49 protein-coding genes and 1 tRNA gene (2 of these 50 cut by a window edge) are annotated in these 57671 nt (G+C 58.4%); 34 read left to right on the top strand and 16 right to left on the bottom strand.

Annotation, left to right across the window (positions count from 1 at the left end):
• Positions 1-976: the 3' portion of an ABC-F family ATP-binding cassette domain-containing protein gene (locus HMPREF3042_RS00660; protein WP_070601446.1), read on the top strand. It extends 656 nt beyond the left edge of the window; only the last 976 of its 1632 coding nucleotides appear in the window; its start codon lies beyond the left edge, outside the window; its stop codon occupies positions 974-976.
• Here the strand turns inward: HMPREF3042_RS00660 and HMPREF3042_RS00655 are convergent.
• From HMPREF3042_RS00655 to acnA, 6 genes are all read right to left on the bottom strand, one after another.
• Positions 973-1731 carry a response regulator transcription factor gene (locus tag HMPREF3042_RS00655; protein WP_224786551.1) on the bottom strand — a complete coding sequence of 253 codons (759 nt, stop codon included), beginning with the start codon at positions 1729-1731 and terminating at the stop codon, positions 973-975. The two genes, HMPREF3042_RS00660 and HMPREF3042_RS00655, sit on opposite strands and share 4 nt — an antisense overlap.
• Complete coding sequence (locus HMPREF3042_RS00650; protein ID WP_070601445.1) at positions 1724-4000, bottom strand: sensor histidine kinase; 2277 nt, start codon at positions 3998-4000, stop codon at positions 1724-1726. Before HMPREF3042_RS00650 ends, HMPREF3042_RS00655 begins: the two co-directional genes overlap by 8 nt.
• A 45-nt stretch (positions 4001-4045) precedes the next feature.
• Positions 4046-4792, bottom strand: a complete 747-nt coding sequence (locus HMPREF3042_RS00645; RefSeq protein ID WP_083308236.1) for a glutamine amidotransferase — start codon at positions 4790-4792, stop codon at positions 4046-4048.
• A 48-nt stretch (positions 4793-4840) separates the two neighbouring features.
• Positions 4841-5590 (bottom strand): glutamine amidotransferase-related protein, encoded by a 750-nt coding sequence (locus HMPREF3042_RS00640; RefSeq protein WP_038625403.1) that lies wholly within the window; start codon positions 5588-5590, stop codon positions 4841-4843.
• 142 nt (positions 5591-5732) lie between these two features.
• A complete protein-coding gene (locus HMPREF3042_RS00635; RefSeq protein ID WP_038625405.1) occupies positions 5733-6299 on the bottom strand; it encodes a TetR/AcrR family transcriptional regulator in 567 nt (188 codons plus the stop codon).
• Between the two features lie 223 nt (positions 6300-6522).
• The gene (acnA, locus tag HMPREF3042_RS00630; protein WP_083327373.1) at positions 6523-9309 is read right to left on the bottom strand and encodes an aconitate hydratase AcnA; all 2787 of its coding nucleotides are present in this window, start codon (positions 9307-9309) and stop codon (positions 6523-6525) included.
• Between the two features lie 367 nt (positions 9310-9676).
• Here acnA and HMPREF3042_RS00625 point away from each other — a divergent pair, with 367 nt between their 5' ends.
• The 6 genes from HMPREF3042_RS00625 to HMPREF3042_RS00600 all read left to right on the top strand — a co-directional run bounded on the left by HMPREF3042_RS00625 (position 9677) and on the right by HMPREF3042_RS00600 (position 16541).
• Complete coding sequence (locus HMPREF3042_RS00625) at positions 9677-10186, top strand: Rv1476 family membrane protein (protein ID WP_070855787.1); 510 nt, start codon at positions 9677-9679, stop codon at positions 10184-10186.
• Between the two features lie 629 nt (positions 10187-10815).
• On the top strand, positions 10816-12354 hold the full coding sequence (locus HMPREF3042_RS00620) for a DIP1281 family NlpC/P60 protein (RefSeq protein ID WP_070855786.1): 1539 nt from the start codon (positions 10816-10818) through the stop codon (positions 12352-12354).
• A gap of 54 nt (positions 12355-12408) precedes the next feature.
• Positions 12409-13413: an AAA family ATPase gene (locus HMPREF3042_RS00615; protein ID WP_049181028.1), complete on the top strand. Its 1005-nt coding sequence runs from the start codon at positions 12409-12411 to the stop codon at positions 13411-13413.
• Positions 13413-14261, top strand: a complete 849-nt coding sequence (locus tag HMPREF3042_RS00610; RefSeq protein WP_070855785.1) for a DUF58 domain-containing protein — start codon at positions 13413-13415, stop codon at positions 14259-14261. The genes HMPREF3042_RS00615 and HMPREF3042_RS00610 overlap by 1 nt, the downstream gene beginning before the upstream one ends.
• A gap of 112 nt (positions 14262-14373) precedes the next feature.
• Positions 14374-15366, top strand: coding sequence for a VWA domain-containing protein (locus tag HMPREF3042_RS00605; RefSeq protein WP_070549513.1), 993 nt, complete (start codon positions 14374-14376; stop codon positions 15364-15366).
• Positions 15367-15482: 116 nt separating this feature from the next.
• A complete protein-coding gene (locus HMPREF3042_RS00600) occupies positions 15483-16541 on the top strand; it encodes a ferrochelatase (protein ID WP_070855784.1) in 1059 nt (352 codons plus the stop codon).
• 40 nt (positions 16542-16581) lie between these two features.
• Here the strand turns inward: HMPREF3042_RS00600 and HMPREF3042_RS00595 are convergent, their stop codons facing one another.
• Complete coding sequence (locus tag HMPREF3042_RS00595) at positions 16582-17439, bottom strand: hypothetical protein (RefSeq protein WP_070855783.1); 858 nt, start codon at positions 17437-17439, stop codon at positions 16582-16584.
• A 65-nt stretch (positions 17440-17504) separates the two neighbouring features.
• On the opposite strand from HMPREF3042_RS00595, the gene HMPREF3042_RS00590 reads away from it, so the two are divergent.
• The 3 genes from HMPREF3042_RS00590 to HMPREF3042_RS00580 all read left to right on the top strand — a co-directional run bounded on the left by HMPREF3042_RS00590 (position 17505) and on the right by HMPREF3042_RS00580 (position 20331).
• Positions 17505-18359, top strand: a complete 855-nt coding sequence (locus HMPREF3042_RS00590) for a DUF3097 domain-containing protein (RefSeq protein ID WP_048734135.1) — start codon at positions 17505-17507, stop codon at positions 18357-18359.
• 60 nt (positions 18360-18419) lie between these two features.
• Complete coding sequence (locus tag HMPREF3042_RS00585) at positions 18420-18857, top strand: NfeD family protein (RefSeq protein WP_070855782.1); 438 nt, start codon at positions 18420-18422, stop codon at positions 18855-18857.
• A gap of 91 nt (positions 18858-18948) precedes the next feature.
• Entirely contained in the window at positions 18949-20331 is a 1383-nt protein-coding gene (locus HMPREF3042_RS00580; protein ID WP_070855781.1) for an SPFH domain-containing protein, read from the top strand.
• Between the two features lie 4 nt (positions 20332-20335).
• Here HMPREF3042_RS00580 and HMPREF3042_RS00575 read toward each other — a convergent pair whose 3' ends face one another.
• On the bottom strand, positions 20336-20908 hold the full coding sequence (locus HMPREF3042_RS00575; protein ID WP_070855780.1) for a DNA-binding protein: 573 nt from the start codon (positions 20906-20908) through the stop codon (positions 20336-20338).
• Positions 20909-21036: 128 nt separating this feature from the next.
• Positions 21037-21708 carry a TVP38/TMEM64 family protein gene (locus HMPREF3042_RS00570; protein WP_070855795.1) on the bottom strand — a complete coding sequence of 224 codons (672 nt, stop codon included), beginning with the start codon at positions 21706-21708 and terminating at the stop codon, positions 21037-21039.
• A gap of 386 nt (positions 21709-22094) precedes the next feature.
• Here HMPREF3042_RS00570 and HMPREF3042_RS00565 point away from each other — a divergent pair, with 386 nt between their 5' ends.
• The 3 genes from HMPREF3042_RS00565 to meaB all read left to right on the top strand — a co-directional run bounded on the left by HMPREF3042_RS00565 (position 22095) and on the right by meaB (position 27394).
• Positions 22095-23987, top strand: a complete 1893-nt coding sequence (locus HMPREF3042_RS00565; protein ID WP_070855779.1) for a methylmalonyl-CoA mutase family protein — start codon at positions 22095-22097, stop codon at positions 23985-23987.
• An 8-nt stretch (positions 23988-23995) separates the two neighbouring features.
• Entirely contained in the window at positions 23996-26215 is a 2220-nt protein-coding gene (gene scpA / locus HMPREF3042_RS00560) for a methylmalonyl-CoA mutase (protein WP_038625437.1), read from the top strand.
• Positions 26216-26281: 66 nt separating this feature from the next.
• Positions 26282-27394, top strand: a complete 1113-nt coding sequence (gene meaB, locus HMPREF3042_RS00555; protein WP_070560293.1) for a methylmalonyl Co-A mutase-associated GTPase MeaB — start codon at positions 26282-26284, stop codon at positions 27392-27394.
• 157 nt (positions 27395-27551) lie between these two features.
• Here meaB and HMPREF3042_RS00550 read toward each other — a convergent pair whose 3' ends face one another.
• The gene (locus tag HMPREF3042_RS00550) at positions 27552-27884 is read right to left on the bottom strand and encodes an ArsR/SmtB family transcription factor (protein ID WP_070628557.1); all 333 of its coding nucleotides are present in this window, start codon (positions 27882-27884) and stop codon (positions 27552-27554) included.
• A 188-nt stretch (positions 27885-28072) separates the two neighbouring features.
• Here HMPREF3042_RS00550 and cls point away from each other — a divergent pair, with 188 nt between their 5' ends.
• Positions 28073-29566 (top strand): cardiolipin synthase, encoded by a 1494-nt coding sequence (cls, locus tag HMPREF3042_RS00545; RefSeq protein ID WP_083279163.1) that lies wholly within the window; start codon positions 28073-28075, stop codon positions 29564-29566.
• 80 nt (positions 29567-29646) lie between these two features.
• Here the strand turns inward: cls and HMPREF3042_RS00540 are convergent.
• A tRNA-Leu gene (locus HMPREF3042_RS00540) sits at positions 29647-29732 on the bottom strand.
• Positions 29733-29958: 226 nt separating this feature from the next.
• Between HMPREF3042_RS00540 and HMPREF3042_RS00535 the strand changes: the two genes are divergently transcribed.
• A complete protein-coding gene (locus HMPREF3042_RS00535) occupies positions 29959-30543 on the top strand; it encodes a YbhB/YbcL family Raf kinase inhibitor-like protein (RefSeq protein WP_070432139.1) in 585 nt (194 codons plus the stop codon).
• Positions 30544-30682: 139 nt separating this feature from the next.
• Here HMPREF3042_RS00535 and HMPREF3042_RS00530 read toward each other — a convergent pair whose 3' ends face one another.
• The 3 genes from HMPREF3042_RS00530 to HMPREF3042_RS00520 all read right to left on the bottom strand — a co-directional run bounded on the left by HMPREF3042_RS00530 (position 30683) and on the right by HMPREF3042_RS00520 (position 33991).
• Positions 30683-31783, bottom strand: a complete 1101-nt coding sequence (locus HMPREF3042_RS00530; protein ID WP_070601439.1) for a quinone-dependent dihydroorotate dehydrogenase — start codon at positions 31781-31783, stop codon at positions 30683-30685.
• On the bottom strand, positions 31784-32947 hold the full coding sequence (locus HMPREF3042_RS00525; RefSeq protein WP_187402663.1) for a hypothetical protein: 1164 nt from the start codon (positions 32945-32947) through the stop codon (positions 31784-31786).
• A 108-nt stretch (positions 32948-33055) separates the two neighbouring features.
• Positions 33056-33991 (bottom strand): aldo/keto reductase, encoded by a 936-nt coding sequence (locus HMPREF3042_RS00520; protein ID WP_070855778.1) that lies wholly within the window; start codon positions 33989-33991, stop codon positions 33056-33058.
• Between the two features lie 132 nt (positions 33992-34123).
• On the opposite strand from HMPREF3042_RS00520, the gene HMPREF3042_RS00515 reads away from it, so the two are divergent.
• From HMPREF3042_RS00515 to metH, 4 genes are read left to right on the top strand one after another with little or no spacing between them, the layout of a single operon-like run.
• On the top strand, positions 34124-35005 hold the full coding sequence (locus HMPREF3042_RS00515) for an undecaprenyl-diphosphate phosphatase (protein WP_040361409.1): 882 nt from the start codon (positions 34124-34126) through the stop codon (positions 35003-35005).
• A gap of 18 nt (positions 35006-35023) precedes the next feature.
• Positions 35024-36406 (top strand): cysteine--1-D-myo-inosityl 2-amino-2-deoxy-alpha-D-glucopyranoside ligase, encoded by a 1383-nt coding sequence (gene mshC, locus HMPREF3042_RS00510; RefSeq protein WP_070601436.1) that lies wholly within the window; start codon positions 35024-35026, stop codon positions 36404-36406.
• Positions 36407-36408: 2 nt separating this feature from the next.
• On the top strand, positions 36409-36816 hold the full coding sequence (locus HMPREF3042_RS00505) for a hypothetical protein (protein ID WP_070601435.1): 408 nt from the start codon (positions 36409-36411) through the stop codon (positions 36814-36816).
• 49 nt (positions 36817-36865) lie between these two features.
• Positions 36866-40525: a methionine synthase gene (gene metH / locus HMPREF3042_RS00500; RefSeq protein WP_070601434.1), complete on the top strand. Its 3660-nt coding sequence runs from the start codon at positions 36866-36868 to the stop codon at positions 40523-40525.
• Between the two features lie 7 nt (positions 40526-40532).
• Here metH and HMPREF3042_RS00495 read toward each other — a convergent pair whose 3' ends face one another.
• Positions 40533-41438 carry a thioesterase family protein gene (locus tag HMPREF3042_RS00495; RefSeq protein ID WP_070601433.1) on the bottom strand — a complete coding sequence of 302 codons (906 nt, stop codon included), beginning with the start codon at positions 41436-41438 and terminating at the stop codon, positions 40533-40535.
• A 156-nt stretch (positions 41439-41594) separates the two neighbouring features.
• Here HMPREF3042_RS00495 and HMPREF3042_RS00490 point away from each other — a divergent pair, with 156 nt between their 5' ends.
• The 5 genes from HMPREF3042_RS00490 to HMPREF3042_RS00470 all read left to right on the top strand — a co-directional run bounded on the left by HMPREF3042_RS00490 (position 41595) and on the right by HMPREF3042_RS00470 (position 46548).
• Positions 41595-42278 carry an HAD family hydrolase gene (locus HMPREF3042_RS00490; RefSeq protein ID WP_083308235.1) on the top strand — a complete coding sequence of 228 codons (684 nt, stop codon included), beginning with the start codon at positions 41595-41597 and terminating at the stop codon, positions 42276-42278.
• A gap of 22 nt (positions 42279-42300) precedes the next feature.
• Positions 42301-42564, top strand: a complete 264-nt coding sequence (locus tag HMPREF3042_RS00485; protein WP_005510825.1) for a phosphoribosyl-ATP diphosphatase — start codon at positions 42301-42303, stop codon at positions 42562-42564.
• Between the two features lie 14 nt (positions 42565-42578).
• Entirely contained in the window at positions 42579-43424 is an 846-nt protein-coding gene (gene hisG, locus HMPREF3042_RS00480) for an ATP phosphoribosyltransferase (protein WP_070601431.1), read from the top strand.
• Between the two features lie 322 nt (positions 43425-43746).
• A complete protein-coding gene (gene aspA, locus HMPREF3042_RS00475) occupies positions 43747-45195 on the top strand; it encodes an aspartate ammonia-lyase (protein WP_049181037.1) in 1449 nt (482 codons plus the stop codon).
• 39 nt (positions 45196-45234) lie between these two features.
• Complete coding sequence (locus HMPREF3042_RS00470) at positions 45235-46548, top strand: anaerobic C4-dicarboxylate transporter (RefSeq protein ID WP_070601430.1); 1314 nt, start codon at positions 45235-45237, stop codon at positions 46546-46548.
• Between the two features lie 193 nt (positions 46549-46741).
• On the opposite strand, the gene HMPREF3042_RS00465 is transcribed toward HMPREF3042_RS00470, so the two are convergent.
• A complete protein-coding gene (locus HMPREF3042_RS00465) occupies positions 46742-47629 on the bottom strand; it encodes a RecB family exonuclease (protein WP_070601429.1) in 888 nt (295 codons plus the stop codon).
• A 106-nt stretch (positions 47630-47735) separates the two neighbouring features.
• Here HMPREF3042_RS00465 and HMPREF3042_RS00460 point away from each other — a divergent pair, with 106 nt between their 5' ends.
• The 10 genes from HMPREF3042_RS00460 to HMPREF3042_RS00415 all read left to right on the top strand — a co-directional run.
• On the top strand, positions 47736-48578 hold the full coding sequence (locus HMPREF3042_RS00460) for a tRNA (adenine-N1)-methyltransferase (protein WP_070855777.1): 843 nt from the start codon (positions 47736-47738) through the stop codon (positions 48576-48578).
• A gap of 109 nt (positions 48579-48687) precedes the next feature.
• Entirely contained in the window at positions 48688-50265 is a 1578-nt protein-coding gene (gene arc / locus HMPREF3042_RS00455; RefSeq protein WP_224786552.1) for a proteasome ATPase, read from the top strand.
• The gene (gene dop, locus HMPREF3042_RS00450; RefSeq protein ID WP_187402662.1) at positions 50258-51859 is read left to right on the top strand and encodes a depupylase/deamidase Dop; all 1602 of its coding nucleotides are present in this window, start codon (positions 50258-50260) and stop codon (positions 51857-51859) included. Before arc ends, dop begins: the two co-directional genes overlap by 8 nt.
• A gap of 59 nt (positions 51860-51918) precedes the next feature.
• Complete coding sequence (locus tag HMPREF3042_RS00445) at positions 51919-52113, top strand: ubiquitin-like protein Pup (protein WP_005510795.1); 195 nt, start codon at positions 51919-51921, stop codon at positions 52111-52113.
• Between the two features lie 3 nt (positions 52114-52116).
• Positions 52117-53607, top strand: a complete 1491-nt coding sequence (pafA, locus tag HMPREF3042_RS00440) for a Pup--protein ligase (protein ID WP_070767494.1) — start codon at positions 52117-52119, stop codon at positions 53605-53607.
• 42 nt (positions 53608-53649) lie between these two features.
• Complete coding sequence (locus tag HMPREF3042_RS00435; protein WP_070855776.1) at positions 53650-54678, top strand: helix-turn-helix transcriptional regulator; 1029 nt, start codon at positions 53650-53652, stop codon at positions 54676-54678.
• Entirely contained in the window at positions 54678-55709 is a 1032-nt protein-coding gene (locus HMPREF3042_RS00430; RefSeq protein WP_070601425.1) for a helix-turn-helix transcriptional regulator, read from the top strand. The genes HMPREF3042_RS00435 and HMPREF3042_RS00430 overlap by 1 nt, the downstream gene beginning before the upstream one ends.
• A 74-nt stretch (positions 55710-55783) precedes the next feature.
• Positions 55784-56095, top strand: a complete 312-nt coding sequence (gene tatA, locus HMPREF3042_RS00425; protein WP_070855775.1) for a Sec-independent protein translocase subunit TatA — start codon at positions 55784-55786, stop codon at positions 56093-56095.
• A gap of 18 nt (positions 56096-56113) precedes the next feature.
• Positions 56114-57340, top strand: coding sequence for a twin-arginine translocase subunit TatC (gene tatC, locus HMPREF3042_RS00420; protein WP_070855774.1), 1227 nt, complete (start codon positions 56114-56116; stop codon positions 57338-57340).
• Between the two features lie 24 nt (positions 57341-57364).
• On the top strand, positions 57365-57671 hold the 5' end (the start) of the coding sequence (locus HMPREF3042_RS00415) for a DEAD/DEAH box helicase (RefSeq protein WP_070855773.1). 2480 nt of this gene lie beyond the right edge of the window; 307 of the gene's 2787 nt are visible here — the first part of the coding sequence; the start codon lies at positions 57365-57367; its stop codon lies beyond the right edge, outside the window.

Raw genomic sequence — 57671 nt, 5'->3', positions numbered from 1 at the left:
TATGATCTCGCACGATGTCGAGCTGCTCGAGGCCGTGTGTAACAAAGTCTGGTTCCTCGACGCGGTGCGCGCCGAAGCTGATGTGTACAACATGGGCTGGAAGAACTATTTGTCGGCACGCGCGACCGATGAGGCTCGACGTCGCCGCGAGTTCGCTAACGCGGAGAAGAAGGCCAGCGCACTGCGCAAGCAGGCCGAGAAGCTAGGTGCGAAGGCGACGAAAGCCCGTGCGGCCAAGCAGATGGTGGCTCGTGCTGAGCGTATGATGGATAGTCTCGACGAGGTCCGCGTCGAGGACAAGGTCGCCCACATTTCCTTCCCAGAGCCGGCGCCCTGTGGCAAGACTCCACTCAACGCCACGGGACTGACCAAGATGTATGGCTCGTTGGAAGTCTTCGCCGGTGTGGATCTTGCGATTGACAAGGGTTCCCGCGTGGTTGTCCTCGGTTTCAACGGTGCTGGTAAGACGACGCTACTGAAGCTACTCGCCGGTGTGGAGCGCACCGATGGCGAAGGCGGCATCGTCTCCGGCCACGGCCTGCGCATCGGCTACTTCGCCCAGGAACATGACACGATTGACCCGGACAAGACTGTCTGGGAAAACACCGTCTACGCCTGCCCTGACGTCAACGAGCCGGAACTGCGGAGCCTACTCGGTGCCTTTATGTTCTCCGGCGATAAGCTGCAGCAGCCAGCGGGTACCCTCTCCGGTGGTGAGAAGACACGTCTAGCGCTGGCGACGCTGGTTAGCTCCCGCGCAAACGTCCTGCTTCTCGACGAGCCCACTAACAACCTCGACCCTCAGTCCCGCGAACAGGTGCTCGACGCACTGCGTACATACACCGGGGCCGTCGTACTGGTTACCCACGATCCAGGTGCGGTCAAGGCGTTAGAGCCCGAGCGCGTCATCGTGCTTCCCGACGGCACGGAAGACCTCTGGAGTGACGACTACATGGAAATCGTCGAGCTGGCTTAAGACGGATCCATTGGCCCAGGCAGGTAACCGTCCTGCTGGGCGAGCCTATACATCTCCGACTTGTTAAGGCTGTTCTCGGCCCGGCCAGCTGCCGCATACTTGGCTCGAATGCGGCCCAAGTAGTCCAACACGGTATTCGGTGTCAGCCCTGTCATCGACGCGACTCGCTTCGTCGACTCACCGGAGGCGTAGAGCTCCAGTACCTCACGCTGGCGTTCTGACAAATCGACAGAATCGAGCAGGGGATCAGAGTCCACTACCGATGCCCATTCCGTAGTCAGCGCGCCCTTGCCAAGCGCCGCCAGCCGTACTGCAGACACGACTGTTTCCGGGGTTTCCGATTTCTGAACAACCCCCATCACTCCGGTACGCACTGCCTTTCGGACAAGGTATGGGCTTTCAGCTGACGAGAGAATGAGCACGTGGTCGGTGACCAATTCCAGCGAGAGCACGTTCTGCGCTGGATCTGAATTATCCGCCAGCCGCAGATCCAGCACGACCACATCCAGGCGATCATCAGTGCCCACATCAGCCAGTAGTGCCGGCACGGTTTGATAACAGCCGACGAGCTCAAAGTCTGGCTCTGCAGACAGCAGGGTTTCGAGCCCCTGCAGCGTCAAGGCATGATCATCAATCGCAGCAACGCGAAGCAAACGATCCGACTGCACGCTGTAATCTCCGATGTTGTCGGAGTCAATTGCAGCCGAGACGTCGATGGAAGCATTGCTCATTCCCGCAATGTTCTCCCTAGTCACGTGACATCACTATCCTCTCACCGGCTTCATCAAACCTTTGCACTCCATTGTCATCAGAAATGGATGCAAATGCACGTCTGCCCGGGGGCAATAGACGAATTGTTACCGATCCTTCTTCGGCGTTATCGATCGCTTCGAGGAAGCTCGGCATCAACTTAGCCACCGCGGAATCATCGTCGACAAGCGGAATACGGCGCACATCGGTGCTACCGGAAACGGCCTGCGTGTGATTGCGGTCATCGAGGAGCCGGACATGAACGCCTCTGGCCCGCGCGTCCCACACAGCTTGGTGAAGTGACCCGACATTTAGATGCGGCGAACGTAGAACGTCTCGGAGGAGCTGCTCTGTGAGACGCGCACGCAACTGCAATCGCGGGGTCGGTTTATCCAAAACTGCAGCGGCGCTAAATATGGGACCGACCCGACGCTGCAGCCATTCGTAGTTGCTCTGGCTGCTGATTTCGTACTCTTTGGCAGCACCGGCAGCGTACAGCGCACGATTATAATCCTGAATAGACTGCGGAACGGTACGCATAAAAAAGCGGACCATGATGGACGTCAAAATTCCAGCGACCAGCATCACGGAGCGAACTAGCAGGTCGACTCCAGAGATACTGATGTGGGTGGAATCCGAGGGGGAAAAGGGGAAGAACTTGAGTATCTCCACCAGGATTGCGCCACCGAGCACTGAATTCAGTGCAACCCAGGGTCGGCCGCGGATGGCGAGCAATGCAGACGCAAAAGAAATTAAGCTAAAGTGCCAGAAATACGACCATTCCAAATTATTTGGAATGGGCTGGTAAAGCCCAACCCCAGCTAATACAACAATTGCGACACCAATTACAAATGCGCGATTCAACGGCAATTGCGAATGGCGACCATACATAATTAGCCCGAGAAGACCGATCGCTAACGCCAGGCTGATTTGTCCTGCCGTCGTAAATAATTGCCCATTACTGACTAGGACCATGAACAACACGCCGACGATCGCGCCGTAGAACTGCCAGGAAAAAACAATCGACATTCCCATGAGGTCATACAGCGATGTCGTATGAGCCGAGGAATCGACTACATCTTCCTCTTCCACAGGAGAGGTATTACCGTGCCATTTGAGAATAACCTGAGTACCTTTCCCAGGTTTTGATTTAACGTCGGCATCTCCGCCACGAAGGGCCTCCATTCGACCTTTAACACTTAATCGAATACCTGCACGATGCGGGTCAATTCCTTCGGGGTCGAACCCGCTGCCATCGTCACGAAAATCAATGGAGACCTCGCCAGAGGCAACACGAATGTGGCACTTCTTTTCCGCCGTGGTACCTGCATGACGCTTGGCATTATTTGCCACCTCAGTTGCAGCTAATAGGAACGTGTTAGCAACTTCTCCTGGGAGACGAACTGGACCGCCTTCTTCGCTGGTATCTAGCGTTACCGAAATGTCAGAGCTCACCGACAGCAATTGCGCCCGTACAGCCTCCGCAAAAGTTCGACCGCTTACTGTTTGCCGAGGCGAGAAAAACAGCCCAGTCTGCTCGTCTAGCGAGAAGTCAATCTTAGAGCCCTTACCAATTGCAGACAGTGCGGCTAATACATAGTCATGAACATAGGCGTTGAAGCTACTCATTGCCTCTCCGCGGACACGCATACGCTCCGCTCTCTCATTGACCTTCCGAGAATTCTCGTAGGTGTAGTCAATAAGCCTTGCGACGGGTTGTGCAGAGCCCGCGATAATCACAAATGGAAAAGTGTTGATGAGATTGAATCCGACATCCGACAACATGTCGAGCCAAAAAGTGTGCCCCAGCAACCATGAATTAATGACGGCAATCAGTCCGGGAACAAATACCATCACGGACAAACTGATGTGGAGTGGCACCGTCAGCGCAAATGCAGCGAGGGCCAAACCTGAAAATGGGCTATACCAGAGTGCATTTCCAATGGAGTTATGAGGCAGATCCCAATAGGTTGAAACCAACATCAGGAAAACCAACATGATGTACATCGGTACACGCAGTGCGGCAATAAGGCCTCGCCGCGTATTGTTGATCACTGCCCAAATCAGCAACATATCGCTGAGAATGAATATGAGTAGTGATGCAAAAGGGAACCAGTGGCTCAGAAAGTTTTCTAAGGGGACAGAACGAATAGCCGATTCAATCTGCCACAAAAATCCGGTGACGGCAATAATAATCGCACCGGATCGCAGCACAGACATTTCAATTGATGGTGACTGTCCGGCAAGTGCCGAATCGGGATTCCACCTCTCCATGCGACAATCACATTCCTTTTGCTTATTGCCACTAGATAAAACTAATCAGCCTCTACAAGCGGTATGAAGCCGGACGAAATTCTGAAGAATTCGTCCACTTCGTGCAACATCCAACTGCCGCGCGGCCGATACCGCTTCAAGATCTGTTCCTGGTAAATAGTATCCCTGATTGGCGTAAATCAGGAGACGCTGGGCAAACGTGTTGGCATCTAATTCCGGGTGGAACTGCGTCGCATATGCATTGTGGCCCAACCGGAGCATCTGCACTGGACAGTCCTTTCCAGTTGCCAGTAATGTAGCGTCGCCTGGAAGCTCTTCGATGGCCTCCTTGTGGCCTACGATGGCGTGAAAACGGGCCGGCAAACCTTCAAGAATTGGGTCTGCTTCTCCATCCGGCGTTGCAGCTACTTCGATTACAGCTGCCTGCTCCCCGTGCTTGCGGGAGACCCGGCCATGACCAGCAGTACCGAGCAGGCCGACACCATAACAAGCTCCGAAGAAGGGGAAATCTCGCTCGAGCACTTCTGCCAGCAAATCCTCAAACCAGGTCTCGACCTCCTTTTGTAGATAGCTCTTATCGTCGTCGGAGGCGTTAAAGGGACCTCCGCCAACGATTACTCCTGAGTAGTTATCAAGATTTAGATTGGCCGGACGCGATTGTTCCAGGCGAATTTGATGCAACTTCGCCGGCGCCAACCCACATCTCCTGGCAAATGAGAGATGTTCTGCGTGAGCTGCGGCATCTTCGCCACGTGTGGAAAGCAAGAGGAAGGGCTTGGCGGAGGTAGACATATGTGGGAAAAGAATTTCGTAAAAAAGGGGAGCTGGAAGGGACAGAGATTACTGCACCATTAGCATGCTCGGATTGGCAGCATGCGTACATACGTGCATAAATCGGGGGATGATTGACGCAACGGCCTGGAGGTTTACATCAGATACCTTTAGTCGAATCGCGTCGACTTCCTTCGGGTCAAAGTAACCGACGTCGGTGTAGAAAGACATTCTGCGGAGCAGTCCGTTAGCATTCATCTCCGGATGAAATTGGGTAACCCAGTTATTCGACCCGATCGAGTACATCTGCACCGGACAGGTTGGGCCTGTGGCAAGCAAAGTTGCATGATTGGGAAGCTCCGCAACGGATTCCTTGTGGCCAGTCAACGCATAAAAAGCCGGAGGTAACACCGAAGCTATTGGATCCTGGGTAGCAGCTTCGGTGAGCTCTACCCGGGTAGAACCCGCTACTTCGCCGTGACGCAGGTTAACCAAACCACCCGAAGTAAAGGCCGTGTAGCTAGCGCCGTAGCAGATAAGCAGTGCGGGGACAGGACTCCTAAGTACGTCGTAAAGCACATCGTGCGAATACTTCTGCAGACCCGAATGCTCTAGGTCGGTGACGTTAAATGGGCTGCCACCGACGAATACTCCGTCATAGGAGGTCAGGTCGGGTAACTTAGCGCCGACAGCGTCGATGGTAAACAGATCCAACTGGCTGGGCTCAAGCCCGGTGGAATCCAGAAAGTCCTGGTACTCGGCTTGCCCAGCACCATCTGCGGGGCGGAGCGCCACCAACAAAAACTTACCCACACTCATAAATAGACAGCTTAGTCCATATTGAGTGAAATCTATGCATCTTCACCGGTCAAACGGGATAAATCCACGATAGAAAGCCGAAACCCGCTCCCGTTTTAGGGAAGCGGGTGGTACGGAACGCTTTCAGGCCTAGCCTGAGTGGCTAGTCCTTGCGCCGTAAGCTGTCTTCAACTAAATCAAGCACGGAATCCAATTCGTCGACAGTGCGACCAGATGCCAGACGAACGATGATGCCATCGAGCATCAGCTCGAGAAAAAGCTGCATCGTGCGAACCGAATAATCCGACCGTAGAGAGCCGGATGAAGATGTCTGGGTCAAGCGGTGGGCAACAGCGTCATCCAATTGATCCTGATGGCCCAACCATTGGCCCTTAAACTCCGGGTCGCTGCGAAGGCGACGGGCAATCTCAAGGCGAGTTCCCAGCCAGCCATGCTTGTCTGGGTTCGCCACGATATCACGCATTACTTCCACTAATCCGGAAGACTCCGCGACTTCCGCCATATTTGCGGCATCTTCTTCGGCCAATGCTAAGAACAGACCTTCTTTGGATCCGAAGTGATGGAAAATAGCACCGCGAGACTTACCAGTAGTGGCCTCCAAACGAGAAACCGTTGCGCCGTCGTAGCCGAATTCTGCAAAGCACTGCCGCGCGCCGTCGAGAATTTCGTGCCGCCGTTGAGCTAAATCCTGGTTACTCACTTTTGGCATAAGGAAACTCTTTTCTTGCCGGCGACGCCCAGGGGGCATATTTCACTGCATGACGTGGCAACGCCATTCCTATACGTCCCAAGCCTCATTTTGGTTGGGGTAGAGCAACCCGAGGCCGGCAGGGCGCTAGTCCGTGGGGTATGAATCCGCGGGCTAGCGCTACCTACCGGCCTCTAGAAGCGCTGCTTACAACAAGCCCTAGCGCGCACGAGTCAAAGGGAAACTAGTTGCCCTTGATCATGTTGCGCAGGACGTACTGCAGAATACCGCCGTGGCGGTAGTACTCAGCCTCACCAGGGGTATCGATGCGGACCACAGCGTCGAAGTCGAAGGACTCGCCGTTTTCCTTGGTAACCGTGACCTTGACGGTCTTCGGAGTGGAACCGTTGTTCAGCTCCTCCAGACCAGCGATGTCGAAGGTCTCAGTGCCATCGATGCCCAGGGACTTCCAGGACTCACCCTCAGGGAACTGCAGCGGCACAACGCCCATGCCGATGAGATTCGAGCGGTGAATACGCTCGAAGGACTCAGCGATGACAGCCTTGACGCCGAGCAGGAGGGTTCCCTTAGCTGCCCAGTCACGGGAGGAACCGGTGCCGTATTCCTTACCACCAACAACGACCAGCGGAGTGCCAGCCTCCTTGTAGTTCATGGCAGCGTCGTAGATGAATGCCTGCGGGCCACCCTCCTGGGTGAAGTCGCGAGTGTAACCACCGGTGACGCCGTCAAGCAGCTGGTTCTGCAGACGGATGTTAGCGAAGGTACCGCGAACCATGACCTCGTGGTTACCACGACGAGAACCCAGGGAGTTGTAGTCCTTGCGCTCAACGCCCATGGAGTCGAGGTACTGAGCAGCCGGGGTTCCCGGCTTAATGGAGGATGCCGGGGAAATGTGGTCGGTGGTCACCGAGTCACCCAGAGCTGCGAGGACGCGAGCACCCTTGATGTCGGAAACCGGTGCCGGCTCCATTTCCATCTCGTCAAAGTACGGTGCCTTGCGGATGTAGGAAGACTTGTCGTCCCAAGCGAAGGTCTTACCCTCCGGGGTCGGCAGGTTCTGCCAGCGCTCGTCACCAGCAAAGACGTCCTTGTAGTCCTCGTCGTAGAGCTCGGAGGAGATGGAAGCCTCGATGGTGGCCTCAATCTCTTCAGTGGACGGCCAAATATCACGCAGGAAGATGTCGTTGCCCTCTGCGTCCTGCCCCAGAGCGTCGGTCTCGAAGTCGAAGTCCATGGTACCGGCAATAGCGTACGCGATAACCAGGATCGGGGAGGCCAGGTAGTTCATCTTCACGTCAGGGGAGATGCGGCCTTCGAAGTTACGGTTACCGGACAGAACTGCGGTAGCAGCCAGGTCGGCCTCGTTGATGGCGGAGGAAATCTCAGCCGGCAGCGGACCGGAGTTACCGATACAGGTTGCACAACCGAAGCCGGACAGGTAGAAGCCCAGAGCCTCGAGGTCCTTCCACAGGTCAGCGCGCTTGAAGTAGCCGTTGACAACCTGGGAACCCGGAGCACAAATGGTCTTGACCCACGGCTTTGCATGCAGGCCCTTCTCGACAGCCTTACGTGCCAACAGACCAGCGCCAACCATGACCGACGGGTTGGAGGTGTTGGTACAAGAAGTGATGGAAGCGATGGCGACCATACCGTGGTCGAGCGTGTACTCGCCGCCCTTCGGGGAAGTGACGGTAATTGGGGAGCTCGGGCGACCTTCAGCGCTGTCAGCAGCGGACTCGCCGTGACCCTCGCGGGACTCGTTGTAGTCTGCAGCCAGCTCGGAAGTCGGTGCGGAAGCCTTGACAGCGCCCTTGATCTCGCCGTCGGAGTAGTTGTGCAGGTCCTTACGGAACTGTTCCTTGGCGGAAGCCAGCTCGATGCGGTCCTGCGGACGCTTTGGACCAGCGATGGACGGAACGACGGTGGACAGGTCCAGCTCGAGGTACTCGGAGTACTCAGCCTCCGGAGTGTTCTCGTCCAACCACATACCCTGAGCCTTGGCGTAAGCCTCGACGCGCTCCAGGGTCTCCTTGTCGCGGCCGGTCAGGGCCAGGTACTTGACGGTCTCATCGTCGATCGGGAAGATTGCGGCGGTGGAACCGAACTCCGGCGACATGTTACCGATGGTCGCACGGTTGGCCAGCGGCAGCTTGGAGACGCCAGCGCCGTAGAACTCTACGAACTTGCCGACGACGCCGTGCTGGCGCAGCATGTCGGTGACGGTGAGCACAACGTCGGTTGCGGTAACGCCCGGCTGAATGTCGCCAGTCAGCTTAAAGCCAACGACGCGCGGAATGAGCATGGAAATCGGCTGGCCGAGCATTGCAGCCTCAGCCTCAATACCACCAACACCCCAGCCCAGGATGCCCAGGCCGTTCTGCATGGTCGTGTGGGAGTCAGTACCAACACAGGTGTCCGGGTATGCCAGGCCGTTGTTCTCGAAGACAACGCGAGCCAGGTACTCGATGTTGACCTGGTGGACAATACCGGTTCCCGGAGGAACAACGCGGAAGTTGGAGAATGCACCAGTACCCCAGCGGAGGAACTTGTAGCGCTCATCATTGCGCTGGTACTCAATCTCGACGTTCTTAGCCAGAGCGTCTTCGCTACCGAAGGCCTCGATGATGACCGAGTGGTCGATGACCATCTCGGCCGGGTTCAGCGGGTTAACCTGATCCGGGTCGCCGCCGAGAGTCTTAACAGCCTCACGCATGGTAGCCAGGTCAACAACACAGGCGACGCCAGTGAAGTCCTGCATAATAACGCGAGCAGGGGTGAACTGAATCTCGATCGACGGATCAGCGGAAGGAACCCAGTTGGCGACAGCCTTGATGTGCTCCTCAGTGATGTTGGCGCCATCTTCGTTGCGCAGCAGGTTCTCACCGAGAACCTTCAACGAGTAAGGCAGCTTCTCCATACCCGGCACAGCATCAAGAGCGAAGTAGTCATAAGACTTGTCTCCGACCTCAAGCTTGCGCAGGGCGTTGAAAGAGTTCTTGCTTTCAGCCACAGTCAGCTCCATTTCTATTCGGGTGAATTGTCGCCTTAGCTGAAGAGACCGGCACTCGAATTTCGGCCCTCCACAAGGCATAGGTGCGATCACGCCGCCCCTTATCAACCAATTAAAGCAATAATCACGACGCGGGGCACACGAGCCCACGCACACGTTTTTAAGGAAGCGTTACCGTCCTTGCATCAACAATAACAGTACGAACGTTCTGTATGTAGATTACCCGCGGCGCGCCGAGTCAAGCTACCCCCGTTCACATCCAAGACAGGCCATTATAGAGGGGACAAACGAAGCAGCATCTCCGCCAAATTGGGGCGCGTGGAAACCATTCTCACGCAAAACAGGAGCACGATACGGAAGGCAGTTAATGCATACGCCAGCAGATTCACAGGCAGCGAAAGAAACCATCGAAAAGGCGGTCGCTCAGCTACGCACCGACAACATCGTGACAAATAACCCACAGCTCCGAGAAGCGGTCCAGCCAATTGTCGACGATGCCGCAAATCGGGGGGTTCCCAATTTCAATATCATCTACCTGGATAGCGAGAAGATTTACCCCGTTTCCGAACAAAAGAATACGGACATCTTTTCCTTTGCCCGCCAAGTGGCAGACCAAGTCGGCGGAACCACTGTTGTGCGCACGCCAGGCAATGTGGCCACTGCATCTGCCGATTTTCCCCGCGCAGCTATTGAACGCGCCGACCACGCAATGATGGAGACCCCGCGAGACTATCCGGCGGGCCTAGATGCCTACTTGCACGAACTTACTAACTACGTCGTTCCATGGACTCTTTACAGCCTGATCGCAGGCGTAGTTATCGTCGCACTCTTCGTTGGACTGACGTTCTACTGGCTACGTACACGCCCAACCACCTAAGGGGTCGCTTTACGACGGGCACTGAAGCTTATCAGCCCCACCGAGTAGATTCACCGCCCCGGTTTTCCATCCCCAGGCAAGAGATAGGGTAAGTGCCCCACAAACTGGTAGCAGCGAGGAAACCAGGCTCCACCTAAATTGGATAACACTGTTGCAGTCATCGTAATGATGTCAACGACTTTACATAGGTCAAGCATCAACGCTTGACCTTTTTTCATGCGCGTTACCCCGAATAACTACCTGCAATGCTTCGGCACGCCGACAGGCCATCGAATAGTGACCTAATTCACACACAAAACTAGGGTTCGACATAACCGCAGGCCACGACGTATAACGAAACGGTTACGAAGCAGGGGACGGTTGGTAATTTTGTTACTTATGTTTTTTTAGAGCTTTTTGACCCGTAAAGTGCTCGGTGATGCCAATAGTGGACTCAAGGGTCCAGTATTGACCAAAGAAAACTCGCGGGAGCGCTGGTGTTGCTTTTGGTCGTTGTTTCGGTTCGGCGTTTCGTGCAGTTCCGCTCAAGACCAGAAGACAACAACAGGAAGATATCCAACGATGGGGAAGTCGCTGGTGTCGGACCTGAGGCGTGAACGCACCCATAGGAGAAATGTAGGAGTAACGCGGTGCCGAGTAATCGCAAAGTCCGTGCATCATATTGGACTCGTCCAATTGCCGGTATTATCACGGCGGGTCTTTTGGCGACGAACACCCAGGTTGCAGTTGCACAGCCACTAAATCCGAGTGACGCCCAGATTCGCCAAGCGCGAGAGGCGGCCTCTAACGCCGAGTCGTACTTGCAGTCCCTGGTCGCCGAGGTGACTTCTAGCGAGCGTCGAGTATCTGACCTCGAGCTACGCATGGGCACTCTCCGCGAGGACGTCAACAAGGCCATGGTGGACCTTGAAAACGCCCGGGATGCCGCTAACCGTGCACGCGACGCGGTCAACGAGGCTCGCGCTCAGCTCGATCGTTCTCGCACTGAGCTCGCTAGTGCACAAAAGCAGTTCGACGAACTGGCACGGACAATCATGCGCCAGGGACGTTCCAGCGGCTCGATTCTTGAGGGCGCGCGAGACGCATCCGACGCTATTAATCGCCTGTCCGCCTTGCGTCGCGAAGCCGACCGTCAAGAGCAGACCGTTGACTCTCTGGATAAGAATCGAACTGAGGCTGCCAACCAGGAGTCGGCACTTCGCAAGAAGAGTGACGAGGCTCAGCAGGCAGAGGCGACTGCAAACCAGCGAAACACCGATGCTCAGAACGCGTACTCCGAGGCAAACCAGGAGCTTCAAAAGGAGCAAGCAGATTACCAGCAGGCTCAAGTTGACCGCGATGCCGCAAAAGCGTCTTTGGACGCAGCCCGTAATGCGGTCAACGAGCTGAACTCCCAGCGCCAGAATTATGAGAACGAGCAGGCCCGCAAGGAAGCGGAAGACGCCGCTGCCAAGAAGGCCGCCGAGGAAGCTGCAGCTAAGACTCGTGCCGAGGCCCAGGCGAACCAGACCGAAGAGGATTCCTCGTCTGAGTCCACAGATGAAAGCAATAGCTCCACTGGTTCTAACAGCTCCACTGGCTCGACTGGCTCCACCAGTTCCTCTGAGACGACCGAATCTACCGACTCCTCTGAGTCCACCGAGACTTCGGAATCGTCTAGCACCGGCAGCTCGTCGTCAAGCGGCACCCCAGCACAGACTGTGGCGCCGACGAATCCGGAAACCGGTCAGAGCACCTCGGGTTCTTCCAGCCAGAAGGTTGAGACTGTCATCGCACGCGCGATGGGGCAGCTCGGTGTCCCATACGCATGGGGTGGTGGCAACGCCAACGGCCCTACCAAGGGTATCCGTGACGGCGGAGTAGCTGACTCCCACGGCGACTACAACAAGATTGGTTTCGACTGCTCGGGACTGACTCTGTACGCCTACGCGGCTGTTGGCATTGACCTACCTCACTACACCGGCTACCAGTACCAGCGCGGAAAGCACTACCCGGCATCTCAGATGAAGCGTGGTGACCTGCTGTTCTGGGGCCCGAATGGTCACGGCCACGTCGCTATCTACCTGGGCGATGGCAAGATGATTGAGGCACCACAGTCCGGTTCTGTGGTTAAGATCTCGCCAGTCCGTTATAACGGAATGACACCGAACGTTGTCCGCCTCGTCTAGTTTCTAACGACGTGTTCTACAGGTCGGGCGACCGACCTAAAGAAGGGTTTCTCTGTGACCTACCCAACGCCCACTGACCACACGGACCTCGAGCGCGCATACGCGGAGCTGGGGAAGGTTGTGGTTGGCCAGGAGCACCTGATTAAGCAGCTCTTTATCGCGATGCTCGCAGGAGGTCATGTCCTGCTCGAAGGTGTTCCGGGTGTTGCGAAAACTCTGGCAGTGTCTACTTTTGCCAAAGTGATGGGTGGTTCCTACTCCCGCATCCAGTTCACTCCGGATTTGGTGCCATCGGATATTGTCGGCACCCGAATTTTCCGCCAGGACACCTCGGAGTTCATTGTCGAGCCCGGCCCGGTCATGTCCAATATCGTGCTCGCTGATGAAATCAACCGCGCACCGGCGAAGGTGCAGTCGGCACTGCTGGAAGTCATGGCAGAGCACCAGGTGTCCATCGCAGGGGAGTCCACGCCAGTACCGGAGCCGTTTTTGGTCCTGGCCACGCAAAACCCAATTGAAAACCAGGGTGTCTACCCACTGCCGGAGGCTCAGCGGGACCGTTTTCTATTCAAGGTCCTCGTGGGTTACCCCACTCCGGCGGAAGAGCGGGAGATTGTCTACCGCATGGGAGCCACTCCTCCAGTCGCGCAGCAGATTCTCACCCCAGAGAGTGTCCGGGAACTGCAGCGCGCTACCCGCGAAGTCTTTGTCCACCACACACTGATTGACTACATCGTGGCCGTCATCGAACTCACCCGTAATCCGATGCGGGCGGAATTGAAGGATGTCGACCGCTGGCTTTCCTATGGCGCATCGCCGCGCGCAACTCTTGGTGCTGTCGCGGCTGCCCGCGCCCACGCGCTGTTTTCCGGTCGCGACTATGTCGTGCCGGACGATGTGGTCTCCGTGCTTCCCGACGTGCTGCGTCACCGCCTGGTCCTGTCCTATGAGGGCCTGGCAGATGGCGTTACTCCCGAACGGATTATCGACATCGTGTTGTCTCACGTGCGCCTTCCCCAGGGCGCGGGCACTGGCTCCGATGAGGGCACTGCCTCCTAATGTCAGCTCGTGAAGACGATCTTGCACGCGTCCTGGCGTACTTAGAGCTAACTGTTACGCGTAAGCTCAACGGGCTTTTGCGCGGCAGCTTTCTTTCCACCGCTACTGGAGATGGCTCTGAGCCGCTTGGCTCCCGCGAATATGTCATCGGCGATGATGTTCGCCAGATGAACTGGGCAGTGACAGCCCGTACTGGAGTGCCTCACGTTCGCACCTCCGAGGCCGAGTGCGAGCTGGAGTGCTGGATCGTCGCCGAACCCGCCGCACGTTTGTCCACGGGCTTGGCCGATACCACCAAACGACATCTGCTCACCGCCGCTGCCGGCGCTGTAACGATGCTTAACGACGCCCCGGGGTCCCGAACTGGATTAATCGCCGGTGGCACTCCAGTGCCCGCGGGCCAGGGCCGTGCCCACAGCTTGATGCTGCTCAAGCACTTGGCTGACGCGACCGCTGAGCACAATCTCGCCGCGGATATTGACACAGTAATGACCCAGGCTCCGCGCGCTGGATTATTGGTTGTCATCTCGGACTTCCTTGGATCACTCGATTGGGCGCGACCGCTGCGCGTTGCCTCGGCCTCGACAGAGATTATGGCAATCCGCCTGGTCGATCCAGCCGATGAAGCCTTACCCGGCGATGGCCCGGTGGTCATGGCGGATTCAGCAACTGGTGAAACCATTGAACTCAACATCAACGACAAAACCCGCGCCGAGTACGCAGCTCAGGCTAGTGCCCACCACGAGCGTGTAATCAATGAACTGCGCAAATGCCGTGCTCGCGTTATTACCTTGCGTACGGATTCCGATTGGGTACTGGATTTTGCCCGACAAATTGGCCAACATTAGCGTCTGAGTAACCGCTTGTTAGTGCTATTTTTAGGCCACCGACTAACCGGCTATAGCCACTGGTTTATACGCGACTGTTTAGGCGACTGGATGTGAGGAAACTGATACCGCGATGACGTTCCTAAACTCAACTTTTGCGCACCCAGGTTGGCTGCTCGCGCTCGCTCTGCCTCTCGTGGCAGCCGTGGCCTATTGGATCAGCACTAAGCAGCGAAAGCAACGTGCCATTGCCTTTGGCAACTTCACCATCGTTGGGTCACTGGGGAATAAGTCGTCGGCACGCCTACGCCATGTCGTGGCTATCAGTGCGCTGTTGTCTCTAGTTCTGGTCATCATTTCGTTGGCCGGCCCGATTTCGGAGACCAAAGTCGCCCGCAACCGAGCGACGGTCATGCTGGTAGTCGACGTTTCGCTGTCCATGTCGGCCACGGATGTTGCGCCCGACCGCATCACTGCCGCTAAAGAAGCCGGCCAAGAGTTCGTGGAGAACCTTCCCGACGACCTCAATATCGGCCTGGTGACGTTCTCTGGCCGCGCTCGCACTGCGGTCAGCCCGACTACCAACCATGACACCGTGAATCGAGCCCTTCAGGCTGCTGAGTTAGATCAAGCGACTGCTACCGGTGATGCCATCGCTGCCGCGCTCGATGCCATCAATCAGTTCAGCGACTCAGTCCAGGGCGGGGGAGAAGGCGCCCCACCAGCGACAATTGTGCTGCTTTCCGACGGCAAACAGACCGTCCCGCAAGAGCTCGACGATCCCCGCGGCGCGTATACCGCCGCCGCCGAAGCCGCCAAGGCCGGGGTGCCTGTCAACACGATTTCGTTCGGTACCGCGCAAGGCGCAATCACGGTTCAGGGCGAGTTAATTCCAGTGCCTAACGACGACGATTCGCTGCGAGAAATCGCACGTCGTACAAAAGGTGAGTTCTTCAGCGCCGGTTCCCTCGAGCAGCTCCGGGATGCATATGACTCGCTGGAGGATGATATCGGTTACGAACTCAAGCGGGCCGAGAATCCGAGGCCCTATCTGATCGCAGCCTTCGCGATGCTGCTAGTGACCGTGGGCTCACTGCTTGTGACCAATCGTCGAATTCCGCAATAGGGCCGGGTTAGGGTGCCGTCGTAAAGCAATTGGATGGAACCCAGCAGGCAGGAGACCATGAGCATTGAGCAGTCGTCTTATGGTGTCCTCAGACTGCGCTACTAAACTGGTTGCCTATGTCTTCTGATAATTTTGACGCTATTTTGCTGTTGTCTTTCGGCGGTCCCGAAAAGATGGCCGATGTGCGTCCCTTCCTGGAGAATGTCACCCGCGGCCGCGGAATTCCGCCGGAGAGGTTGGACGAGGTCGGTGCTCACTATGCGCACTTCGGCGGCAAGTCCCCGCTCAACGATTTAAACCGCGAAATTGTCTCCAACCTTAAGGCTGAGCTCACTCGCCGTGGCTATGACTTGCCTGTTTATTTCGGCAATCGCAATTGGCATCCGATGGCTGAAGACACCGCGGCAAAGATGGCTGATGACGGCGTTAAACGAGCGCTCGTTTTCGCCACTAGCGCCTGGGGCGGATACTCCGGCTGCCGCCAGTATCACGAAGACATTGCTCGGATGCGCGAATCTCTGGGCGACCGTGCTTTTGACATGGAGAAAATTCGGAGCTTCTACGATCATCCGCTCTTTATAGAAGCCTATGCAGATGCCGTGCGTGAGGCGTTTGCCAAGCTACCGGATGACCGTCGTGACGAGGCCCGGCTTATTTTCACCGCTCACTCTATTCCGGTCTCTGCGGACAAGGCATCTGGGCCGGTAGAACTCGGCGGAAATCTTTACTCTCGCCAGGTCAACGAAGCAGCGCGGCTCGTCGCCGATGCAGTCGGTATCACCGACTTTGACGTCGTCTGGCAGTCCCGCTCGGGCCCGGAGCACGTGCCGTGGTTGGAGCCTGACATCGTCGACCACGTTGAAGCGGAGGTCACCCAAGGCCTTCGATCCGCAGTAGTGTGCCCGATTGGTTTCGTCTCGGACCATGTTGAGGTCGCCTGGGATTTGGATGCTGAGCTACAGGATGAAATGGCTCATCACGACATAGTCATCGAGCGTGTCGCAACACCTGGCCCGACGGCTACTTTCACTGACATGCTCGTGGAGCTCATCGAAGAGCGCATCGCAGATGCCGAACCCCGCCGCCTGGGAAGTGAACCGCTACTCGGCTCGGCCTGCAACGGCGCCCCCTGCGCCGCATCCTGTTGCACCCCGGCAAAGCGCCGCCCACACTGATTCCCTTGGCCTCAATTGGACCGCAGGGCAAAGCAAACCTCTAGCGGGTCCACTCCTGAATCGCGTATTCCACCGCGCTCATCCGCGCCTGCCGAATTTTTCGCCACAGCGGGATGAGCTGCGCATCAAACGCGGCGCTGCCGTGCCCCGACTCGCTGCCCTGTGCCACCGCCAGAATCGACGACACCCGATCAGCTCTGGCGAGCACTCCCAGTGCACGGCGCGGCACATCATCCGGAACAAAAGCCATGTCCAGATGATCATCAAGCATGCCGACCATCAGCCGGAGATCCACCTTCGGGGTACCACTGCTTGACGACGTCAGCGGTGAACGCGGCATCGCCGCAATAGTGGCAGCCGCAACTCGCGCCGCATCCGCCAGCTGCAAATCCGCCTCGCCAGGGGAGAGATAAGCCGGCTCCGGGATGTGTCCTTCGAGCGTGTACCAGTGCCACTGCAGCAGACCGGGCACCGGCGATGTCACTGGTACGAGCGCATGGTTCCAACCCGGCTCCGCATCCGCAATCACAATGGCTGAGCCTGCTGCGCGTGCGGCCTCAGCGGCGTCGGTTCCCGCAGGCAGTGCAGGTGCGTCACCGGGTCCGGAGAGAATAAGGCGGACGAGGGGACGATGGTCGCTGTGCCAATCTCCCGCGTCAGTAACTGCTCGAAGAAGGCGGAGCATGTCGCTTCGATCGAGATCAGCGTCGCAATCGATGACATTCGGAACCATGGCGTCGGCAAGCACGAATGTCCCCGGAACTGACGTGGGCCCGCCGAGCGAGTCAAGAGCATCGAGGAGATGATCGTAGTTTTCCAAACCCGACAACCATGCGCCCAGCCAAAGGGCGATGTGCTGAGTTGGACTCCAGACCTGGTCGAGAACACTGCGCTGCATAGTGCAGCTCATCCTAGTGCAGTGTGTCGCCGGTTCCGTAACCGATGCTGTTAATCTCAGTATCCATGAGCTTTCAAGACCCGTATCGCAATCAGGACGTGTTTGCTGGCGCACGTGGCCACCGCCGTCGTATCCCGCAGCCGGCACGCGAGGTAACAGCAGAAAATGGGGTTGTCGTCGAGGCGTCCTATGACGGATTCGTCGGTGCGATTATCGGGTTAGAGAAAACTTTTGACGGCTGGTGCGTTCGGCTGGAGGACCGCCACGGAAAGTCGCGGCTGTTTCCCATGCACGAGCGCGGTTTTCTCATCGATGGCAAACCTGTGACTCTGGTACGGCCGAAGGCACAACCAAAGAAGCCCTCGCAGGATCTGTCGGCATCGGGCTCGCGCAAGGTCCACAACGTCAAGGCTAAGGTTGCTCTACCCAGCCGTATCTGGGTCGAGGGTATTCATGACGCGGCAATTGTCGAGAAAGTATGGGGCCACGATCTGCGTGTTGAGGGCGTAGTCGTCGAGTATCTGGAGGGCTTGGACAATCTCCCGGAACGCTTGGCCGAATTTGGTCCAGGTCCGAAGCGCCGCGTCGGAGTCCTGGCAGACCACTTGGTGGAAGGCAGTAAAGAAAGCCGCATGACTCAGCAGCTCGGCCCGCATGTGATGGTCACTGGCCACCCATTTATCGATGTCTGGCAGGCGGTCAAGCCCTCGTCGGTAGGCATTGAAGCATGGCCGGAAGTTCCTTACGGGGAGGACTGGAAGACAGGAATCTGCCGTCGCTTGGGCTGGGGAGACGACCCCAAGGAGGGCTGGCGACGCGTCTACGCAGGTGTACACACCTACCGTGATCTGGAGTCGGATTTGATTGGTGCAGTTGAGCGCCTGGTCGACTTCGTCACTGAGCCACATATGCAGTACTGATCCCGAAATACTGGCTCCACTCGCCCCGCATTTGTTCTGCAAAGTAGGTAGGGTGAGGGCGTGATTTCTCTCCTTTGGCTCGGAGCAAGCCTCCTACTGGTTCTCGGTGAACTCGCGGTCGGAGATTTAGCACTGTTAATGCTCGGAGGTGGTGCGCTGGCAGCGTCCGGTGCGAGCCAGCTTGGAGCGCCGCTTTGGCTGTCAGTGGTTATCTTCGCCGTTGTGTCCGCCGCACTTGTGCTGACAGTTCGCCCTGTGTTGCGCAAGAAGATGGCAAAACCGGACAAGTCCGCCGAACTGGAGTCGCGTCCGGAACTGCTAGCGGGCCGTCATGCTGAGGTCATCGAGCCAGTTTCCTCGTCAGCGGGTCTGATTAAGGTCAATGGCGAGTTGTGGAGCGCGCGGAGTCTTCTGACTGCGCAGACCTTCGATGCGAAGGAAAGAGTCACGATTGTAGAGATTTCGGGCAATACCGCAATAGTGGACAAGCTGCTCTGAGCAGTCAACTCACTTAAAGGGCGCTCGGAGCACTCTTAGTTACTGACCATCAAATAACTGACCACACAGTTTCTAGCTACGAGGGAATTCCATGGAAGGCTTTATCATCCTCGTCGTTTTCATTCTCGTGGTTGTTACCTTGGTTCTCAAAGCGATTGTGCTGGTCCCACAGGGTGAAGCGGCAATCGTAGAGCGACTGGGACGATACACGCAGACACTGAATAGCGGCCTGAACTTCATCATCCCGATTATTGACCGAGTGCGCGAGAAGGTTGATACCCGTGAGCGTATGGTTACCTTTCCGCCACAGGCAGTGATCACCGAAGACAACCTGACTGTGGCTATCGATACCGTCGTGACCTTCCAGGTCAACGAACCGGATCGGGCGATTTACGGTATCGACGACTACATCTTCGGCGTCGAACAGATCACTACCGCAACGCTTCGCGACGTCGTGGGTGGTCTGACCTTGGAAGAGACACTGACTTCCCGTGACTACATCAACCGCCGTCTGCGCGGCGAGCTGGACGAGGCCACTGCCAAGTGGGGTCTTCGTATCGCTCGTGTGGAGCTGAAGGCTATTGAGCCGCCACCGTCGATTCAGCAGTCGATGGAAAAGCAGATGAAGGCCGATCGCGAGAAGCGCGCCATGATTCTGACTGCGGAAGGTACCCGCGAAGCCGATATTAAAACTGCTGAGGGCCGTAAGCAGGCACAGATTCTGGCCGCCGAGGGTAACAAGCACGCAGCAATTCTGGCTGCTGAAGCTGAGCGTCAGGCAACCATTCTGCGCGCTGAGGGTACTCGCGCCGCTACCTACCTTGAGGCACAGGGTAATGCTCGCGCTATCCAGAAGGTCAACGCCGCTGTCAAGGCTTCACAGTTGACACCTGAGATCCTTGCCTGGCAGTACCTGGAGAAGCTACCTGAGCTGGCAAATAAGGACGGCAATACTGTTTGGATGATTCCGTCGCAGTTCGGTGACAGCCTCGAGAGCTTCGCCAGGGCTTTCGGCAAGAAGGATGCCGACGGTGTCTTCCGCTATGAGCCTCCGGCCGTGAGCCGAGAGACCAAGGAAGAAGCTGAGCAGGGCCGCGATGAGAACTGGTTCGACATGTCGACCAACCCGGAGTTGGCTCGTGCGGTTGCCGCGGCGAACGAGGTCGCTAACCGCCCGGTTGATGATCCGGTAGCTGCAGCAGCGGGTAATACCCCTGAGAGGAAGAAGAACCGCCGCGCCGAGTCAGCTCAGCCCGCTCAGCCTGAACAGTTGGGTGGCCAGAACCGCCCGGCAGCGGTTGAACCTGCAACACCGGATGCACCGGCTGCACCGTCAGTTCCCTCCGGCAAACGTGACCTGCCCTCGGCTCCTGGTACCGGTAATACCAATGCAGGCGGCGGTGCCCACTCCACCGATCATCCAGATTTTTCAGGATGGTCACGTGACCCTTACACCCCAGAAAATGGGCAGTAAGTTTTTATAATTCGTCAGCTCGCTGAAGCAGGTGGACTGCCAGGTTCCACCCGGCCAACTCCGCCTGCCAACCAGCTGCTGCGAGGCGCTGATTGACGGCCTGTTTAGAAACTCCCAATTCTTCCGCGGCCTCTACCTGTGAATAACCAGCGCGAACCAAACCAGTTGCCTCGCGCCCTTCGGGGGACCTGCGAGAGATAACGTGATGCAGCAATGTGAATGCTGCACCAATATCCTCCGAGTAGTCCTTACCACGCGGATTGTTAGTCCGAATGCGGGTTTTTACCGTGCCGGCTCTGCCTCCCTTACCGATGACTGAGCTCGATGCCAGATGCGCTTGCTCAATGTTGTCCTGAGGACAAACACCGATACCTATTGCCCAGTCACCTGCGGCCAATAGCGCCAGCACAAGCGTGGTGACTCCCACAGCATTTTCAGGAGCTGCGCGAAGCTCTTCGATACCTGCAACCTCAACAGTTCCTACGCCTTCCAGGCCGGAAAGTGCCTGCGCAGAGGCCTGAACGTGATCTGCCCTGCGAGTAGATCGACCGCGATACCTGGCAAAGACTGAGTACATACGTTCTAGTCTAGCCCCACCCCTTGACACTTGGGCTAAGACACGTTCATTGCCTCCGCAAACTCACGGGCAACCAACACCAGTCCGCCGAAAAACTCACGTCTAGTTCTAGAGCGCCAAGCGGTGTTTTAATGTTTCGAAGAACCGGTTACGACAGGGAACTTGGCGTCCGCAAGAAGCCCCAGCAGGCCAAGCACGAGCAGAATTCCCGTGGCCACCGCAAAGCGCACGTCGAAGCCGACCAACAGCGCGTCGCCAAGCAAAACGACGGCGAGTGTGTTCGGCGCCGAACCTAGGGCAGTAGCGATGATATACGGCACGATGCGTATCGACGACAGCCCACAGGCGTAGTTGAGAAACGAAAATGGCACGCCAGCAATCATGCGCAAGCTGAGCACTGTGAGCCAGCCGCGTTGTTCCAACCGGTGGTCGAGACTGAGGAGACGGCGGTTAGTCAGGTGCGTGCGAAACCAGTCGCGTCCCAAAAACCGCACAATACAGAGGGAGAGAAGGGCAGACACCGTGGTCGCAGTAATTGCGAGCAGGAAACCGAGCATTGGTCCGAAGAGGATTCCGGAAGCCAAAGTGAATACGGTGCGGGGGATTGGAAACTGAGTCAGTGCAACGTATGCGAGAAAGTAGAGGAGAGGGAACCAGTCACCGGCATCGATGGACCACTGCCGGATGGTAGCGACGGTGGGAACATCGACGTACAGCGTGACGACGACCCCCACACCTACGGCTAGCACCAGCAGAACCTTTTTGAGTGTAGGGGTAATTCGCACATCGGATACGTTCACCCATTTGAGGTTACCGGGGATTGCGGAGAAGCGTGTGACCTGCAAGTTGGAGGCCCTGCAAGGAGGGCGATTCAGTGGCTAAAGGCGTTTGCCCTTTATTTCACTAGGATGGGAGTCAAGGTCACTATGCCTTGGCTCGAGCACTTGACGTGCCCGTCAGCACAAAACCGAACGTAAGGGTATTGCACAAGTAGCTGAAAAGTTCAGTGCACGGACACTCAGGTGAGTCTTAGCGTCTGACTAGTGGCTCTTATTGACTATTGGAGGAAGCCAACGCCTTTAGATCCCTTTCCGTCGCGGAGAATTCGGAAATTGTCGCAGCCGAATATCCTCGGCCATGGATTGATGGGGGCGTTGCTTAGAACATGTAAGGGAGAAGGTCTGTCGTGACTGACCGAACGACCCCCGAATCACCTTCCACGCTGCCGTCAAACTTCGAGGAATTGCAGAATTCCTGGTATCAGGGCGTGGCCAAGGTATTCGCGCGGGTGCACAAGCAAGACGTTGCAGATGTACCGCTCGATATTTGGAAACGACTGATTCAGACCACCTACGACGGTGTCGATGTCCGTCCGCTCTACACCCGCGCGGATGAGCATGCGGAAAGCCCAGCTCCGGGTCAGTTCCCATTCGTCCGTGGCGCAAAGGTCACTTCGGACAACACCAACGGTTGGGGCGTTCGAGAGACTTTCGGTCGCCAGTACCCGGGTGAGGAAGCCCTTGACCCAAAGGCCGTCAACGAGGCTCTGCTGACTGCCCTGGAAAACGGCACCACGGACATCCGCCTGGACTTCACCGGCTCCCTCGAAGCCGCTGACGTGCCAGCTCTGCTTAACAACGTCTACCTCGACCTTGCTCCGATTGCCGTACATGCTGGTAAGAAGACTGCACAGGTTGCGGAAGCACTGACGTCCTACATCGAGCAGGCAAACCCGACTAATCCGGACAACATCGCAGTAGAGCTTTCTGCAGCTCCGCTGACCTCTGCTTTTGCCGGTATTGATGATGTTTCTCTCGACGAGGCCATTCAGCTGGCCGTCAAGGCAGCTAAGCAGCCGGGCGACGTCCGCGCCCTGCTTGTCGACGGCGTTGTTTTCTCCAACTTGGGTGCAAACAACATCCAGGAGATCGGCTACAGCCTCGCCGTTGGTGTCGCCTACCTGCGTGCGCTGACTAAAGCGGGCTTGAGCGCTGAAGAAGCGCTCGGCCAGATTTCTTTCCGCTTTGCCGCTACCGACGACCAGTTCGACACCATTGCGAAGTTCCGCGCCGCTCGCGTTCTGTGGGCCCGCGTTGCTGAGGTCATCGGTGCCCCTGAGTCTGGCCGCGCTCCGATGCACGCCGTGACAGCCCCAGTCATGTTCAGCCAGCGCGATCCGTGGGTCAACATGCTGCGTGTAACTGTCGCCTCCTTCGCCGCAGGTGTCGGCGGTGCTTCCTCAGTTGAGGTTCTGCCGTTTGATTACGCAGTTGTCGGCGGCATGCCGAACGTCTCCAAGACTTTCAAGGCTCGCATCGCTCGCAACACCAACCTGTTGCTGCTGGAAGAGTCTCACCTTGGTTACGTCGCCGACCCAGCAGGTGGCTCCTATTTCGTCGAAGACCTGACCGAGGAAATGGCTGACAAGGCGTGGGAGATCTTCACCGGCACTGAGGCCGCCGGCGGTTTCACCTCCGCAGAGGCCGATATTCGCGCCGCCCTGGACGCTACCTGGGAAAAGCGCCGCGCCGATATCGCACATCGCCGCACCAAGGTCACCGCTATCAACGAGTTCCCGAACCTGGCTGAAGCCCCACTGGCTCCCGAGGCTCGCCCGGAGGGCGATCCGATTCGCCGTTGGGCACGCGACTTCGAGGCGCTGCGCAACCGCTCCGATGACTTCCTGGCTGAAAAGGGCAACCGTCCGCTGATTGCCATGCTGCCGCTGGGTCCGCTGGCCAAGCACAACATCCGCACTGGTTTTACCTCCAACCTGCTGGCTTCCGGCGGTATCGCCGTCGCTAACCCCGGCCAGGTTGTGCCGGGCGAGGCCGGTTTCGAAGAGGCAGTGAAGGCCTCTCCGATTGTCGTGCTGTGCGCAGCCGACAGCGAGTACGAGGCCTCGGGCCAGGACGCTGTCAAGGCCGCCCGCGCCGCAGGCGCTAAAGAGGTCCTGGTGGCCGGCTCCGAGAAGAGCTTCGCTAATGCCGCTGAAGACGCTCGCCCCGACGGATACCTGAACATGACCATCGATGCTGTCGCGGAGCTGTCCCGACTGCTGAACGAACTGGGAGCGTGAAGGAAGTAATGACCACCATCCCAAATTTCGCTGACATCTCCCGCAACACCGACGACGCGGCAGCTGCCACCAACAAGGCAGCTGCCGCGGAAGCCGGTGAAGTGTGGACCATTCCAGAAGGCATCGACGTCAAGCGTGTCTACGATCGCGCTGACCGCGACGCCGCAGCTGCCGAGGGCCACCCGGTAGATTCTTTCCCGGGTATCGCCCCATTCATGCGCGGGCCGTACCCGACCATGTACACCAACCAGCCGTGGACTATTCGCCAGTACGCTGGTTTCTCCACCGCAGCTGAATCCAACGCCTTCTACCGCCGCAACCTCGCGGCCGGACAGAAGGGTCTTTCGGTCGCTTTCGACCTGGCGACCCACCGCGGTTACGACTCGGACAACCCGCGTGTGTCCGGCGACGTCGGTATGGCCGGTGTGGCAATTGACTCGATTTACGACATGCGTGAGCTCTTCCAGGGCATTGACCTGGGCGGTGTCTCGGTGTCTATGACCATGAACGGCGCTGTGCTGCCGATTCTGGCCTTCTACATTGTCACTGCTGAAGAGCAGGGCGTTTCGACTGAGCAACTGCGCGGTACGATCCAGAACGACATTCTCAAGGAGTTCATGGTTCGTAACACCTACATTTACCCGCCGAAGCCCTCGATGCGAATCATCTCTTCGATCTTCGAGTACACCTCGGCAAAGATGCCGAAGTTCAACTCGATTTCGATTTCCGGCTACCACATTCAGGAAGCCGGCGCGACGGCCGACCTCGAGCTCGCTTACACGCTTGCCGACGGCATCGAGTACCTGCGGGCCGGTATTGACGCTGGCTTGGAAGTTGATAAGTTCGCTCCGCGTCTGTCCTTCTTCTGGGGCATCTCGATGAACACCTTCACCGAGATTGCCAAGCTGCGTGCAGGCCGTATCCTCTGGTCTGAGCTGGTTGGCAAGTTTGGTCCGAAGAACCCCAAGTCGCAGTCCCTGCGTACTCACTCGCAGACCTCCGGTTGGTCGCTGACCGCCCAGGACGTCTACAACAACGTCGCTCGTACTGCGGTTGAGGCTATGGCCGCAACGCAGGGCCACACCCAGTCGCTGCACACCAACGCCCTGGACGAGGCCTTGGCACTGCCGACTGACTTCTCGGCCCGTATTGCTCGTAACACTCAGCTGCTGCTCCAGCAGGAGTCCAACACCACGCGTCCGGTTGATCCGTGGGCTGGTTCCTACTACATCGAGTGGTTGACCAACGAGCTGGTCAAGCGTGCACGCCAGCACATCGACGAGGTCGAAGAGGCTGGCGGTATGGCACAGGCCACTATCGAGGGGATTCCGAAGCTCCGCATTGAAGAGGCGGCAGCTCGTACGCAGGCTCGTATTGACTCGGGGCGCCAGGCTCTCATTGGCGTGAATAAGTACCAGGTCGAAGAGGACGAAGCCATCGAGGTTCTCAAGGTTGAGAATTCCCGCGTGCGCCAGGAGCAGATTGACAAGCTGGCTCGCCTGCGTGCCGAGCGCGACGAGGAAGAGGTTCAGAAGGCACTGGCCGCTCTGACCGATGCTTGTCGTAACCCGGGTGAACCGGGGGACCTGGACAAGAACCTGTTGAAGCTCGCTGTCGACTGTGCTCGCGCCATGGCCTCCATCGGTGAAATCTCCGACGCAATGGAAGAGGTCTTTGGCCGCCACCAGGCCGAGATTCGTACCCTCTCCGGCGTCTACAAGGACGAAGTTGGCAAGGAGGGTGCCGTGTCTAACGTCTCCAAGGCCATCGCCATGGCCGATAAGTTCGAAGAGCAGGAAGGTCGCCGTCCGCGTATCTTCCTGGCCAAGATGGGCCAGGATGGTCACGACCGCGGCCAGAAGGTCATCGCGTCCGCCTACGCGGACCTCGGCATGGACGTTGACGTGGGGCCGTTGTTCCAGACTCCGGAGGAGGCCGCCAAATCGGCAGTCGACTCGGATGTCCACGTCGTCGGTGTTTCTTCGCTAGCCGCCGGACACCTGACGCTCGTGCCTGCTCTTCGCGATGAGCTGGCAAAGCTGGGTCGCGAGGACATCATGATTGTCGTCGGTGGTGTTATCCCACCGGGCGACTTCCAGGAACTCTACGATGCCGGCGCCGCGGCTATTTACCCGCCGGGCACCGTCATCGCTGATTCGGCAATCGACATGATGACCAAGCTCTCTGCCGAGCTGGGCCTCGACATTGCCGTTGACGAAGAGTCCTAATTAACTACCGCATACGCGCTGAGCTGAGCGTTCAGCTCAGCGCGTTGTCGGAATTGAGAAGTAGCGATGAACGAGTTTCTTGAAGAAAACCTGGGCACCCTCGTCACTACCGCTGGCACGGTCGTTGAGGGCAAGACAGCTGTGGCCCCCGAAGTTGTCCGTCGTGCGCGACGACGGATTGATGTTGACGACCTCTTTGAGGGCGTGCGGGCTGGAAACCGCACTAAGTTAGCTCGGGCAATCACTCTGTTGGAGTCGACTGCTCCGGCGCATAAGGTGCTGGCTCAGGAACTACTGGTGAAGTTGCTGCCATTTTCCGGAAAGGCTATGCGTGTCGGCCTTACCGGTGTCCCCGGCGTCGGTAAATCAACCACGATTGAAACCCTCGGGTTGAAGCTGATTGAGGAGGGCCACCGCGTTGCAGTGCTGGCCATCGACCCGTCGTCGACGAAGTCCGGTGGTTCGATTCTGGGCGATAAGACCCGTATGTCCCGGCTCTCGGCCGCGGATGAGGCCTTCATCCGTCCGTCGCCTTCTGCGGGCACGCTCGGTGGTGTCGCCAAGGCAACGCGTGAGGCCATGGTGGTGCTCGAGGCCGCAGGCTACGACATTGTCATCGTCGAGACTGTCGGCGTCGGCCAGTCCGAGGTCGCGGTGGCACAGATGGTGGATACGTTTGCGTTTCTGGCACTCGCCGGCGCTGGTGACCAACTCCAGGGCATCAAGAAGGGTGTGCTGGAGATGGCCGACGTGATTTCCATCAACAAGGCGGATGGTAAGAACCTGCGCCCGGCAAAGCGCGCTGCGCGTGACCTGATGACCGCCATGAAGATGGTGCGTTCCTCAGATCAAGTCTGGACTCCACCGGTGCTGACTATGTCGGCATTAGAGGACGAGGGCATCGACAAGTTCTGGCAAGCCATCGAAGACCATGTCGAGGCTATGCACGAGAATCATCTCTTCGATGAAAACCGCGCTAACCAGCAGATTAAGTGGATGTGGTCCATGGTGCACGAAACGCTCTTGCAGCGACTCAACACCAACGAGGCTGTGCAGATAGAGAGCTCCCTGGTGGAAAAACAACTCCGCTCGGGGCAGCTCACACCGACGCTCGCTGCCCAGCGCATTATGGAGGCATTCGACAAAGGAAGGGCACCGAACGCCGGGCTCGACGATTAGGTACTGAACAACGTAGCTCCCACCAGCGAGACCAATTCCTAGCCGCACGGGTGGGAAACTAGCAGCGCCAAAGAAAAGCAACCCTGCGATCACCTATCGGAGTCTGTCCGGTTGGGTCGCGGGGTTTTCGTCGTAAAGCGAGCGTATCCGTGTGCGCCTACTGACCGCGGTGATGGGGCGGATCGCTGTAGAGCGTGTGTTCGGCGAAGTGGAGAGCGTTGATCACCAGGTTGGTGAGGTGCTCGTCGGGCTGCGAATAGAAGCTAGACGTGCCCTCCTTGCGGGTCTGCACCATATTGGCCATGCGCAACTTCGCCAGGTGTTGAGAAATCGCGGGGATGGGGCGATCGAGCGCACTAGCGATGGCGGTGACGGTCATCTCCCCGTCACGAAGGAGTGACAGGATGGAGAGACGCGTCTTGTCCGCCATCAACTTCAGTACGTTAGTGGCAACGTCGAGCTCGGTGCTCGTAGGAGCCTTCTCAGTCATTTGGAGGGGTAAGTCCTTTCGAAGTCGACATGCCAAACACTTAGTATGTTCAATAAGGTGAACATTACTACGTATTGATATCAGTATTCAATTTCAGATGTCACAATAAGCTGTCGCAAAAGAGGGGAGAGCGCTTCTAAGGGATAGCGACCAAAGATACTGAAAATTCCTTCAGTAATATCATCTGCATGGATTGGTTGATGAGCGCCTTCCCATGGCTGGTGGAGGACTTAACGTGGTGGCAAGTACTATTCTTCGCGCTCGACTACACGATTAAGTTCATCGCGATTGGATGGGTGCCGGAAAACCGAAGCCCATCGGCTTCGACAGCGTGGCTGCTACTGATTCTGCTGATTCCATTTATCGGCCTACCTCTGTTCCTCTTCCTGGGCTCGCAGCAGATCACGGGCCGCCGGCACGAGGTACAGGCACTGGCACAGGAACTCATTGCGGAACGTACCGAGCATCTGCCCGACGTACCGGACGATGCCAAGATAGAAGATGACGTTGTCAACGTATTCAAGCTCTCGCGTCAGCTCACGGGAATGCCGGCAATTGCCAGCGCGGAAAAGGGACTTTTCACCGAATTCGATACCTCCATTGACCGCATGATTGAGACCATCGATGCGGCTCAGAAATCTATCCACGTGCAGTCCTACATCTTTGCACTGGATTCCAGCACCGAGCCTTTCATACAGGCTCTCGAACGCGCGCACGACAGGGGACTAGAGGTCAAGGTACTGGTCGATCCAATTGGTTCGTGGAAATACCCCGGCTACTACAAGCTGAAAAAACGCCTGAACCAGTCCAAAATTTCCTGGCACCCAATGCTGCCCGTGAGCTTACTGAAGCTCACCTGGCGCCGCCTGGATCTGCGTAATCACCGCAAGCTCGTAGTGATTGATGGCGACATTGTATTCATGGGCTCGCAGAATTTGATTGAGCCCGAATATCAGAAGAAGAAGAACCATAAGATCGGCCGCCGCTGGGTGGACACATGGATTGAGCTCGAGGGCGATATTGCGCTGGCCTTCGACGCAATTTTTGCGGTTGATTGGACCAGCGAGCTATACAAGACCCCAGATGCCACCAGGAACTATTCACTCCACACCACTGAGGTCAACGACAACTACAACGTGGTCCAGGTGCTGCCGTCGGGTCCGGGCTTCAGCACGGAGCCGAACCTGCGCGTGTTCAATAACATGATCTACCAGGCGCACGAGCGGATTATCGCCGTCAGCCCGTACTTCGTCCCGGACGAGTCCATGCTCATGGCGCTGACCTCCGCCGCATATGGAGGTATCGACGTTCAGCTCTACGTTAACGAAGAGTCCGATCAGTTCATGGTCGGCCACGCGCAGCAGTCCTACTACCAGGCACTGCTAACCGCTGGCGTGAAGATTTACCGCTATCCGGCGCCTGCCGTCCTGCACTCCAAGTTCATGGTTATCGACGACCGCATGGCCATGTTCGGCTCGTCCAATCTAGATATGCGCTCCTTCGGCCTCAATTACGAGATCACGCTTCTTTCCGCCGCCGGTTCCATCGTGGACAAACTGATCACGCTTGCCGACGAGTACCGCGACAAATCCCTCCTGCTCACCCAGGAGGAATGGAATGACCGCCCCCTTCGCCAGCGCTACCTGGACTCTGTTTTCCGCTTGACCTCGGCGCTGCAATAGGGCAGTACCATAGAGGTCCCCCCAGAAAACACAAAAATCCCGAGAGCTGCATTTACTGCAGTTTCTCGGGATTTATCTTGTGTCCGGAGGGGGACTTGAACCCCCACGCCCGTTAATAGGGCACTAGCACCTCAAGCTAGCGCGTCTGCCATTCCGCCACCCGGACCGGGTAGGAAGCACTTCCGTGCCGACCTGTGATACTGTATCCCGACTACATAATGAAACACAAATTGGCAGGTCATCAGGGTATTAAGGTGCCAAACCTGGGTGTAATTACATCTCCGTTGTTAGCCCCGCATCCGCATTGGATTCACGCTGAGAATCCGGCACTGAGGATAGGCAGTCTGGCGAAGTCCCTGCAGCGCGCTCATAAAGTAGGCACACTGGTAGTTATGACTACGAATTCCAACGACACCGCAAACAATGCTACAAATAACACTGCACATGCTCCGGTTTTCCCGGGCCCGGATCCGTACGCACCGCTGAAGGATTTGCCAACCTTCGAGCTGTCCTCGCCAGATATCAAGGACGGCGAGAAGATTGCGGATGAATTCCGCGCTCCGTCGAATGTTTCCCCGCAGTTGGATTGGGCCAATCTGCCGGAGGGCACGAAGTCCATTGCCGTGACCTGCTTCGATCCGGACGCCCCGACCGCTTCGGGCTTCTGGCACTGGGCTGTGTTCAACATTCCAGCGACCGAAAAGGGTCTACCACAGGGAGCTGGCTCCGAAGACAGCTCTAAGCTGCCAGACGGTGCTATCCAGCTTGTCGGTGACTCTGGCATGCGTGGTCACTACGGAGCTAACCCACCGGCGCAGCATGCCCCACACCGTTACATGTACGCGGTGCACGCGGTCGACGTCGAGAAGCTTGATGTTCCGGAAGACGCGACGCCGACAGTGCTTGGCTTCAACCTGTATTTTCACTCGATTGCGCGTGCCATCATCACGCCGTGGTGGGAGAACGTCGGGGAGTAAGGGTACGACGCCCACACGGGCAACTCAACCGACCGGGCACGCTACTCATACAGAAAACCCCGGGGCCAGCGCCTTCATGGCAGCGGGACCCGGGGTCGCGTGTTTATTGGATTAAAAAGGCCTCATCGGCTCTCAGCAGTTAACCACGCCACGGCAGACCACAGCCGACAGCCTCCGAAATGGAGTAGAAGCCCTGAGCTCGAATCTGGCGAGCTAACCCTTGGTGAATGTCACGAATCCAGTCTGGACCGCCATAGATTAACGGTGTGTAGCCCTGCAGCAGGGAAGCGCCGTTGGCAATCCGCTCCCATGCCTGCTCAGCAGTCTCGATGCCGCCGACGCTGATCAGAACAAGTTTGTCTCCGGCGCGCTCGTGCAGCAGCTTCAGTACCTCTAGTGACCGAGCTGCCACAGGTGCACCCGAGACTCCACCGGCACCCATCTCCGCGACTTCATCCGCGGGCGTACGCAGGCCCTCGCGAGAAATGGTGGTGTTGGTTGCCACAATGCCCGCCAGCCCCAGATCAACAGCCAGGTCAGCAACTGCAATGACATCCTCGTCGGAGAGGTCAGGAGCAATCTTGACCAGCACCGGCGAGTCGGTCTCCTCAGTCACCGCTGCCAGAATCGGCCGCAGGGACTCTACCGCCTGAAGGTCGCGCAGACCCGGCGTGTTCGGTGAGGAGACATTGACAACCACATAGTCCGCCAAGCCTCCGAGCTGGCTGGCCGATTCTCGATAGTCATCGACGGCCTCTTCGAGCGGAGTTACCTTGGTCTTGCCAATGTTGATACCGATGACGTCGTCGCTGCGACGCGCCCGCAGGTTCTCCGCTACAGTGGCGGCACCGGGGTTGTTGAAACCCATGCGGTTCAAGATGGCGCGGTCTTCCTTCAGGCGGAACAGACGCGGGCGATCGTTGCCCGGCTGCGGCTTGGCAGTCACGGTTCCCAGTTCCGCGTAGCCAAAACCAATTGGTCCCCAGCAATCCGGGGCAATAGCAGCCTTGTCGAAGCCCGCGGCGAGCCCCAGCGGACGCGGGAAGTCCACACCGAACACGGTTTGACGCAGCACAGCATCGTCAACAACGAGTAGCTTGCTCACCGCCCGCTGAAGACTCTCCGACTTCTGCAGCCCCTTCAGGGTCTTCGAGATGGCCTCGTGAATCTGCTCCGGCGGAACCCGGAACATTGCCTTTAGCGCGAGTTGATAGGACTTGGCGCGAAGTTTCGAAGGCATCTACTTAGTCTCTCCCTCGGAGTCATCTGCTCCCTTGGTGTCACCTGCACCGGTCGGTAGTTTATCGGCTGGCTCCCGAACCGACATCTCCTCACGAATTTTCTCTGCATCCTGCTTGAAATCAGCAATTGCCTTATCGACGTCCGCGGAGTCAAAAATCTGAGCTCCGTCACCGGTAGCCGAGAAGACGCCAATTTGGCCATCCTCGGTGGCGACAACCGACTGTGGGTCTGCAACCGTGTTGATGTCCGCGACCTTGACTGGGGTACCCGAGCTGATGTCGTAGCCAGTCAGCTTGTTCACCTTCGTCGAAGTCACCCAGACAATTCCGCGCGATTCGTCGACCGCTACCGCCCACGGCGCCTCCGGAGCCGGAGCTGCTTGGTGAAGTCGGATGATGTCGGTTGCCGTGTAAATCAGTAGCTGGTTGCCCTTGGTGTCTGCGGCAGCGATGACATGGTCACCGGAAGCTACCTTGCCGACGCCAATGCCCGCACGCAGCGCAGAACCAGCGCGGGATTCATCGAGTTTGAGCTCATGCACCGAGGTCTCTGGACGGTTAACTTCTAAAAGCTTGACGTCAGCGTCACTGTCCGCATCCGGAATCTCAACAAGCTGCGAGCCGTTGTTCGCGGCCTTAAAGTCACTGGCCAACTCGCCGTCAGCGCCGAATACATCGATGACATTGCTATCCGCATGGGCACCGATGATGCGGCCGCCTTCCAGGCCAACTGCGGCGGAGTAGTTGGTACCACGACCAACGACGGCCGCTTCCGTGGCCTGGTCAGTAATGACATGGATGCCATCTTCACACGGCAGCAGAGCAGTGGGGCCGCCCGGCGCGAGTTCGCCGCACTTGGCGTCCAGCTTCGTCGAACGCTCGATTGGGTTATTCAGCGGACCGGCAAAGATCTTGTCCCCGGCCTTCAGGACAACTCGATCGCCGACCAGCACTGCATCAGTGATGCCCTCATCAATCTTCTTGGCTTTCCCGATAGCAGTATCGGGAGCAGCGGGTGAAGCGGCCGGCACTGGCGTGGCGTTGCCCATTCCGGCATCGATGTCTCCTTCCACATCGGAGGAGCACCCTGCCAGGACCACTGCGCTAGCGGAAAGCCCCGCTAGAAGGGAGGTTATGACACGTCGACGACTGTTTTCACTCACGCTATAGAAACTACCACCCCGGCCGGATTACTTTGTGGACGCCTCCAGCCGTGGGAAGTTCTCGCATTCGTTGCGCTTTATAAGCCTTTATAAGAATGCGGTTACTGATTACAGCGTGACGTCGTCAAGCGCGTTGCAAATCTGCGGTGGCAGCGTGAGTTGTTCGGCGGTGAGGTTTTCGCGTAGCTGAGCGCGGTCTCGAGCGCCAACGAGGATCGAGGTGACGCCCGGCCGATCGCGCGCCCAGGAAATCGCTGCGACGGCAGCACTGACGCCGAGCCCCTTGGCTGCGGTGGTCAGCGCACCTGCGACCGTGACGCCGCGTGTGTCGAGGTAGTCCTGTACCTCTGCGTCCGCGTGTTCGGAAGCAGCGCGGGAGTCCTCCGGAATGATGTGCTGGTATTTGGCGGTCAACACACCTTGGGCCAGTGGGGCGCCACCGATAAAGCCGAGACCCAAATGCTCACAGGCGGGCAGCAGCTCAGCCTCAGGGCTTCGCTGGAGCAGCGAGTACTCATGCTGTGCAAACACCGGAGCGATTCGATTCGCGGCGGCATGCGTCACCGCTGCTTGCCATCCGCTGTATCCACGCAGTCCGGCGTAACGTACTTTCCCCGTGCGTACAGCCCATTCCAGGGTGTCGGCGACCTCTTCCGGCGGGGTCAGCCCATCCCAGTAGCCGGGCGACCACAGATCAATGTGTTCGACGCCGAGGCGTCCGAGCGTATCGTCGAGGTCCTTTTGCAGTGTCTTACGCGAGCAGTCCACGCGCCTGCCGACGGGCCGCTCGGGGTGAATGCCAGATGTGACCGAAAGCACCAATTCGTCGGCAACGCCGCACTTTGCGATGACTGCACCCAGCATGTCGGCAACAGTGTCGCCGCCGTGGAGTGGGGAAGCATCGACAAGGTTGCCTCCGGCGTCGAGGAAGTCCGTCAGGATGCGTCCGGCCTCGTCTTGCCTGGTACCCGCACCCCAGGTGGCCGTACCCAGCCCCAAGGCGGAGACGCGTAAACCGCTGTTGCCCAGAATTCGTTGTTGCACGATTTTTACTTTAGGACACCTGTGTGCGCTCGCGGGAAAACTTCCGCCGGAGAGGTCTCGCTACGGCCGCGCCGAAACCTCGCTATAGCCACAACACAAATCGGACGAGTAGCCTATACACCCGTGACTATCATGACGACACTAAGCGCCTCAGCGGATACTGCTGCCGATACCGCCGGCACCGGTATGACCTGGGCGCAGACGATCATTCTGTCCGTAGTGCAAGGTCTGACGGAATTTCTCCCGGTGAGTTCCTCGGGGCACCTGCGGATTGTCTCTGAGCTGCTGTGGGGCCAGGACGCCGGCGCATCCTTCACCGCTGTAGTACAGCTCGGCACCGAATTGGCTGTGCTGGTGTTCTTCGCCAAGGACATCTGGCAGATTCTCACTGGCTGGTTTGCCGGCCTGTTCAATAAGGAAGCACGCGGTTTCAACTACCGCATGGGCTGGATGGTGATTGTCGGTACCCTGCCGATTGCCATCATCGGCGTGCTGGGGAAGGATCTCATCCGCGACAACCTGCGCAATCTCTGGATTACAGCCGCTGTGTTGGTGCTTTTCTCCTTTGTCTTTATCGCCGCAGAGAAGTTCGGCCGTCGTGAGCGCAACTATGAAGAGCTGACCATGCGAGATGCCATCGTCATGGGTTTCGCGCAGTGTCTGGCGCTCATTCCGGGGGTGTCGCGCTCGGGCGGTACGGTGTCTGCCGGCCTGTTCTTGCACTTGGATCGAGAGGTTGCAACGCGCTTTTCCTTCCTGCTGGCTATCCCCGCTGTTTTCGCTGCTGGAATTTTTTCGCTTCCAGACGCGTTTGACCCTGCGGCGGGACAGGCCGCTAGTGGTGCGCAATTGGCCATCGGTACGCTGATTGCCTTCGTCGTCGGTTATGCGTCTATCGCATGGCTGCTGAAGTTTGTGTCGAACCACTCCTTCGCTTGGTTCGCCGCGTACCGCATCCCGGTCGGTTTGATTGTTATGGTGTTGCTCGGCTTCGGCACGATCAACGCTGTTTAGTGAGGTAGTGAGTATTTCATGCATTCGTGGCCCCAACCACAGGTTCCCAGTCTCGGCGATGCGCGCTTCGATGTGTTCAACCGCGCCAGCAATGCAGGTACGGCGCATTCGCTTGACGACGAAAGCTCAACATCGGTACCCCTACGCCTCTACGACACCGCGGATCAGAAGGTCTCCCAGGTGGAAGCGGGGCCAGAGGCGACTATGTACGTGTGTGGCATCACGCCCTATGACGCCACACACCTGGGGCACGCGGCAACGTACCTCACCTTTGATCTGATTTACCGTCAGCTGCTGGACAATGGGCACTCGGTGCATTACGTGCAGAACATCACCGATGTCGATGACCCGTTGTTCGAGCGTGCGGAGCGCGATGGGGTGGACTGGCGCGAGCTGGGCACCTCGCAGATTGATTTGTTCCGCTCGGATATGGAAAACCTGTCGGTGATTCCGCCACGCGACTACATCGGTGCCATTGAATCCGTCGGCGAGGTCGTGGAAATGGTCGAGAAGCTGCTGGAAACTGGCTCGGCCTATCAGCTCACCAATGACGAGTACCCGGATGTGTACTTCCGCAAGAGTGCCACCGAGAACTTCGGTTACGAGTCCAATTACTCGGCAGAGCAGATGGCGGAGTTCTTTGCGGAGCGCGGTGGCGACCCGGATCGCCCGGGCAAGGAGGACCCGCTGGACGCGCTGGTGTGGCGTGCCGCTCGGCCCGGGGAGCCAAGCTGGGAGGCCCCCTTTGGTGCGGGCCGGCCGGGTTGGCACATTGAGTGCTCGGCGATTGCTACCAACCGCTTGGGTAAGAGCTTCGACATTCAGGGCGGTGGCTCGGACCTGGCTTTCCCACACCATGAGTTCTCGGCGGCTCACGCTGAGGCCGCTACTGGTTGTGCACGTATGGCCCGCCACTATGTTCACGCTGGCATGATTGCGCTGGATGGTGTCAAGATGTCCAAGTCGCTGGGCAACCTGGTGTTTGTCTCCAAGCTGGTGGCCGCCGGCGTGGATCCGAGTGCGATTCGTATTGGCGTGTTCGCCAGCCATTACCGCTCTGATCGCGATTGGTCGGACGAGGTGCTGGAGGCGGCCAAGGCACGTCTCGAAACCTGGCGTGCGGCTTGCGCAGCTACTAAGACTGCCACCGATGAGAAGGCGGTGAGCGCGGCAGCGGCACTGGTTGCCGATGTGCGCGCAAGCCTGGCCAATGACTTGGATACGCCGGCTGCGCTGGACGCTATCGATGCCTGGGCTGCGGAGTGGTCCTCGGCTACCGGCAACAAAGCAGAAGCTGGCGGAGCAGAAGAGGCCGCAGAAGCTGGCACAGTAACTGGCGCAGCGGGTGCCGGAGAGTTCGTTGCCACCGCGCTGGACGCGCTGCTTGGCGTTAAACTTTGATCATGAGCAACTCAGACATGTCTGCAGTCGAAGTAACGAAAGAGAACATCGATAAACTAGTTGCCGATTTGCGCATGTTTGCCACCGGCAGCTACCTGCAGCCCGAGGAACGCGAGTTCTGGGAGCCACTTTTTGACGAAGCGGTAGCCGACCAGGTCGGGGAAGTTCTCCGTGAGGCCGCCGCTGGTATTGATCAGGCGGCGGAGCTGGCCGTCGATAAGCGAGAAGAAGCCGCGACGCAGGCGGTAGAGAACTGCCTACAGCGCGTGGCTGCGATTGAGCATGAGCACGGCGGCTCGATTTTTGACGAGGAGCTCGACGAGATTCTCGCCATTATCAATTCCGCAACGAAGGCTGTCGGCTTGGACCTGCCTTCGGTGAAGGCGGAAAGCTACTTCGAGATGGAATAACCAGCCCGATTATCGGCGCGGTTCTGAAAGTAGACTAAGGTGTCTACTTATGACTGATCGCCACTCTTCCGAGTTCCTCACCGCACTGCACAGCCGTGTACTCATTGGCGACGGCGCCATGGGTACCCAGCTGCAGTCTTTTGACCTCGACGTTGACGCGGACTTCCTCGGCTACGAGGGCTGTAATGAGATTCTCAATGACACTCGTCCCGACATTATCGAGACGATTCATCGACGCTATTTCGAGGCCGGCGCCGACCTGGTCGAAACCAATACCTTCGGCTGTAACTTCCCGAACCTCGCGGATTACGACATCGAAGACCGTATCCAGGAACTAGCGCACAAGGGCACCGCAATCGCCCGGAAGGTCGCTGACGAAATGGGGCCGGGGCGCGAGGACATGCGACGCTTTGTCCTCGGTTCGCTGGGCCCGGGCACGAAGCTGCCGTCTTTGGGGCACGCTCCGTACGCTCAGCTTCGCGACGCTTACACGGAGGCCGGACTCGGCATGATTTCCGGTGGCGCGGACGCGTTTTTGATTGAAACCTGTCAGGACTTGCTGCAGGTAAAGGCGGCCGTCAACGGTGTCAAGGCCGCCATGCATCAAACTGAGAAGAAGATTCCAATCGTCGTCCACGTGACTGTCGAGACCACAGGCACCATGCTGATGGGCTCGGAGATTGGTGCAGCCCTGGCAGCGCTACAGCCGCTGGGTATCGACATGATTGGTCTGAACTGTGCAACGGGTCCGGACGAGATGAGCGAGCACCTGCGCTACCTGTCCAACTTCGCCTCCATCCCGGTATCGGTGATGCCGAATGCGGGTCTACCAGTGCTGGGCAAGAACGGTGCGACCTACCCGCTGACCGCCCCAGAGCTGGCCACTGCGCTGCGCGGATTTGTTGAAGAGTTTGGCCTGGCGATGGTCGGTGGCTGTTGTGGTACTACACCGGAGCATGTTTCCGCTGTTCGCGATGCTATTACCGGTGCTGGCGCCTACGCTGAGCAGGGCCCAGCCGTTAAGGCAGCGCGCCCCTCGACGGACCCGGATGCGAAGCCCATCGATGAGGTCGCTTCTCTGTACTCGGCAACCCCGCTGACGCAGACGACCGGCATCACCATGATTGGTGAGCGCACCAACGCCAACGGTTCTAAGGCTTTCCGCGAGGCCATGCTGGCCGGTGATTGGGAGAAGTGCCTTAACACCGCCCGAGGTCAGGTCACTGATGGCGCACACATGATTGACCTGTGTGTCGACTACGTGGGGCGCGACGGTCGCGATGACATGGCAACCCTGGCATCTCAAATCGCCACCTCGGTGACGTTGCCGGTCATGCTGGACTCCACGGAACCGGAAGTTCTTAAGACGGGCCTGGAGCACCTCGGTGGTCGCTGTGCGGTCAACTCTGTGAACTTTGAAGACGGCGATGGCCCTGAGTCGCGCTACCAGCGTATTATGCGCCAGGTTGTTGAGCACGGTGCTGCCGTGGTCGCTTTGACTATCGACGAAGACGGTCAGGCACGTACGAAGGATAAGAAGGTTGCGATTGCCGAGCGCCTCATCGCCGACATCACCGGCACTTGGGGACTGCGCGAGCAGGACATTATTGTCGACTGTCTGACTTTCCCGATTTCCACTGGGCAGGAGGAAACTCGCCGCGACGGCATCGAAACCATCGAAGCCATCCGCGAACTTAAGCGTCGCCACCCGAACGTGCACACCACGCTCGGCCTGTCCAACATCTCCTTCGGTCTGAACCCGGCGGCTCGCCAGGTACTCAACTCGGTGTTCCTCAACGAGTGCATCGAGGCCGGCTTGGACTCCGCCATTGCCCACAGCTCCAAGATCTTGCCGATGAACAAGATCGACGACAAACAGCGCGAAGTCGCTCTCGATATGGTCTACGACCGCCGTCGTGAAGCGGGACATCCTGACGGGGAGTACGACCCACTGCAGGTCTTCATGGAGCTCTTCGAAGGAGTCTCCGCCGCTGACGCTAAGGACGCCCGGGCCGAGAAGCTCGCCGCCATGCCGCTGTTCGACCGCCTGGCGCAGCGCATCATCGACGGCGAGCGCACCGGTATCGAAGCTGACCTCGATGAGGGCATGAAGGAAAAGGAACCCCTAGCGATCGTCAACGAGGACCTGCTGCGCGGCATGCAGACTGTTGGTGACCTCTTCGGTTCCGGTCAGATGCAGCTGCCATTCGTGCTGCAGTCGGCCGAGACAATGAAGGCCGCGGTGGGCTACCTTGAGAGCTTCATGGATGCCGAGGACGCCACGGGATCCAAGGGCTCGATTGTGCTGGCCACGGTGAAGGGCGATGTCCACGACATCGGCAAGAACCTGGTGGAGATTATTCTCTCCAACAACGGCTACACCGTGCATAACCTGGGCATTAAGCAGCCGATTGCTACGATTTTGTCCGCAGCTAAGGAACTGGATGTCGATGCCATCGGTATGTCCGGCCTGCTGGTGAAGTCCACTGTGGTGATGAAGGACAACCTACTGGAGATTAACTCCGCCGGTGATGCCGCCCGCTTCCCAGTGCTGCTCGGCGGCGCCGCGCTGACGCGTAGCTACGTGGAAGACGACCTGTCCGAGCTCTACCACGGTGATGTCTACTACGGCAGGGATGCCTTCGAAGGACTGCGCATCATGGATGAGCTGATGGCAGCTAAGAAGGGCCTCGGCCCAGACGAGAATTCGCCTGAGGCCATCGCCGCCCGCGAGAAGAAGGAAGCTCGCCGCGCCCGCCGTGAGCGCTCCAAGCGCATCGCCGCGCAACGCGCCGCCAAGGCTGCTGCTGAAGCCCCCGAGGTGCCGGAGCGTTCCGATGTCGCCGCTGATGTCCCCGTTGCGACACCGCCGTTCTGGGGAACCCGCATCGTCAAGGGCCTGCCCCTCGACGACTACCTGACCACCCTCGACGAACGCGCTCTGTTCATGGGGCAGTGGGGCCTGCGCGGAACCCGCGGCGATGAGGGACCGAGCTACGAGGAACTGGTCGAATCCGATGGTCGTCCACGCCTGCGCGCATGGCTGCAGCGCCTGCGCGCCGAGAACATTCTCCAGCATGCGGCTGTCGTCTATGGCTACTTCCCGGCAGTTTCTGAGGGCGATACCGTCCACGTACTGCCGCTGCCTGCGGAAGGGGAGCAGCCCGACCCCACGGCCGAGCCAGTGGTGTCCTGGACCTTCCCGCGCCAGCAGCGCGGTCGCTTCCTGTGCATTGCTGACTTCATTCGCTCGCGCGAAGATGCCATCGCCGCAGGCCAGACCGACGTCATGCCGTTCCAGCTGGTGACCATGGGACAGCCCATCGCTGACTTCGCCAACGATATTTACGCCAAGAACGAATACCGCGACTACCTGGAGGTTCACGGTATCGGTGTGCAGCTCACCGAGGCGCTGGCCGAGTACTGGCACCAGCGCATTCGCTCCGAGCTCGCGTTCTCCGACGGCACAAGTGTTGGCGCGGAAGACTCCGACGATACCCAGGACTTCTTTGACCTGAAGTACCGTGGCGCTCGTTACTCCTTCGGCTATGGTTCCTGCCCGGATCTGACCTTCCGTCAGGGCATGATTGACCTGCTGCAGCCGGAGCGCATCGGCGTGGAACTCTCTGAAGAGCTCCAGCTGCACCCTGAGCAGTCCACAGATGCGTTCGTGCTCTACCACCCGGAAGCGAAATACTTCAACGTGTAGCTTCGCGCTATCCCTGCGGTCGCACCAGCAGGGTCTGCATGCTGCGACCAATGGGGCCGTGCACATCGTAGAGCTCGCCCGCAGTCATGCCGATTCCGTCCGGACCAATGGAACCGCGGGCGGCGATGCCAACCCAGCCGCCGTCTTCCGGCTGCGACTCCGATTCCGCCGACTGCTCCGACGGGCCAGGCTGGGGGAGTCTGTGCAGGTGAACCACTAAGTCGGTATTCATAAACGCCCACTGATGCGGGCTCAGCGTGGCGCCGATACCGTTGGCGGTATCGGCTACCTGCATGACTCGCTCCACCGCAGTCGGCTCCTCCCCGAGCACGATTGGGTATGTCGCGCGTACCCAGTGAATCTGCGTCTCGGCCAGCTCTTCCGTCGCACCTGCGCGGGCTTCAATCGAATCGATGTAGCCGCCACTCCAGTCGTCGGTAAGCGGAATGTACTCGGCGCTGCATTCCTCAGGCCCGGGCACCTGCTTGTCGAATGCACGCTCAATATCCCGCGTATCCGCAGTGGCCATCATCCACGCGGACGCGGTGGCAACGGGCCGCCAGGCACCCTTGACGTCGGCAAGCAATTCGGCTTCGACCTTGGCGATCTGCCGCCCCGGGCGCGAGACCCATGACCGCGCGCGGAGCTCCGTGTACGGTACAGCCGACAACAGATCCACGGCGATGCGAGTAATACGCATTCCCTCGCTTTCCAGGCGCCTGCGCTCCAACATGCGTGTCAGCAGCGCCGACGGTGGCGCACCGTGCTGAAACGGCCCCCACGCCCCGTAAGTGAAGCTGGTGGGCATGAAGCGCTCGTAGCTGAGCTCGCCTTCGGTGACCGCGCCGAGCGGAATAAAGTACGCCTCGGGCTGGTCGATTGCCTGGGCGAGTGAATCTTCAGTGGTTGTCATAGCGAGTCGATGCCTTTCATTCGCGCGGGGACACGTTCATGCGGTGGTTGCATGCAGCACCGCGACATACTTTCCTTTCTAAAACTCTAAACCCAAATCCGGCGGCTTTGCTGACATAATCGCTAAATGCTTGTTTGCCTGGCATAGTCGCATGGTGTGAAAGCAATTTTGTGGGACATGGACGGCAGCCTCATCAACACGGAACCCCTGTGGGAGATTGCCACGTACGACCTCTCGGAATTCGTAGGCCGTCGCCTGACTCCGGAGTTGCGCATGCAGTGCGTCGGTAACACGCTCTGGGACACGCTGTCGATTTGTGCTGATCATGCGGGACGCACGCTTGACGACGAGCTGTTTTCCTCGGGCTCCCAATTCGTCGAAAACCGCTTCACAGAATTGGTTCTAGAGCATGGGGTGGAGTGGCGCCCGGGTGTGCCGGAGATTTTGGACCAGGCCCGAGCTGCTGACATTCCGGTGGTGTTGGTGACCAATACTCGCCGACACGTGGCGCAACCCTGCATTGATGTCATGGGGGAGCAGCACTTCGCGGCAACAGTGTGTAGCGATGAGGTGGCCAACGGCAAGCCGGCACCGGATCCGTACTTGCGTGGCGCAGAGCTCGCCGGATTTGCGCCAGAGGACTGCCTGGCTATCGAAGACTCCTCAACGGGGGTGCGCTCTGCACTCACTGCAGGATGCACGGTGGTGTGGAATCCAATGCCGGATGTGAGCGTTTCGCAAGCTGATGTGGAGACGCTAGTACCCCCGGCGCGCTTCATTTCGGGCAATTTGGATACCTCGAATTTGGGCTTATTGCGGGCTGCTTTCGCGGGCGAGTAGACGACATGGAACAATAGACCAGGTGAAGAACTTTGATGACCTGTTTGCAGAGCTGAAGGAAAAAGCACAGTCGCGTCCCGAGGGATCGGGCACAGTCAAGGCACTAGACGCTGGTGTGCATTTCCAGGGCAAGAAAATTGTCGAAGAGGCCGGTGAGGTCTGGCTTGCAGCTGAGCACGAATCTGACGAAGCCCTCGCAGAGGAGATTTCGCAGCTGTTGTACTGGCTGCAGGTGGTCATGGTCGGTCGCGGGCTGAGCCCCGAGGATGTTTACAAGTACCTGTAGGAGAAATCAACACCATGCTGCGTATTGCCGTGCCCAACAAGGGATCGCTGTCCGAGGCGGCAGTCGAAATCCTGAAGGAAGCTGGTTACCCGGGTCGAGGCGACTCCAAGAGCCTGACCATCCACGACGAAGCCAACGACATTGAGTTTTTCTTCCTTCGCCCGAAGGACATCCCAATCTACGTTGGCAACGGTCATCTGGATTTGGGCATCACCGGCCGCGACCTGGCCGCTGACTCGCTGGCTCCGGTCGATGAAGTTCTGAATCTGGGCTTCGGCACCTCGACTTTCCGCTACGCCGCCCCAGCCGATGAGGAGTGGACCATAGAAGCTCTGGAGGGCAAGCGCATTGCCACCTCGTACCCGAATCTGGTGCGCGAAGACCTGAAGGCTCGCGGCATTAACGCCACCGTCATTCGCCTTGATGGTGCAGTGGAGATTTCCATCCGCTTGGGAGTTGCCGACGTTATCGCCGACGTTGTCTCCACCGGCCGCACGCTGCGTAAGCAGGGGTTGAAGCCATTCGGCGATGTTTTGGTCAGCTCTGAGGCAGTTGTTGTCGGACGCAAGGGTGTGGAGGTCACCGAGGAGCAGCAGGTGTTCCTGCGTCGTATGACCGGTATTCTGCATGCCAAGACGTACTTGATGATTGACTACAACATCCGTGCGTCTGCGCTGGAAGAGGCATCCAAGCTCACCCCGGGTCTGTCTGGCCCGACCGTGTCGCCGCTGGCTAACGAGGATTGGGTAGCAGTTCGCGCGCTAGTCCCGAAGGCAGAGGCCAACCCGCTCATGGATGCCCTGGCGAAGATTGGCGCCGAGGCAATCTTGGCCTCGAATATCCGCATCGCGCGTATCTAGTAGAAGCTTGACCTGCTCGAGGGGTGCGGTGGGGGAGAAGACCGACCATCTCGAGCGGGGACGCCACCTCGAGCGGGGGGCACCATCTCACGCCGGGAGCTGTCCACTGCATTTTCACATCCACCTACGTCGACGTAGGTAGTAGGCTTAGCACTAAGCGTGCGCACGGCGTTAGCCGTACTGACATAGTCCCCTTATGCCGGAAAAGCGGCAGCTGCGCCAGCGCTGTAGTTTTGACGGTGTAACCAAGCAGCACCACGAATTGTGGTTCACACGAATTGTGGTTCATAAGACTGCGCCTACGAGAAGGGATTATGTCCATATGTCCGCAACGCGTACTGAGGTCGACTTGCTTGGGTCGATGGAGGTTCCGGCAGAGGCTTACTACGGCATCCACACCCTGCGCGCAATCGACAACTACCAAATCTCAGGCAAGACCATCAACGATGTGCCCGAATTCATTCGTGGCATGGTGATGGTGAAGAAGGCCACGGCCATTGCCAACCAGCGCGTCCACACGCTGCCCAGCGATGTTGCAGACATCATCGTCGCCGCATGTGATGAAATCCTGGAAAAGGGACGCTGCATGGATCAGTTTCCAATCGATGTCTTCCAGGGTGGAGCTGGCACCAGTCTCAACATGAACACCAACGAGGTCATCGCTAACCTCGCTCTGGAACTGCTCGGTCTGGAAAAGGGCCGATACGACGTCATTCACCCCAACGATGATGTCAACCAGTGCCAGTCAACCAACGACGCCTACCCAACGGGTTTCCGTCTTGCTATCCACATGTCGCTGCTGAGCCTGCAGAAGCACTTCGATTCCCTGGTTGAGGCCCTACATGCTAAGGGTGATGAATTCAACGACATCATCACAATGGGCCGCACGCAGCTGCAGGACGCCGTTCCCATGACCCTGGGACAGGTTTTCCACGCATTTGCCCACAACCTTGAGGAAGAGCAGGAGTCCATCGCAACTGCGTCGGCACGCCTGCTGCAAATCAACCTGGGAGCAACCGCTATCGGTACCGGTGTGAATGCGCCGGCGGGCTACCGCGAGGCCGTGACCCAAGCGCTGCGTGAGGTCAGTGGCTTCAAGGTGACCTCTGCGAAGGACCTAATTGAAGCCACCAGCGATACCGGCGCCTACGTCAGCGTGCATGCATGCCTGAAGCGCGCAGCCATGAAGATTTCCAAGATGTGCAACGACCTGCGCCTCCTGGCATCGGGTCCACGAGCCGGACTGAATGAAATCAACCTGCCGGAGCGCGCCGCTGGCTCCTCGATTATGCCGGCAAAGGTCAACCCGGTAATTCCGGAGGTCGCGAACCAGGCCTGCTTCAAGGTCTTCGGCAACGACGTGACCCTCACCTGGGCAGCCGAGGCCGGTCAGTTGCAGCTAAACGTGATGGAGCCTGTCATCGGCGCATGTCTCTTCGAGTCGATTGAACTACTGCGCAGCGCCACCGACACTTTGCGCGACAAATGCATTACCGGCATCACCGCTAACCCGGAAGTGTGCCGCGGCTATGTGGAAAACTCCATCGGTATCGTGACCTACCTGAATCCGGTCATTGGCCATCACGAGGGCGATATGGTCGGCAAGGAAGCCGCTCGCACCGGCCGCTCCGTCCGCGACATTGTCCTTGAACGCGGGCTGATGGACGAGAAGGAGCTCAACCACGTCCTGAGCACCGAGAACCTCATGCACCCGGAATATCGAGGTAAGCGCTACGTGGCAGGGGAGTCTCGCCTCGACGATTTGTCCTAAGCGGCAACAAGCCTAACGAGTGACTTTTCGCAGATACACATGTTAGTTGCCGTCCAAATCTTTATCGTTCTAGCAGCGATCCTCCTTGGAGCTCGACTAGGTTCAATTGCTATCGGATTCGCCGGTGGGCTGGGCGTTTTGGCGCTCGGCATCACCGGAGTCCCGGTCACCAAAGATGACATCCCCTTCGATGTCATCGGCATCATTATGTCGGTAATCGCGGCAATTGCCGCTATGCAGAGGGCCGGAGGCATGGACTATCTCGTCCACATTGCCGAACGGTTGTTGCGCAAAAACCCGCGACACATCACCTACTGGGCCCCGGTTGTCACCTACCTGATGACCCTACTCGCCGGCACCGGCCACACCGCATTTTCCACCCTCCCAGTTATCGCCGAAGTATCCAAGGAAGGAGGCGTTCGCCCGTCCCGCCCGCTGTCCGTGGCGGTCATCGCATCTCAGTTGGCGATTACGGCATCACCCATTTCAGCGGCTGTAGTGCTCATGGCTTCGCTCATGGAACCCCGCGGCGTTGGTTATCTCACACTCCTGGCGATTCTCATTCCTTCGACGTTCCTCGCCATCCTTCCGACCGCCTTTGTCACGAATCACCTAGGCAAAGAGCTTGACGACGATCCGGAGTATCAAAGCCGCTTGGAAAAGGGGTTGGTCTCTAAGCCACGTGGCCAGATGAGCGAATACACACCAACCAAGTCGGCCAAGTGTTCGGTGGCGATTTTCCTTCTCTCGATTCTCGCAGTGATGGTCTACGCGACCATCAGCACTGGGCAGGTCGGTCTCATCACTGACCCCACGCTTCCACGAAACGAGGCGATCATGTCAATCATGTTGACCGCCGCTACCGTTATCGTGCTTGCCTGCAAGCTGGACGCGGCAACGATTTTGAACACCCCAGTGTTTAAATCGGGCATGTCCGCCAGCGTCTGCGTTCTCGGTGTGGCGTGGCTGGGAACCACAATTATCAACCACTACATCGACGACATTAAGACCGCGTCCGGCAGCCTACTGACCACGATGCCGTGGATGCTGGCAATCGTGCTCTTCTTCGCGGCCGCTTTGCTCTACTCGCAGGCGGCCACTGCAAAGGCCATCATGCCCGCTGCGCTCGCGGTGGGAGTTTCTCCCATCACAGCCGTTGCTTCCTTCGCAGCGACTTCCGCGCTATTCGTGCTGCCTACTTACCCGACGCTCCTTGCCGCGGTGGAGATGGACGACACCGGCACCACCCGAATTGGCAAATACGTGTTTAACCACTCGTTTATCATCCCGGGCACCTTATGTATTGCCCTGGCCGTCGCGTTTGGTTTCGCTTTCGGCAGCGTGCTGTTGTAGTGGGGGTCTACCTAAAACACCGCGTAGAGAAACTGACTAGGTTTATGACAAAAACCGAACAGTTAATTCCATTCACCCGTTATAAACCTAGTCAGTAACTCTTACTGGCGCCGTTCCCGCCGACGGCGGCACCCGCGAAAGCTAACATCCCTCGAGAGCCACCGCCATCGAGAGCCACCGCCATCCGCAACTGTTACTCAGCACCACCATCACCGACGGCGCCTGGCCAGCCGGGGTACTCCGGCGTGACCCCGCCGTAGGCAGGGCACATCTCCTGGAAAGAACACCACCCGCAGAGTTTGGACTTCTTCGGCACAAAGTCACCGTTTTCACCGTCGCGCACGATCGCCGACCACAAGTCGGCAATCTCCGCTTGGAAAGCCTCTAATTCTGTCGCGTTGGGGCTCAGCACCAGGTCATCGGCAACCTTCAGGTACATCAACCGCAGCTGTTCCGGAATATGACCGGTGAGTCGCCACCACACCAGCGCATAAAAACGCATCTGGAAAAGAGCTTCATCCTGGAAGCGAGGAGAAGGCTTCTTGCCCGTCTTGTAGTCGACAATGCGGACCTCACCAGTCGGGGCGATATCGACGCGGTCGATAAAACCACGAAGTGGCACCGACAACGGCACGGTCTGATCCGCATCCGGATCAATAACCAGCTGAACGAACTTTTCCATCTCGGCCGCATCGAACCCCATGGGATTTTCCATCATGAAGTAGCCCTTGAGCAGGCCGCGGCATTCGACAAGGAAGTCGTAGTAATCACTCTCCGGAACTAGCTCAATCAGTTCCTCGTCCTTTGCACGCATGTCCTCCCAGGTCGGCTTCAGGCGCTTCACCGCCGCTGGGTAAGTGCGTTCTTCACGGGGCCAGGCATGCATCTGTTCGAGCACAGCATGTACCAATGTGCCCTTGACCTGCGCGACGGTCGACGGCTCCGGAATCTTGTCAATCGCACGGAACCGGTACTTCAACGGGCACTGGCGGTAGTCATTAGCTCTCGACGGCGACAGCGCCAACTTAGAGCGGCGGGAAGGCTGAACTGCTGACTTAGAACTTTGGGCATTGTCGGGCATACTAGCCAGGTTAGAGTACTGCCCGGATTTGGCTGCACCCGACACATCCCGCCACGACCAAAACAAAACCGGACCCAACCAAACCCCAAAAGGAGCCCACACACCTATGGCATTAAGCGGACCATTCCAGGTCGGCGACCGAGTCCAGCTGACTGACTCGAAGAATCGCCACTTCACCGTCATCCTCGAGGAGGATGGCAAGTTCTTCACCCACCGCGGCACCATCCTCCATGACGACCTCATCGGCGCCAAGGAAGGCACCACCGTCACCTCCGGCGAAGGCACGGTCTACCTGGCCATGCGTCACTTGCTGGTCGATTACGTCCTGTCCATGCCACGCGGCGCTGCGGTGATTTACCCGAAGGATGCCGCACAGATTATCGTCGAGGGCGACATCTTCCCAGGTGCGCGGGTGTTGGAGGCCGGCGCTGGCTCCGGCGCACTCAGCCTCAACCTGCTCCGCGCCATCGGCGCTGACGGGCAGCTTATTTCCTATGAGGTCCGCGAGGACCACATCGAGCACGCCGAACGCAACGTTGTCGACTTCATGGGCCACAAGCCCGACAACTGGGACTTGCGCCTCGGCGATCTCAACGAAGCCTCCATCGAGTCGCTCGGCGGTCCGGTCGACCGAGTCATTCTGGACATGCTCGCTCCGTGGGAATGCCTGGACACCGTTTCGAAGGTGCTCCAGCCTGGCGGCGTGCTCATGGTCTATGTCGCCACCGTTCCGCAGCTAATGAAGGTCATGGAAGGCATCCGCGCGCAGAAGTGCTTCACCGAACCACGCGCCTGGGAATCCCTGGTCCGCGACTGGAATGTTCAGGATCTCTCCGTCCGCCCGGCGCACCGTATGCAAGCGCATACCGCGTTCCTGGTGTGGGCACGCAGGCTTGCCGACGGCACGGTGCCTCCGCGTCCACAGCGACGAAATCAAAAGAAGCTGTAAGACCGCCGCTTCGCGCTGGGAGGTGTAGCCGTCGTAAAGCGTGATGCGACACACGGTCTAAATCGACCAAGCAACAACAGCGGCGGACCCAATGGGTAATCTGGGGTACATGACAACGCCGTCTGACAAAATCCGTGATCTTGAGCAGAAGAACTACAACCTCGGCATTCGAAATAATCGCCTGGTTGAGCTGTTGCGGGACTCCCGTAACAAGCTAGAGCTACTGCGCCAAGACATGGAGGACATGCTGGAGCCGCCTAGCACGTACGGTATTTTCCTTAAGCCGGGACCGGAGAAGGGCACCGCAGAGGTGTTTACCGGAAACCGCCGGATGCGACTGAGGGTGCAGCCGGAGATTAACGAGCGAGCGCTTCGGCCGGGCGCGCAGGTGCGCCTGAATGAGGGCTCGATAATCGTGGAGGACTGCGGTTATCCGGAAAGCGGCGATATCGCCAATGTTCGTGAGGTGCTGCCGGATCGGGAGCGCATTTTGGCCTCGGATACTCACGGTGAGGAATTCGTGGTGTCTCTGGCTGGGGACTTGTCGCCGAAGCCGGGGGACTCGGTAATGATTGACCGCAAGTCGGGCTATGCGTTTGAGGTCATTCCGAAGTCCGAGGTGGAAAACCTGGTGCTGGAGGAGGTACCGGATGTCACCTACACGGATATCGGTGGTTTGGACAGTCAGATTGAGCAGATTCACGACGCCGTGGAGATGCCGTTCCTGCAGCCAGAACTGTTTGAGCAGTACAACCTGCGTCCGCCGAAGGGTGTGCTGCTCTACGGCCCTCCCGGCAATGGCAAGACGCTGATTGCCAAGGCTGTGGCTAATTCGTTGGCACGCAAGATTGCGCTATCCCGAGGTAAGACCGAGGCTGAGGCGCAGCGAGCTCAATCGTACTTCTTGAATGTCAAGGGCCCGGAGTTGCTGAACAAGTTCGTGGGCGAGACGGAGCGTCAGATTCGCCTGATATTCGACCGCGCTCGCGACATCGCTGAGGACGGCAAGCCGGTTATTGTCTTTTTCGATGAGATGGACTCGATTTTCCGCACTCGTGGTTCGGGTATCTCCTCGGATATGGAAAACACTGTGGTCCCGCAGCTGCTCAGTGAACTTGACGGTGTAGAGGGGCTGGAAAACGTCATCGTGATTGGTGCCACCAACCGCGAGGAGATGATCGACCCGGCAATTCTGCGCCCGGGACGCCTGGATGTGAAGATCCGCATTGAGCGCCCGAATGAGGCTGCGGCGAAGGATATCTTCCGCAAGTACTTGACCCCGGAGCTGCCGTACAACGCGGCTGAGGTAGAGGCTCACGGTGGGGTGGAACAGAATGTGGCACACCTCATTGATCAGGTCGTTGAGCGAATGTACGCCAAGACGGCAGAAAACGAGTATGTGCGGATCCGCTATGCAGATGGCACCAGCGAGGTCATGTACTACCGCGATTTCAACTCCGGCGCGATGATTTCCAACATCGTCGACCGCGCGAAGAAGTCCGCCATCAAGTCGGTTATCGCCGGTGGCGAGGCGGGCATTAGCTTGGACCATCTGCTGTCCGCCGTGGCGGAGGAGTTCGCGCAGAACGAGGACCTGCCGAATACCTCGAACCCGGATGAGTGGGCTCGTATCTCCGGCCGCCCAACCTCGCGGGTTGCCTCGGTCGAGGTGATTCGCCATGGCTAATTCCGCTGCGAAGTCCGCTGCTGACTCTGCTGCAAACCCCGCACAGCCGAGCCGCTTCTTCGGCACCGAAATTGAGTACGGCATTTCCAGCCCGGGCAACCCGGATGTCAGCCCAATTCTCACCTCCACGCAGGCCGTGCTGGCTTTCGCGCACGAGCAGGAGGAGGGCCTGTCGGGGCGCATCCGCTGGGACTACGCACCGGAGTCGCCATTGCGCGACAGCCGTGGCTTTGACCTGCGCCGCTACCACCAGCCACCAATTGTGGATCCAAACGCCGTTGGCGCTGCAAACCTGCTGGTGCAGAATGGTGCCCGTTTCTACGTCGACCACGCACACCCGGAATACTCCTCACCGGAGACGGCAACTGCCCGCGAAGCGGTCATCGCTGACCGTGCAGGTGACAAGATTATGCTGCGGGCAGCTCAGCTTGCCGCAGAAGCCACCGATGCCGAAGGCAACCCCGGCCCGGTGCTCAAGCTCTACCGCAACAATGTCGATGGCAAGGGTGCCTCGTATGGCGCCCACGAGAACTACCTTTTCTCCCGGGAAACCGAGTTCGATGACATTGTCGCCGGTCTGACGCCGTTTTTCGTCACCCGCCAGGTGTTCACGGGCGCTGGTCGCGTTGGTCTGGGACAGACGGGACAGGAGTCGGGCTTCCAGATTTCGCAACGCGCGGACTACATCGAGACCGAAGTCTCGCTGGAGACCACTTTGAACCGCGGCATCATCAACACCCGCGATGAACCACACGCAGACTCCGATCGCTTCCGCCGCCTGCACGTCATCATCGGTGATGCCAACATGAGCGAGGTCGCCACCTTCCTCAAGCTGGGCACCACAGGTTTGGTCATTGACGCCATCGAGGACGGTGTGCGTTTCGACGATCTGCAGCTCCGCAACCCCGTCGAGGCGGTCCATAAGGTCTCCCGAGACCTAACCTGCACCGAGAAGCTGCAGCTGGCGGACCATGTCACCTGGATGTCCGCGGTGGAAATGCAGTACGAGTACCTGCGTCGCGTGGAGAGCTACGATCAGCAGGGCGACGTCGTCAAGCTCTGGCGTGAAGTGCTCGACGTGCTTGCCGACGACCCCCGTAAGGCAGCCCACCTGCTGGATTGGGTGGCGAAATACAACCTCATGGAGGGCTTGCGTACCCGCCTGGGCGCGGGCTGGGATCACCCAAAGTTGGCGTTGATTGATATTCAGTACTCGGATATTGACCCTGCTCGTGGGCTGTACCATGCGCTGGTGCGCCGCGGTTCGATGCGCACGCTCGTGACCGAGGAAGAAGTCGACCGCGCGGTTGAATACGCGCCGGAATCCACGCGTGCGTATGTGCGCGGTGGCATTTTGCGCCGCTTTGGCAAGGATGTCGTCGCGGGCAGTTGGACCAGCTTAGTGGTGGACACTTCGGGGGTGTATCGACGCACTCGTGACGTGGAGTCGCCGGGAATCACGCTGGCCTACATTACGCTGGATGAAGTTGACCGTTTCACTGCCGCAGAATGCGGTGAGGTGTTGGAGTCTGCGGAGACAGTGGCCGAGGTGGTCGAGCATCTGCGTACGCTCGGGGCTATCCGCGAACAATAGGCACGCATAGTGCGGTAATAGGCAGTAATACTCAAAAGTTCATTTTAAGGAGCAATATCATGGCTGGTAACACTCAGGTTTTCGGCGGCGGTTCCGGCGGAGGCGACGAGGAAGAGTTCGGCGAGGTCGCTGGCGGCGGTCAGGCACAGGAGCACGTTGCAGCTGCTGACGACCTGTTGGATGAAATTGATGGTCTGCTGGAGAACAACGCCGAGGAGTTCGTGCGTTCGTACGTCCAGAAGGGTGGCCAGTAAGAAGTGACTGACCAGCAGGTACCAGCACAGGCGTTGACCCGACGCATCACCGGCATTGAGACCGAGTTCGGCATCACTCTGACGCTGGATGGCTCGCGTCGCCTGGGGCCGGATGAGATTGCCCGCTACATGTTCCGACCGGTGATCGCCAAGTACGGGGCAACCAACATTTTCACCCCCAATGCTGGTCGTATGTACCTCGATGTCGGAAGCCACCCGGAGTACGCCACCGCTGAGTGCGATTCTGTCTCGCAGCTGGTCGCGTACGACCGCTCGGGCGAGGTCATCTTGAACGAGCTCGCCGAACGGGCTGAAGCAGAGCTTGCTGACGAGGGCATCGGCGGCAAGGTCTACCTGCTGAAGAACAACGTTGATACCGTCGGTAACTCCTACGGTTGTCACGAAAACTACCTGGTTGGACGTGAACTGGGGCTGAAGTCCCTGTCCAAGCTGCTGCTACCTTTCTTGGTTACGCGACAGCTCATTTGCGGGGCGGGGAAGATTTTCCTGCCGTACCCAACCTCGCCGTATCACAACGATCCGATTCAGTACTGCTTCTCGCAGCGCGCGGATCATGTGTGGGAGGGTGTCTCCAGTGCAACGACGCGCTCCCGACCGATTATTAACACTCGCGATGAGCCACACGCGGACTCCAACCGATTCCGCCGCTTGCACGTCATCGTGGGCGACTCCAACATGAGTGAGACGACGACCGCACTCAAGATTGGCTCCACTCAGTTGGTCCTGGAGATGATTGAAGCTGGCGTGAAGTTGCCGGACTTCGAGGTCGCCAACGAAATTAAGTCCATCCGTGCGGTGAGCCGCGATATGACGGGCAAGGCCGAGATTCCACTGCGCAGTGGCGAAACTGCCACCGCGCTGCAGATTCAGCGCGAGTTCCTGGACGCTGCAGCGCAGTGGCTGAAGGTCCGCGAAGAAAACATGGTCAACGAAGACAAGGGCATTGCCGGTGCCGGCACGTCCAACGAGGAAATGGGCCGCATTGTCGAGCTGTGGAGGCGCGCACTGGATGCCGTGGAAACCGGTGACTGGTCTCTCATTGAGCACGACATTGACTGGGCCATTAAGTACTCGCTAATGAAGCGCTACTTGGACCGCGGTCTGACTCTGGAGGACCCCAAGCTTCATCAGATCGACTTGGCCTACCACGACATCCGTCCCGGCCGCGGCATCTTCCGCGCGCTGGAAGCCCGTGGTATTGCCTCGCGGTGGATTACCGATGAGCAGGTTGCTGAGGCAGTCCGCACCGCACCGCCGACTACTCGTGCGAAGCTGCGGGGTGATTTCCTCGTTGCAGCTGAAGAATCCAGTTTGAAGACCGTCGTGGACTGGACACACCTGAAGATCTCCGGCGATGATCCCGTCTCCACGATGCTCGGCGACCCCTTTGCCACGGAAAACGATGAGGTCAATGAGATGATTGAGATTCTGACGGCTGCGAAGAAGACCTCGGATACGCAGCCGGAAAACTAGTTCCGTCCCAGGAAATCGCCCAGGAAAAGGAGCCCCACAGTCGTGTCTGTCCCACCTGTATCGGAAAACCCCGGAACCGCCGCGATCAGTGAGAACCAACGCCAGGTTCAGCTGCTGTTGGCGCTTGCCGACGACACCGGGTGGGTCAGCGAGTCGTGGATCTCCAAACATGTCGAGGGTTACTCCCGTGTTTCCGAGGATTCCCGGGCTCGTTATTTACGTGCGGACACCGCGGCGCTCCTGGCAGCCGGGGTCCCGGTGGAGGTTTCGTCGTCAAGCGCGGGCGATAAGGTCAAGCGTCTGCGCCTGAACAGACTGCGGTGGACCCAGCACGACCCCGAGTTCACTGAAGCGGAGGCTTCGGTGGTTTTCCAGGCGGCGAATGCGGCGTTTGGTTCGGAGGAGCTGAGCTCGACGGCTGTGGCGGCGTGGCGGAAGCTCGCATCGTTTGCGCAGCGCAGCGCCATTGCGAAGCCGGATGAGTCGGTGGTGGTGGCCGATGCGGTGGATATGAGTCGAGTGGATTTCAGCACACTGCTGACTGCAATGACCTCGCCGCGCCGGACGGTGGAGATGTGGTACTCCCGCCAGTACGGCGTGGATGATGAACTGCGCATGCTGGAGCCTTGGGGTTTGATTAACCTGCGCGGGCGCTTCTATGTGCTGGGTTTTGATCCGCAGCGTGAGGCGGCGCGTATGTTCCGGCTCAGCCGTATCCGCGATGTGTCGGATACAGGGACGTCGGCGACCCAGCCAATGCCCGATGGTGACTTGCAACAGATTGCGGAAAACATGTTGCACCGCGGTGGCAAGACCTATCAGGCGGTTGTTCGTATCGCTCCGAATACCTGCGCTGATGTGGTGATGAAAGCGACCGCGTTGGGGGATGGGCGCTACGAGTTGCCAGCGGCACCTGTGAGTGAGATTGTGTCCACAGGTTTGAGTTACGCACCGGATTTGATTGTGGAATCACCTGAAGAGGCACGGTCGGAGATTATTGCTCGGTTGGAGCAGGTACTCGCTCGCCATGGCGGATTGAATGGTGCGAAGAACGCTTTGGAGGGCAACTAATGACAGTGCATGCAGCCCGGGAACTGGACGCAGGTGTCAGCGTCGACGAGTTGTTGGCGGTCGTACCGTACTTTTCGCAGCACCGTTCAATGACAGAGGCCGCTACCGAGCTGGCCATACCTTTTGCCCGAATTCGGGCAATCGTGGAGCAGATTGCCGACATCGACCAGCCGGGACTCCTCGGAGTGCGGGCTTTTGAAGTTGATTACCGCAACAGCTTTGATGTCCGCATTCGGCCTCAGGCAAGGGTGCTCAGCCAGCCACGTGCGCTCACAGCCGAAGAAACCGCGACCTTGCTGCTCATCCTGGAAACCATCGAGGACTCCGCAGCCACCACTTCCTCCAAGGCCGCGCAGACGGCCGCGACAAAACTACGCAGTGCTCTGGGAATAAACGTCCCCATCATTGACTCGACCGCTGCGGAAAATGGCAAGGCCTTTTCCTTTTCTGAGCAGATTTATTCCGCGCTGCATCAGCGCAAGGTGTTGAAGGTGCGCTACCGGAATGCCCCAGGGCAGATTACAGTCCGTGAGCTTGACTGTGTCAACGTTTATACAGTTGAATCCACGACGTACCTCCGCGCTGTGGACCGTGCGCAGGAAGACCGTCGCCAGAAGAGCTTCCGCGTCGACCGCCTGGAGGCCGCCGAGGTCCTCGACACTCCCGCCGGTTTCCACCGCCCAGAGCCTGTCGATATCCGTGATCCCCACGCCTTTGGTGCGGAAACGGGAACGTCCGAATGGGCAAGTGTGCTTATCGACGCCGACGCCACCTGGATCGCAGACTATGAACCGGTCTTCTTTACCGAAGATGAGGGAGAAGAAGAGGATACCGAACTGGTCTCTGACCAAGGCTTAGGGCAGTCGGAATATGTCGCTGACGTGCCGATGTCCGACTTGGCCGCAACAGTCTCCTTTGTGCTCCGCCGTTCACCGAGCGTAACGGTCGCTGAGCCCTTAAAATTGAAAAACGCCGTTGTTGCGCGAGCCCGCGAAGCTTTGGCAGAGTATGGTCGAAACGACAAGGCTTAAATCAAAGCTTTAATCGCGCACGATGTGGCAACTTGCCACTTGTATTTGTATTCATTCGAAAGGTCTCTAAGCGGATGCCGAACCTAGGTCCCTGGGAAATCATCATTATCCTGGTCGTTCTTGTCTTGCTCTTTGGTGCAAAGAAGTTGCCGGATGCCGCACGTTCGCTCGGCCGCTCCATGCGTATCTTCAAGTCCGAAGTCAAGGAAATGCGCAACGATGACGAGCACCAGGAGCAGGCTGCAATTCAGCAGGCTCCGCAAGCCCAGCCACAGCAGCCGTACCAGCCGCAGCAGCAGTACCAGCAGCCGACACCGCAGGCTCAGCCGCAGCAGCCGTACCAGCCGCAGCCTGGCCAGAACAACCCTGGCCAGCCGCAGCAGTAGTAGAAGGCCGGTTGAAGCGTGACTTCAGCTACATCCACATCACGTCCTCGGAAGCGCCAGCGTAGGCGCAATCCCGAGGGCGTGATGACTATTGTCGAGCACATTCAAGAGCTCCGGCGTCGCCTCGTTCTCGCCCTCGCTGGTATTGCCGTTGGCACTGTTGTGGGCTTTATCTGGTATCAGACCGCCTTTACCATTGGTCAGTTCCGCATACCGTTTACCTCGGTCAATGTTGGCCCTGTGCACTTTAAGTCCCTGGGTGAGTTGCTCAAGGATCCGTACTGTCAGCTTCCACCCGAGATGCGTCTCGGCGGCGGTGAGGGCGCGGAGTGTCGTCTGCTGGCGACCAGTCCGTTTGAAATGTTCATGCTGCGTCTGAAGGTCGGTGCGCTGGCCGGTCTGGTGATGTCGTCGCCATGGTGGCTCTACCAGATTTGGGCCTACATCACTCCCGGCTTGGTTCGGAAGGAACGCCGCACCACGCGCAGAGTTGTGACTGCCGCCGCGCTGCTGTTTGTCATGGGTTCCGTCCTGGCCTACTACGTTGTCGCCATCGGTCTGGAGTTCTTGCTCCAGATTGGTGAAGAGACGCAAATTTCTGCACTCACCGGTTCGCAATACTTCGGTTTCCTCTTGGCGCTCATCGTCTGCTTTGGCGTGAGCTTTGAGGTTCCGCTTTTCCTGGTCATGTTGAACATGGCCGGTGTCGTTACCTACGAGAGCATCAAGGACAAGCGCAGCATCATCATTATGTCGCTGTTCATCTTTGCGGCCTTCATGACTCCGGGGCAGGAACCAATATCCATGGTCGCAATGGCAACGGCACTGACGTTGCTGGTGGAAATCGCAATCCAGATTTGTCGTCTCCATGACCGTCGTAAAGCAAATGAGCGACCTGATTGGTTGGACGTCGATGACGAGCAAGGCTCCGGACCCATTACAGCGTCCGGCCCGATTGGCTCCGCCGGCGGTATCGGTGACGTGGGCGGCATTGACGCCCCGACTTCAGTAAGTGCGCCGACGTCGATTCAGCCGGGCGGCATGCCGACGGCATCAGCGGCCCCGACGACCTCTCCGATCTCTGGCCCCACGCCAGTGAACGCGCCGACGCCGACGCGGGCATCCCAGATGCGTCCTACTCGCAATTCGCGTCCACCACGGCCACAGGGCATGATTCCGGAGACTCCGATGCCGACGCAGGACTTGCGAAATCGTCCGACGAGCGACTTTGATGATGTTCTCTAGCGCGGTTTATGACACTCTAGAGGCATGACTCTTCTCGGCGATTTCGTCAGCCAACAGGATTTCGACCTTGACGACTTTCAGCTCCGCGCCTGCCAATCAATTGAGGCAGGGCGGGGCGTTGTCGTCTGTGCACCCACCGGCGCGGGCAAGACTATTGTTGGCGAATTCGCTATTTATGCAGCTCTTGAGCGTGGCGGCAAGTGCTTTTACACCACACCTATCAAGGCGTTGAGCAACCAGAAGTACCACGACCTAGTCGAGGACTACGGCGAAGGCCGCGTGGGCCTGCTCACTGGCGACACTTCGATTAACGGCGACGCAGACATCGTGG

The sequence above is a fragment of the Corynebacterium sp. HMSC074C05 genome (genome assembly GCF_001838325.1).
GTDB classification, from domain to species: domain Bacteria; phylum Actinomycetota; class Actinomycetes; order Mycobacteriales; family Mycobacteriaceae; genus Corynebacterium; species Corynebacterium amycolatum.
This window is presented reverse-complemented; position numbering and strand designations above follow the sequence as displayed.

Coding starts and splice junctions, on each gene's coding strand:
- HMPREF3042_RS00650 (WP_070601445.1), bottom strand. CDS start 4,000: ATGGAGAGGTGGAATCCCGATTCGGCACTTGCCGGACAGTCACCATCA.
- HMPREF3042_RS00645 (WP_083308236.1), bottom strand. CDS start 4,792: ATGTCTACCTCCGCCAAGCCCTTCCTCTTGCTTTCCACACGTGGCGAA.
- HMPREF3042_RS00640 (WP_038625403.1), bottom strand. CDS start 5,590: ATGAGTGTGGGTAAGTTTTTGTTGGTGGCGCTCCGCCCCGCAGATGGT.
- HMPREF3042_RS00635 (WP_038625405.1), bottom strand. CDS start 6,299: ATGCCAAAAGTGAGTAACCAGGATTTAGCTCAACGGCGGCACGAAATT.
- HMPREF3042_RS00625 (WP_070855787.1), top strand. CDS start 9,677: ATGCATACGCCAGCAGATTCACAGGCAGCGAAAGAAACCATCGAAAAG.
- HMPREF3042_RS00610 (WP_070855785.1), top strand. CDS start 13,413: ATGTCAGCTCGTGAAGACGATCTTGCACGCGTCCTGGCGTACTTAGAG.
- HMPREF3042_RS00605 (WP_070549513.1), top strand. CDS start 14,374: ATGACGTTCCTAAACTCAACTTTTGCGCACCCAGGTTGGCTGCTCGCG.
- HMPREF3042_RS00600 (WP_070855784.1), top strand. CDS start 15,483: ATGTCTTCTGATAATTTTGACGCTATTTTGCTGTTGTCTTTCGGCGGT.
- HMPREF3042_RS00595 (WP_070855783.1), bottom strand. CDS start 17,439: ATGCAGCGCAGTGTTCTCGACCAGGTCTGGAGTCCAACTCAGCACATC.
- HMPREF3042_RS00590 (WP_048734135.1), top strand. CDS start 17,505: ATGAGCTTTCAAGACCCGTATCGCAATCAGGACGTGTTTGCTGGCGCA.
- HMPREF3042_RS00580 (WP_070855781.1), top strand. CDS start 18,949: ATGGAAGGCTTTATCATCCTCGTCGTTTTCATTCTCGTGGTTGTTACC.
- HMPREF3042_RS00575 (WP_070855780.1), bottom strand. CDS start 20,908: ATGTACTCAGTCTTTGCCAGGTATCGCGGTCGATCTACTCGCAGGGCA.
- scpA (WP_038625437.1), top strand. CDS start 23,996: ATGACCACCATCCCAAATTTCGCTGACATCTCCCGCAACACCGACGAC.
- meaB (WP_070560293.1), top strand. CDS start 26,282: ATGAACGAGTTTCTTGAAGAAAACCTGGGCACCCTCGTCACTACCGCT.
- HMPREF3042_RS00550 (WP_070628557.1), bottom strand. CDS start 27,884: ATGACTGAGAAGGCTCCTACGAGCACCGAGCTCGACGTTGCCACTAAC.
- cls (WP_083279163.1), top strand. CDS start 28,073: ATGGATTGGTTGATGAGCGCCTTCCCATGGCTGGTGGAGGACTTAACG.
- HMPREF3042_RS00535 (WP_070432139.1), top strand. CDS start 29,959: ATGACTACGAATTCCAACGACACCGCAAACAATGCTACAAATAACACT.
- HMPREF3042_RS00530 (WP_070601439.1), bottom strand. CDS start 31,783: ATGCCTTCGAAACTTCGCGCCAAGTCCTATCAACTCGCGCTAAAGGCA.
- HMPREF3042_RS00515 (WP_040361409.1), top strand. CDS start 34,124: ATGACGACACTAAGCGCCTCAGCGGATACTGCTGCCGATACCGCCGGC.
- mshC (WP_070601436.1), top strand. CDS start 35,024: ATGCATTCGTGGCCCCAACCACAGGTTCCCAGTCTCGGCGATGCGCGC.
- HMPREF3042_RS00505 (WP_070601435.1), top strand. CDS start 36,409: ATGAGCAACTCAGACATGTCTGCAGTCGAAGTAACGAAAGAGAACATC.
- metH (WP_070601434.1), top strand. CDS start 36,866: ATGACTGATCGCCACTCTTCCGAGTTCCTCACCGCACTGCACAGCCGT.
- HMPREF3042_RS00495 (WP_070601433.1), bottom strand. CDS start 41,438: ATGACAACCACTGAAGATTCACTCGCCCAGGCAATCGACCAGCCCGAG.
- hisG (WP_070601431.1), top strand. CDS start 42,579: ATGCTGCGTATTGCCGTGCCCAACAAGGGATCGCTGTCCGAGGCGGCA.
- aspA (WP_049181037.1), top strand. CDS start 43,747: ATGTCCGCAACGCGTACTGAGGTCGACTTGCTTGGGTCGATGGAGGTT.
- HMPREF3042_RS00470 (WP_070601430.1), top strand. CDS start 45,235: ATGTTAGTTGCCGTCCAAATCTTTATCGTTCTAGCAGCGATCCTCCTT.
- HMPREF3042_RS00465 (WP_070601429.1), bottom strand. CDS start 47,629: ATGCCCGACAATGCCCAAAGTTCTAAGTCAGCAGTTCAGCCTTCCCGC.
- HMPREF3042_RS00460 (WP_070855777.1), top strand. CDS start 47,736: ATGGCATTAAGCGGACCATTCCAGGTCGGCGACCGAGTCCAGCTGACT.
- arc (WP_224786552.1), top strand. CDS start 48,688: ATGACAACGCCGTCTGACAAAATCCGTGATCTTGAGCAGAAGAACTAC.
- dop (WP_187402662.1), top strand. CDS start 50,258: ATGGCTAATTCCGCTGCGAAGTCCGCTGCTGACTCTGCTGCAAACCCC.
- HMPREF3042_RS00445 (WP_005510795.1), top strand. CDS start 51,919: ATGGCTGGTAACACTCAGGTTTTCGGCGGCGGTTCCGGCGGAGGCGAC.
- HMPREF3042_RS00430 (WP_070601425.1), top strand. CDS start 54,678: ATGACAGTGCATGCAGCCCGGGAACTGGACGCAGGTGTCAGCGTCGAC.
- tatA (WP_070855775.1), top strand. CDS start 55,784: ATGCCGAACCTAGGTCCCTGGGAAATCATCATTATCCTGGTCGTTCTT.